We start from the raw sequence: 57671 nt of genomic DNA on the forward strand, positions 1-57671 counted from the left end.
CCTCCCGCACGCCCGTGCAGCCGGTACGGGAGAATGCATCTGTGACCTCAGCTACCGATCCCCGCCGCCTGCCCGCCACCACACCCCGGCTGATCGCCACCGACCTCGACGGCACTCTGCTGCGGGACGACAAATCGGTCTCCGAGCGGACGATCGCCGCACTCGCCGCCGCTGAAGCGGCAGGGATCGAGGTCTTCTTCGTCACCGGCAGGCCGGCGCGCTGGATGGACGTCGTCAGCGACCACGTCCACGGCCACGGCCTGGCCATCTGCGCGAACGGCGCCGCGGTGGTCGACCTGCACGCCGGCGGCAGGATCCTTGAGGTCCGCGAGCTGCCCCGGGCCACGGCCATGGACGTCGTACGGACGCTGCGCGCCGCCGCCCCCGGCACCTCGTTCGCGGTCGAACTCACCACCGGCATCCACTACGAGCCCGAGTACCCGCCCTTCCACCTCGACCCCGGGGCCACCGTCGCCACGGCCGAGAAGCTGCTCCACGAGGCGCAGCCGGGCGAGGGCGCTCCGGTGATCAAGCTCCTCGCCCACCACCCGGAGCTGACGCCCGACGGCTTCCTCACCCTGGCGCGTACGGCGGCGGGCGAGCTGGCGTCGTTCACCCGCTCCAGCCCGACGGCACTGCTGGAGGTCAGCGGCCTGGGCGTGAGCAAGGCGAGCACCCTCGCGCTGTGCTGCGCGCAGCGCGGAATCTCCTCCGACGAAGTGGTCGCCTTCGGCGACATGCCGAACGACGTGGAGATGCTGACCTGGGCCGGCACGTCCTACGCGATGGGCAACGCGCACCCCGATGTGATCGCCGCGGCGTCCGGGCGGACGGTCGCCAACAACGACGACGGCGTCGCGGTGGTCATCGAACAGATCCTCGCCCGTCACGAGATGCAGCGGCGGCCCTGACGCACGGCGGCGGACGAGGGCAAGGACAAAGGCAGGGCGGGACAGGGCGAGGCCGGCTGTGGCGGGGCGGCACGCCAGGGCGAGGGCTCGAAGGCCGCGCCTCAGAGATTCACACCGCGCTCGCGCAGCCAGGCCGCCGGATCCACCCCCGACCCCAGATGAGGCGTGAGCCGCACCTCGAAGTGCAGGTGCGGCCCCGTCGAGTTGCCGGTCGTACCCGCCTGCCCGATCCACTGGCCGGTGGCCACCTTCTCGCCCTGGTCGACGGCGACGCCCGCCAGGTGCGCGTACTGCGAGTAGTAGCCGTCGGGGTGCTTCACCAGGACCTCGATGCCGAAGCCTCCGCCGCACGAGACCGAGGCGACCCGGCCCGCTCCGACGGCGCGCACCGGAGCGCCGATGTCCACGGCGAAGTCCTGGCCCGTGTGACGGCGCACCCACCGCTCGCCCACGCTGTCGAAGCCGGCGGACAGGGTGTAGTCCTCCACGGGCGCCACCCACTCCGCCCCCTTCGACGGGCCGCCCGGCTGCTCCAGGCGCACGGCCCCCGCGCATGTGCCGGAGGCGGCGCTGCGGTCCGCCTCCGCCTGCAGCTTCCACTGCGCCGTCTCCAGCTTGGTCTCGATCCCCCGCTTGACGGCCGCCAGCCGGCGGTTGCGTACGGCGAGCTCGTGCCACGCGGCCCGGGCGTCCCGCTCCGCGGCCGTGAGGCGTCGCTCCGCCGTCCTCTCCTTGTCGAGCAGCCTGCTCACGGCCTTCTCGGCCCGGCCGGCGACGTGGTAGCCGCGCAGCAGCGCGTCCGGGTCTTCGGCGAGCAGCAGACGTCCGGTGAGGGCGAGCGTGCCGCCCGTGCGGTACTGCTCGCGGGCGACGCCGCCGATGGTGTCGTGCACGGCGGCGAGGCGCTTCCGCTGCTGCGTCAGCCTGTCCTCGAGGCGGCCCGCCGTGATCCGCTGCCGGTCGGCCGCGCGCCTGCCCTTCTCGTACCGCTCGGTCGCCTCGGCCGCCTCCGCGTAGAGCCGCGCCACTTCGGCGCCGACGGGCGGCGGGCCGTCGTGCGCCGCTTCGGCACCGGCCGGCGGCGCCGGGTCGTCGCGCGCCGCGGCGGCATGGGCCGGTGTGCCGAGAAGCGCGCACAGCACCACCGGGACGATCAGCAACCGCTCTCGGTGTCTCAAGCACATGCCGGGATCGTCGCCCTGAGGCGGCCCGATCCCGGGGACCGCCGAGGTGTCGTACGGCCGACTGGCCCAGCCGCAGCCGCACCCCGGGCGACAAGCGCCCCCGAGGGAGCCCGTCCGGATCAGGCCGTACGGGTTCGGCCGGCGACAGGGCGTAGTCACGCCGCACGCGGACCGGGCGCAGCACGCGCGGGAGCGTTGCCGGGCCCTTGGCCACCGGGACGCGGCCCGCTGCCGGGGAGGGCGGCCTCAGGCCGTACGCGGGCGGGGCGCGGCCCGCAGCGGTACCTCCCAGATCACCGTGGTGCCGGTCCCGTCGGGGCCGATGCCGGTGCCGCCGCCGCTCGAACCGCCGGCGGAGAGATCCGGGAGGGCGGGGCCGCCCGAGCCGCGGCGTCGGGCGGGCCTTTCGGTTCCGACGAGGTCATGCCCCGAGACTAATTAGTCCCATCCCGTCCGTCCCGTCCGTCCGGCTGTCGCGGATCCTGTCCCTGCTGCCGTCCGCCGTGGCCGCTCGGCCGGCGACCCGGTCCGTGGCCCGTTCGCGGTCCAGCATCGTCCGGAACGGACCGTCGACCAGGGAGAGGTCCTCGTACGGTCCGCGCTGCACCACCCGCCCGGCCTCGAGGACGACGACCTCGTCGACCGCCTCCAGGCCGCGCAAGCGGTGCGTGATGAGCACGGTCGCGGGCGGTTCACCGACCGCCGTGCCCGCACCCGCGGCCCGCCTCGCGGTCACCGCCAGCAGGTCGGAGGTGAGTGCGTCGGCCGTCGCCAGGTCGAGGTGTTCGGCGGGCTCGTCCAGCACGAGCACCGGGAAGGCCGCCAGGAGCGCGCGTGCCAGGGCCAGCCTCTGGCGCTGACCGCCGGACAGCCGGGCGCCGTGCTCGCCGACGAGTGTGTCGAGCCCGTCGGGCAGTGCGTCGACCCAGTCCAGCAACCGGGCGTCGTCGAGCGCCCGCCTCAGCTCCTCCTCGGTCGCGTCCGGGCGTGCCAGTCGCAGGTTCTCGCGTACGGAACTGTCGAAGAGGTGGGCGTCCTGGGCGCAGAGCCCCACGTAGCGCCGTACCGCGTCGCCTTCCATCGACGCCGCCGGGACACCGCCGATGGTGTACGTCCCGGCTCCGGCGTCCAGGAAGCGGAGAAGCACCTGCGCGAGCGTCGTCTTGCCCGAGCCGGAGACACCGACGACGGCGACCCGCCTGCCCGCGGTCAGGCTCAGGTCGAGGCCGCTCAGCGCGTCGCGTTCCTGGTCCGCGTACCGGGCGCCGACGCCGCGCAGCACCAGAGGGAAGGCGGTGGCCGGCGGAGTGGCCGGCCGCTCCGGCTCCCGTACGGGGACGGGCGCGTCGAGGACCTCGTGCACCCGCTCGGCGCTGCGCGCGACACGCCGCCGGTACTGCACGGCGAGGGGCAGGGCGGACACGGCCTCGAAGGCGGCGAGCGGCGTGAGCACGACGACCGCCAGGCACACACCGTCGAGACGCCCCTCCGACACCGCCCGCACACCGGCCACCGCGGCACCCACCACGGTCAGCCCGCACACCAGGGCCGAGAGACCGCCGCCGAGCGCCGTGGCGGCGGCCTGCCGCGCGGCGATGCGGGTCAGCGTCCGGTCCGCGTCGCGCGTCGACGCGAGACGCCGCGGGAGCGCACCGGCGACGGTCAGTTCACCGGTACCGCGGAGCAGATCGACGACCCTGGTGGCCAGCGTCCCGCGCGCGGGGGCCAGTTGCCGCTCAGCACGCCGGGCGAACGCCCCGCCGGCGAGCGGTACGGCGATTCCCGCCACGAGCAGGCCCGCGGCGAGGACCGCACCGGCCTCGGGCAGCAGCCATGCCGTGAAACCGACGGCTCCGGCACCGACGAGGACGGCCGTGGCGGCGGGCAGCATCCAGCGCAGCCAGTAGTCCTGGAGGGCGTCCACATCGGCGACGAGCCGGGACAGCAGGTCACCGCGCCGGGTCCGGCCGAGTCCGGTCGGGGCGATGCGTTCGAGCCTGGAGTACACCGCGACCCGCAGTTCAGCGAGCGTCCGCAGGACGGCGTCGTGGGAGACGAGGCGCTCCGCGTACCGGAAGACCGCCCGTCCGATACCGAAGGCCCTGGTCGCGGTCACCGCCACCATCAGATGGAGGACAGGCGGCTGTTCGGACGCGCGGGAGATGAGCCATCCGGAAACGGCCATGAGCCCGACGGAGGAGCCGAGGGCCAGACTGCCCAGCAGGAGGGCCAGAGCGAGACGTCCGCGCAGATGACGGGCGGCCGCCCGCACCCGTACCAGAGATGACCTGCCCTTCGGGCCCGTTGACGCCTGCGGTGCGGCTTCCCCGAGCGCCCCGGCGTCTGCCTCGGCCCCTGCCGGTGCCTCCACCGCGCCGGGCCGCGTCGCCCCCTTCGCCCGGGTGGTGCCCGCAGTCGCCGTACGGGACAGCGTGACCACCCGGTCCGCCACGGCCAGCAGCGCCGGGCGGTGGACGACCAGCAGCACCGTCCGTCCCCGCGCCAGTCGGCCCACCGCCTCGACGATGCCTTCCTCCGTGGCCCCGTCCAGCGCGGCCGTCGGCTCGTCGAGCAGCAGCAGCGGCCGGTCCGCGAGGAACGCCCTGGCTAGCGCAAGCCGTTGCCGCTGACCCGCCGAGAGACCCGCGCCTTCCTCACCGAGCAGGGTCTCCGGCCCCAGAGGGAGGGCGGAGACGAAGTCGTACGCCCCTGCCTCCCGCAGCGCGGTCCGGACCGCCGCGTCGTCCGCGTCCGGCCGGGCGAGCCGTACGTTCTCGGCGATCGTCCCCGCGAAGAGATACGGCGTCTGCGGGACCCAGGCGATCTGCTCCCTCCACCGCTCCATGTCCAGGTCGGCGAGGTCCGTACCGCCGATGCGCACACGCCCCTCCGCCGGGTCCACGAACCCCAGCAGGACGTCGAGCAGCGTGGACTTGCCGACCCCGCTCTCCCCCACGAGCGCCACGGTCTCGCCCGGTTCCACCACCAGCGAGGCACCTTCCAGCGATGCCTCACTGCGGCGCTCATGACGGACCGTGACCTTGTCGACCTCCAGCCGGAGGGTGCTCGGGACGGGTGCACCGCCCGATCGCCTTGGCGCCGTCTCCAGCACCTCGAAGATCTCCTCCGCAGCGGAGAGCCCCTCCGCAGCGGCGTGGAACTGGGCCCCCACCTGCCGGATCGGCAGATACGCCTCGGGGGCGAGGATCAGGATCACGAGTCCCGTGTACAGGTCCAGGTCGCCGTGGACCAGACGCATACCGATACCGACGGCGACCAGGGCCACCGACAGTGTCGACAGAAGCTCCAGCGCGAACGACGAGAGAAACGCGATCCGCAGCGTGCGCAGAGTCGCCTGCCGGTATTGGGTGGTGATGGTCCGTATGGACTCGGCCTGCGCCTTCGCCCGGCCGAACACCTTCAGGGTCGGCAGCCCGGCGACCACGTCCAGGAAGTGTCCGGAGAGCCGGGACAGCAGCCGCCACTGCCGGTCCGTGCTCGTCCGTGTGGCCCAGCCGATCAGCACCATGAAGAGCGGGATCAGCGGCAGGGTCACCACGATGACCGCGGCCGAGACCCAGTCCTCCGTCACGATCCGCGCCAGCACCGCGACCGGCACCACGACCGCGAGCCCGAGCTGAGGCAGATAGCGCGAGAAGTAGTCGTCCAGTGCGTCGACGCCGCGCGAGGCGAGCGCGACGAGCGATCCGGTGCCTCCGCCGACTCGTGGGCCGGGGGATGTCCCGTGCCCGCTCAGCCGGCCGGGACCCAGCTCGGCGGCCCGGTCCAGCAGCCGGCGACGGAGCTCCGACTTCACCTCGGCGCTCGCCCGGTGCGCGGCCAGCTCGGTCAGCCAGGAGACGGATGCCCGGCCGACCGCCACCCCGGCCAGCAGCATTAGTGGGGTCGCGAGGTCGGCGACCGACAGGTCCCGCTGGAACGCGCCCACCACCACCTCGGCGATGAGCATCGCCTGAGCGACGACCAGGCCCGCCCCGACGGCGCCCAGCGCCACCACCGCGGCCAGGAACCCCCGGGTGGCACGCGCGTAACGGAGCAGGCGCGGATCGATCGGTTTCACGTGGAACATCCCCCGCTAGTGGGCGTCGGCGATGTGCTGGGTGCCGATCCGCTTGCGGAAGACCCAGTACGTCCAGCCCTGGTAGAGCAGCACCAGCGGTGTGGCGACCGCCGCCAGCCAAGTCATGATCTTCAGGGTGTAGGGGCTCGACGAGGCGTTGGTGACCGTCAGGCTCCAGGCTCCGTCGAGCGTGGACGGCATGACGTTCGGGAAGAGCGCCAGGAAGAGCATCGCCACCGAGGTGGCGATGGTGACGCCGGAGAGGCCGAACGACCAGCCCTCGCGGCCCGCCTTGACGGCTCCGACCGCTCCGGCCAGCGCCAGCACCGCGACGACCAGCGCCACCAGGCTCTTGCCGTCCCCGCGCGACGCCTGGGTCCACACCAGGAAGCCGAGTGCCGGGACCATGGTGAGCAGTCCGAGCCTCACCGCCATGGCCCTGGCCCGGGTCCTGATGTCCCCCAGCGTCTTCAGCGCCGCGAACACCGCGCCGTGGAAGGTGAACAGGGCGAGCGTCACCACTCCGCCGAGCAGCGCGTACGGGTTGAGCAGATCGACGAGACCGCCGACGTACTCCTTGTCCGCGTCGATCTTCACGCCGCGCACGATGTTGCCGAAGGCGACGCCCCACAGGAAGGCCGGAAGCAGCGAGGTCCAGAAGATCGCGTGCTCCCAGTTGGTCTGCCAGCGCTCCTCCGTCCGCTTGTGCCGGTACTCGAACGCGACTCCACGCACGATCAGGCAGACCAGGATGAGCAGCAGCGGAAGGTAGAAGCCCGAGAAGAGCGTGGCGTACCACTCGGGAAACGCGGCGAAGGTCGCGCCGCCCGCCGTGAGCAGCCACACCTCGTTGCCGTCCCAGACGGGTCCGATGGTGTTGATCAGCACACGCCGCTCGGTGCGGTCCCTCGCCAGCAGCTTGGTGAGGACGCCGATCCCGAAGTCGAAGCCCTCCAGGAAGAAGTAGCCGATCCACAGGACGGCGATGAGTACGAACCAGACGTTGTGGAGTTCCATGCCTCAGCAGCTCCTCAAGGCCTCAGTAGGAGAAGGCCATCGGCCGGTCGGCGTCACGGTCGTCGCCGCCGATCTTGGTGGGCGGGGTGAGGTCGGCCTCCGTCAGTTCGGGCGGGCCCGCCTTGACGTACTTCACGAGCAGCCTGACCTCGATCACGGCGAGCACCGCGTAGAGCAGGGTGAAGACGGCCATCGAGATGATGACCTCGCCCTGCGAGACACCGGGGGAGACGGCGTCACGGGTGCGCAGCACGCCGTAGACGACCCAGGGCTGCCGGCCCATCTCGGTGAAGATCCAGCCCCAGGAGTTGGCGATCAGCGGGAAGGCCATCGTCCACAGCGCGATCAGCCAGTACCACCTGCCCAGCCGGGGGCTGAGTGCCTTGTTCCTGAACAGCACCAGATTCGGCACCTCGTCCTCGCCGGTCCGCAGCGCCGGGGGCAGCAGGAACTTCCGTCGGGTCAGCCAGAGTCCGATCATGCCGATGGTCAGCGACGCCATGCCGAAGCCGATCATCCAGCGGAAACCCCAGTAGGCGACGGGGATGTTTGGCCGGTAGTCGCCGGGACCGTACGTCTCCTGGAGCTGCTCGTTGACGTCGTTGATGCCGGGGACGTACGAGTCGAAGTCGCTGTGCGCCAGGAACGACAGCAGGCCGGGGATCTCGACGGCGACCTTGTTGTGCCCCTTGTCCACGTCGCCGTAGGCGAAGACGGAGAAGGGTGCGGGCGCCTCGCCGTCCCAGAGTGCTTCGGCGGCAGCCATCTTCATCGGCTGCTGCTCGTACATCACCTTGCCGAGCAGGTCACCGCTGACCGCGGTCATGAGCCCGGCGACAGCGACGGTGACCAGGCCCACGCGCAGCGACGTCCGCATCACCGGGATGTGCTTCCGGCGCGCCAGGTGGAAGGCCGCGATACCCGCCATGAAGGCGCCGCCGACCAGGAAGGCCGCCGTCATGGTGTGGAAGAACTGGGTGAGCGCCGTGTTCTGGGTCAGCACCAGCCAGAAGTCGGTGAGCTCCGCCCGGCCCCGCTCCTCGTTGATCCGGTAGCCGACCGGGTGCTGCATCCAGGAGTTCGCCGCCAGGATGAAGTAGGCGGAGAGAACGGTGCCGATCGAGACCATCCAGATGCAGGCCAGGTGGATCTTCTGCGGCAGCTTGTCCCATCCGAAGATCCACAGCCCGATGAAGGTGGACTCGAAGAAGAAGGCGATCAGCGCCTCGAAGGCGAGCGGCGCGCCGAAGACGTCGCCGACGAACCGGGAGTAGTCGGACCAGTTCATGCCGAACTGGAACTCCTGCACGATGCCCGTGACCACGCCCATGGCGATGTTGATCAGGAAAAGTTTGCCCCAGAACTTGGTGGCCTTGAGGTACTTCTCCTTGCCTGTCCGCACCCAGGCGGTCTGCAGGCCGGCGGTGAGCGCGGCGAGCGAGATCGTGAGGGGCACGAACAGGAAGTGGTAGACGGTGGTGATGCCGAACTGCCATCGCGCCAAGGTCTCGGGCGCCAGAGCGAGGTCCACGTCGTCTCTCCTTACGTCGCCGCGGTCGAGCGGCAGCCGCCCCCTCCCTTTCCACTGATTCCGGGAGGAACCGGGGTGTGCTTGTGAACGCGTTCACATTCACAAGCATTATGGCGCATACGAAATCCGTACGTTCTGCCGGGGGGTCCCTCTTGCGGGGACCCTTCCCAAGAACTTCAACATATTGTTGAATTCCGGCTATGCAGATACGCATCTCATGGCCGACCGGGCACCTGACCGCCACCATCGAGGAAACCCCCACGAGCAAGGCGCTCATGGGGGTTCTGCCGTTCTCCGCGACGGCTCAGACCTGGGGCGAGGAGGTCTACTTCGCCACCCCCGTCAGCGTCGCGCCGGAACCGGACGCCCGCCAGGTGGTGGAGCCCGGCACCGTCGCGTTCTGGACCGACGGCGACGCCATCGCCCTCCCGTACGGACCGACGCCGATCTCGCGCGGCGACGAGTGCCGCCTCGCGAGCCCGTGCAACCTCCTCGGTCGGATCGACGGCAACCCCCGCCTGCCAGCGGGCATCCGCCCCGGCGACCCGCTCAGGGTCGAGCGCGTCGGCCCGGCCTGAGGACGTCCGCTCCGAAGGCCCGGAAAGCTCAAGAGCCGAAGACGCTCGAGACGCTCTGGGAGCTCCGGAAGCCCTAGCCTCCCCCTTTCGCTTCGAGTGGTTGAGCTGGGGTGATGGCGGAGGACTGGTGCTGTCGGGCCCTGGTCGGTGAGTGGGCATGGCTTGGGCCCGACGCTCGGGCCGGGCTCTCCAACGGGTTCCTTGGTGGTGGGCGGGCAGGGACAGTGCAGCAGGTCAGGTGGCTGGTCGCGGTAGTGCCGTGAGGCGCGCGAAGGCGTTGATGAGTTCGTGCCGCCAGGGCCAGGCCGCGGCGATCCGCAGGCGAAGGCGGCGGCCGCCGCGAGTGATGCGGGCGGCTGCGTGCAGCAGCCGGTAGCGCAGCTTCTTCGGCTCGGCGGTGGCCAACTCTCCTTCCAGCAGCAGGGTCTGGGCCCAGGCGAGCAGGTCGGTGGCGGCCAGTGACAGCTCCAGCCACGCTTGGTTGAGGGTGAAGTGGCGGGAGGGAAAGCGGCCGAAGCCGGTGGTCTTTCCGCAGCGGATGCGGTCCTCGACGCGTGCGTGCGCTCGGTGGCGGACCTCCAGGTGTTGCAGCGAGCCTTCGCCGTAGGGGGTGTCGGTCAGGAAGACCTGGTGGCGCATGCCCTCGTCGAGGTCGAACACGGACAGTTGGGCGCCGGGGTGCGGGCGCTCGCGGCGGACGATGATCCGGGTGCCATCGGGGTAGCCGTCCAGGTCGACCATGCCGGTCAGCTCGGCGACCTCGGCGCCGGTGCGCAGGGTGCCGTCTTGCTCCAGCGCGGGGTGCCAGACCTCATCGGGCAGGGCGCGGATCGCGCGGCGGACCGGTTCGGTGACGGGATGTCCGACCGAGAAGGATGTGTGGACGCCTCGGGCGCGCAGGGCCCGCAGGTGGGCCAGGAACGCTTTGGCTCCTCCGGCGCTGTCGGTGCGGACGAGGATGGGGGTGCCGTGGCGGCGGTCGTCGGGGATCTGGGCGAGCGCCGCATCGAGGACGGTGATGTGGTCGGCGGCGGTGTTGGCGCCGGCGTTTCCTGGCCGCAGCAGTCCGGCCAGGGCTTCGCCGGTGTTGTCCAGGAAGCACAACAGCGGGTGGTAGCCGAAGCCCCGCTTGTAGGTGGCTGCGGCCTGCTCTTTCTCGGAGTGGCAGGTGACCAGGGTGGCATCCATATCAATGACCAGCCCGGGCAGGTCCCGCCCGCCGGCCTGGGCCGCGGGTATGCCGCTGTCTGTCTCGGCGGCCTGCAGCCAGGCGACCTCGCGCGCTGCAGCTCGGGCCGTGCGCAGCGCTGCCAGTGCCGTGTGGTCGATGCCGGCCAGGAGGCGCCAGGCGGTCGGGGTAGAGGCCACCGGGCCGAACACCTCGGCCTGGTCACGCAGTAGGGCCAAGTCGGCGATGGCTTCGCCGCCGTCCGCGAGCATCACCGCCACGTCTACCGCGATCCTGCCCGGGTTGTGTCCGGTGCCGCGTGGCCGCAGGCGGCGCAGCGCGTCGGTGAACGCGTCGGTCAGGCCGGTGGCGTCAGCGAGATCGGCCAGCAGACGGGAACCGGCATGGGCGACCACCCCGTGGCCGTCGGCCGAGACGACGAGCTTGGGGCGCGACCCGGTAGTGTGCACGCAGAAAGTGCCTTCCTGCTGGGATGACAGAGACCTTCGACAAGCCTCATCTTCCCAGCTCAGAGGGCACTTTCGCGTTTCCGGTCAAGATCCGGACACGGCGGCAAGTGAAACGCGCAGGCTAGAAGCTCTTGCGGAAGGTCTCGGCGGTGTGCAGGAACACATCGTTCGCCTCGCACTCACCGATGGTGACCCGCACCCCCTCACCCGCGAACGGCCGGATCACCACACCGGCCTTCTCGCACGCCGCCGCGAAGTCGAGCGTGCGCTCACCGAGCCGCAGCCAGACGAAGTTCGCCTGCGTCTCGGGCACCGACCAGCCCTGCGCGACGAGGGCCCCGTGCACCCGGGCGCGCTCGGAGACCAGGGAGCCGACCCGGCCGAGCAGCTCGTCCTCGGCGCGCAGCGAGGCGACCGCCGCGTCCTGCGCGAGCTGCGTGACACCGAACGGCACGGCCGTCTTGCGCAGCGCCGCGGCCACCGGCTCGTGGGCGACCGCGAAACCGACCCGGAGTCCGGCCAGGCCGTACGCCTTTGAGAAGGTGCGCAGCACGGCCACGTTGGGGCGGTCGCGGTAGATCTCGAGACCGTCGGGGACGTCGGCGTCGCGGATGAACTCCCGGTACGCCTCGTCCAGCACCACCAGTACGTCCGAGGGCACCCGGTCCAGGAACCGTTCCAGCTCCCCGCGGCGCACCACGGTACCGGTCGGGTTGTTCGGGTTGCAGACGAAGATCAGCCGCGTCCGGTCGGTGATCGCGTCGGCCATGGCGTCGAGGTCGTGCACCTCGCCGTCGGTCAGCGGGACCTGCACCGACTTCGCGCCACTGATCTGCGTGATGATCGGGTACGCCTCGAAGGAGCGCCAGGCGTAGATCACCTCGTCGCCGGGGCCTGAGGTGGACTGCAGCAGCGACTGGGCCACGCCCACGGAGCCGGTGCCGGTGGCCAGATGGGTCACCGGCACCCCGAAACGGTCCGCCAGCTCGTTCATGAGTCCGGTGCAGGCCATGTCGGGGTAGCGGTTGAAGCTCTGCGCCGCGGCCATGGCGCTCTCCATCACACCCGGCAGCGGCGGATACGGGTTCTCGTTGGAGGACAGCTTGTAGGCCACCGGGCCACCGGCCGCCGCCGGCTTGCCCGGCTTGTACGTGGGGATGCCGTCCAGCTCGGCGCGCAGCTTGGGGCTCGTCTCGCTCACCGCAGGTCCTCCTCGACCGTCCGTGCACATCTGTACCGCTCAACCAATACTGCTCACCTTATGAGGATTCGCCTCCGCTGCGAATGGCCGGGAGCCGGTGGGGCTCGCCGGGCCGGCGGGAAGCGGGGCGAAGGGAACAATCCGGGGGGAGCGCTGAAGGACATGGCGTGCGCCGGTGGCTTGCGCCGTGGCGCGCGTCCCCCGTAGTGATGAGTTGAGACCTCTTCGAGACATGGACCCCTCGCCAGGCATCAGCGGCCCAGCACCCGACACTCCATGCTCAAGCGAGCCAACTCCCTTTATTTACAAGGGAATATGACTGCAATGATCATGCAGAAACGTGCCTGCCAACGCCTGCATATGCGACCGGCCCGACCACCGGTGCGAGCCCTACTATCGGCTCGCCATGACAGCAGCAGGGAAGCACCAGGTGAGCCGGACGGACACAACCCGCCGGAGCGGCAGACAGGGTCGGGCAGGCATCAGAGACGTGGCCGCCGCGGCCGGGGTCTCCATCACAACCGTCTCCGACGCCCTCAACGGCAAGGGCCGACTCCCGGACGCCACCCGCCGGCACGTCCGCGAGGTCGCGGACAGGCTGGGATACCGCCCGTCCGCCGCCGCCCGCACCCTCCGTACCGGAAAGTCGGGCCTGATCGGCCTGACAGTGACGACCTACGGGGATGAACCTTTCACCTTCACGGAGTTCGCGTACTTCGCCGAGATGGCCAGAGCCGCGACCTCCGCCGCTCTCGCCCGCGGCTACGCGCTGGTCATCCTGCCCGCCACCTCCAGACACGACGTCTGGTCGAACGTCGCACTCGACGGCACCGTCGTCATCGACCCCTCCGACCACGACCCGGTCGTCACCGAACTTGTGCGCCAGGGACTGCCTGTCGTCTCCGACGGGCGCCCCGCCGGCACCCTTCCGGTCACCGCCTGGGTGGACAACGACCACGAAGCCGCCGTACTCGACCTGCTCGACCATCTCGCCGCCGCCGGCGCCCGCCGGATCGGCCTGCTGACCGGCACCACCACCGACACCTACACCCGGCTGTCGACCACGGCCTACCTCCACTGGTGCGAGCGCGTCGGCCAGGCCCCCGTCTACGAGTCCTACCCCGCGCACGACCCGTGCGCCGGAGCCGTCGCCGCCGACCGGCTGCTGGCCCGCCCCGACCGGCCGGACGCGGTGTACGGGCTCTTCGACCCCAACGGCACCGATCTGCTCGCCGCCGCCCGCCGTTACGGACTGCGGGTGCCCGACGACCTGCTGCTCGTGTGCTGCAGCGAGTCGACCGTCTACGCCACGACCGAACCGCCCATCACCACGCTCTCGCTCAAACCCCGCAGGATCGGTACGGCCGTCGTCCAGTTACTGATCGACGCGATCGAGGGAATCGACAAGGACCGGCCGATCGAGCAGGTGATACCGACCGAACTGATCGTCAGGACGTCGTCGCAGCGACGTCCACCGCGGACGACCGTGAGCGCGCCGCGGTCCCCCTCGCAGCCGTAAGGCCCGAAGAGCCCGGGCTCCTGGGCGGGAGCCCGGCGAGCCGGGGCGCCTCCTGCGGATCCGGCCGGACACGCCCGGACCGCGCCGCGCGAGGGCCTGGACCTTCCCAATTGGGACGAAACAACCGGCGAACCGGGGCTGCTCGATGATTCACCACCCCTGGTGCGTCACACACCGCCTGGCGCATTCCTATGATGGGCGAACGACACCGCGGACCACCCCGACCAGGCTGGGCCGAGAGGTGAACGGCGGCGCGACGGTGGTGGAGGGGTCGATGACTCAGGGGGCCGGTCAAGGACCCGTGGTGCGGACGGCGACGTTGCGCGATTTCCGTGTACCGCCGTACGCGCAGGTTCCCGTGCAGTCGCAGGCGGCGGACCCGGGTCACGCGGGCCATCCCGGCAACGCCTTCCCCGAGGGCGAACCGGAGGGCTACACCCCCACCGCACGCGATCTGCCCGTCATCCGCCGAGGCGGTCCGGGCGACACCGTCCAGGTCCATGTCGACCCCGCCGAGCCGGCCGGGGACGAAGGACGCGGCCCGCTGTACGTCGTCGGCGACGTCCACGGCTATCTCGACGAACTCGTGGCGGCCCTGGCCGGACAGGGCCTCATCGACGCCGAAGGCCACTGGGCCGCGGGCAACGCCCGGCTCTGGTTCCTCGGCGACTTCACCGACCGGGGCCCCGACGGCATCGGTGTGATCGACCTCGTCATGCGGCTCTCGGCCGAGGCCGCCGCCGCGGGCGGTTACTGCAAGGCGCTCATGGGCAATCACGAGCTGCTGCTGCTCGGCGCCAAACGCTTCGGTGACACGCCCGTCAACTCCGGTGCCGGCACCGCCACCTTCCAGGCGGCCTGGCTTCTCAACGGCGGCCAGAAAGCGGACATGGACCGGCTGCAGGAGGTCCATCTGCAGTGGATGGCCCGGCTCGACGCGATCGTCGAGGAGGACGACCACCTCCTGCTGCACTCCGACACGACCGCCTATCTCGACTACGGATCCACCATCGCGGACGTCAACGACACCGTGCACGCGATCCTCACGCGCAACGACGCGGACGAGTGCTGGGACCTGTTCCGCAAGTTCACCAAGCGCTTCGCCTTCCGCGACGACGGCGGCCCGCAGGCGGTGCGCGAGCTGCTCGGTGCCTACGGCGGCCGGCGCATCGTGCACGGCCACAGCCCCATTCCGTATCTGCTGGGCGAAGTGGGCACCGAGGACGGCGAGGACGGCGAACGCCCCGTCGTCGAGGGTCCGCACGTGTACGCGGACGGGCTCGCGATCGCCATGGACGGCGGCGTGACCATGGCCGGAAAGCTGCTTGTCCAGCACCTCCCGCTGCCGAACTGAACCCACTTGCGGCAGGCGATTTACGGAAACCCCCTGTCACCCTGTGCCGTAACCGCTCTACCATCGGCGTATCCGTAGCAGACTCTCCTCCGCTTCCGCTCAACTGCCCGGCACACACGGGCCGTCCGGCGGGCGGAGCATCGGGGGATGCACATGAACAGCGCTCCGCACCTGCTGAACGAGGACCGCGCCGAGTACCAGCGAGTCCTCGACGAAGCACTGCGCAACGCCCATGAACGGCCCGACCTCGCCACCGTGGGACTACGTCTCAACGCCGAGCAGCTGCGCACCATGGCACTGAACGCGACGGCACTCATAACCGCCTCGGCCGCCGCCGAGTACGAGCACTATGTGAAAGTGCGCCGGGAAACGCGGGCCCCCACGACCGCCGCCTCGGTGCGCGGCTCCGTGCGCGCTTCCGCGGTCGGCGACAGCTCGGAGGGCGGCGGCGCCGGCTTCGCCGCCGTCATCGCCGTACTCGCCCCTGTCCTCGCCGGGACAGCCGCCGCGATCTTCCTTCTCGTCGGCTACATCCTCAAAATGCTCAGCCCCACCCCGTCTTTTGCCGACGCCCTGCTGACGGCCGGGTGGTTCTTCGGCGCGCTCACGGCGGCCGCCATCCTGGTCGCAGCGGTGGGGCTGCTGCTGACGGCTCTGCGCAACGGCGCCGCCCAAGTGGCCGAAGAAGCGCCCACCGGAGAGCTGCCGGACGAGGTGTCACGGGCGAAGGACGCCTGGCGCCACGCATTGCTGGAGCGCGGGATTCTGCCCTTCCTGCGAGCAGCACTGGCCGACCCCAGCGCCGACCCGGCGTCCACGGGGCCACCGCGACCGGTGAGCCGCATGCCGAAGGTCGGGTACAGCGGACCGGAGTTCTCCAGTCCTGCGGACGGGGCGGCCTCAGGGCAGCGCCCGACCTTCACCAGCCCGGACTTCACGAGTCCGGACTTCGGCGGCCCCGAGCGCCAGCCGGACTGAACACCGGCCGGTGGCCACGATCAGGTGGCTGCCTCATGCCTGAGGCGTCGATGTGGGCATGGGCCGGGTGATCCGTGTGATGCGGCGTGGGAACGGCTGAGCCGACCGTTGTCCTCCTGCCCAGAACGACAGCGTCCCCCGGAGATTGTTCGGGGGACGCTGGGACGACAGAAGATCAGCCCGTTGACTGTCGTGCGGTGGTACTGCCGTGACCCGGCCGGGCGTGCGCAGGTTGCTCAGCGGCTCGTCAGCCGGGCGTGGAGGGCAGGAATGGTGTGGATGGAACGCGGACACGGTGGCGCGCGGAGGGACGGCGGGGCGGCCGGGCCAGCGTGACGAGCCGGACGAGTTGCTGAAAGCAGACAAGAGCTGCAAGGGCAGGGAGCGCGGCAGCAGCGACGTCGGTGAACGACCCGGCTGACTCGATCACGCACAACCAGGTCGTGATGGCCGAGAAGAAGAGTACGACCACCCAGGATTGCACCGTCCGGCGATGATGGAGCGATGCGCGCAGGATGGAGAGAGACGCAACCAGCCAGGGTCCGTAGACCAGAACCGGCCACCAGCTCATCAGGCCCTGGGACGTTCGTGACGCGGCAATGTGCCGTAGCGGGTCCAGGGCGACCATGCCTCCGAAGATGCTCACTCCGGAAACGATGACGGCGGCCACCACGGCAATGGAGACGCTGACTGTCTGCAGCAGAGAGAACCTCGGCTTCTGCGACGGTACCCGTCGGCGATGCCCCGGCACGGGGCGTACACGGGGAAGTTCGGCGGTGATGCTGTTCCGGTCTGCGAGTGAGCTGCCGTCTCCCGAGTCCAGGCCGCTGCCATAGCCGGAGAAAGCCGTGGGCTTCTCCTCTCCGGCAGAGGGCTGCAGCAATTGCTGCAGTTCCGCTGTCGGGTCCCACGTCCCGTCAAGGATCTCCAGGCCGAGAGGAGCCATCGGCTCATGGGGGCTCAGAAAGGTCTTCGGGGAAGCGGCATACGGGTCCTCCCACCTGCCATAGCCGCCCATTTCCGGGTGGGAAACCGCTGAACCGAACGAGCCGTACTCGTCATACATGAAGGCTTCGCCCCGTCCGTCCATCGCCTCGTACAGTCGGCGACGCGTGCACTGTGTTCGACAGTCGGTGGTAATCGGCCTGAATACGGCCGATCAACACCAGAAAGTCGTTCAGCAGGGAAGAAGCGTGCGCCGGGTCGATTCGATCCTCTTCTTGGTGGAGCGTCGCGTTACTCTCTGCCACGCCCTCCGCAGAGCGGGGATCCAACGCCCACGCGCCCGTTGGGACCGCCTCCGTGCCGGCCGTACGTCGGGCCCCGATCTCGGGGGAAAGCTGTGCTCTCGTCATATTCCTAACAACGAGCGTTCCACTAGCCCTGATGCCTGACATTCGAGTGAAACCGCTACGCCATTAGGTGGGGGCCGGTCATTACAACCATTCTTGCGAAGATACGCCGATAGACCGGCTGCCCCCGCGAACCTGCCCATCGGAATACGCACAGCGCTCTTGGCGAAAGGCGGTGTCCCATGACCGATCGAACCACGGGGCACCGCCGTAAGACGTCACCGTCAGTCCGCAAGCGGCAAGTACACCCGGTTGCCGCCCGCCGCGAACTCCCTGGACTTCTCCAGCATCCCCGCCTCGACGTCCTCGGCCGAGGCCGAGGGAGTCGGGTCCGCGGCGAACTGCTCCGTGATGCTTCTGCTGATCTTCATCGAGCAGAACTTCGGACCGCACATCGAGCAGAAGTGCGCGGTCTTCGCCGGCTCGGCGGGCAGCGTCTCGTCGTGGAACTCCCGTGCCGTGTCCGGGTCGAGAGCCAGGTTGAACTGGTCCTCCCACCGGAACTCGAAGCGGGCGTCGGACAGCGCGTCGTCCCACTCCTGCGCCCCCGGGTGCCCCTTGGCGAGGTCCGCCGCGTGCGCGGCGATCTTGTAGGTGATGACGCCGGTCTTCACGTCGTCGCGGTTCGGCAGGCCCAGGTGCTCCTTGGGCGTCACATAGCAGAGCATGGCCGTGCCCCACCAGGCGATCATCGCCGCCCCGATGCCGGAGGTGATGTGGTCGTACGCCGGAGCGACATCGGTGGTGAGCGGGCCGAGCGTGTAGAACGGCGCCTCCTCGCAGATCTCCTGCTGGAGGTCGATGTTCTCCTTGATCTTGTGCATCGGGACGTGTCCCGGCCCCTCGATCATGGTCTGCACGCCCAAGCGCTTGGCGACGGAGTTGAGCTCGCCGAGCGTCCTGAGCTCCGCGAACTGCGCCTCGTCGTTGGCGTCCGCGATGGACCCGGGCCGCAGGCCGTCGCCGAGGGAGTACGTCACGTCGTACGCGGCGAGGATCTCGCAGAGCTCCTCGAAGTTCTCGTACAGGAACGACTCCTTGTGGTGCGCCAGGCACCACGCCGCCATGATCGAGCCGCCGCGCGAGACGATGCCGGTCTTGCGGCGCGCCGTCAGCGGTACGTAGCGCAGCAGCACGCCCGCGTGGACCGTCATGTAGTCCACGCCCTGCTCGGCCTGCTCGATGACCGTGTCCTTGTAGACGTCCCAGGTCAGCTCCTCGGCCTTGCCGTCGACCTTCTCCAGCGCCTGGTACAGCGGCACGGTGCCGATCGGCACGGGGGAGTTGCGCAGCACCCACTCGCGGGTGGTGTGGATGTTGCGCCCGGTGGACAGGTCCATGACCGTGTCGGCTCCCCAGCGGGTCGCCCAGGTCATCTTCTCGACCTCCTCCTCGATGGAGGAGGTGACGGCGGAGTTGCCGATGTTGGCGTTGACCTTCACGAGGAACCGCTTGCCGATGATCATCGGCTCGATCTCGGGGTGGTTCACGTTCGCCGGGAGAACGGCCCGCCCGGCCGCGATCTCCTCGCGCACCACCTCGGGGGCGACGTTCTCCCGGATGGCGACGTACTCCATCTCCGGGGTGATCTCACCCCGGCGCGCGTAGGCCAGCTGAGTCACGGCCCGGCCGTCGCGCCCGCGGCGGGGCTGACGCGGGCGGCCGGGGAAGACCGCGTCCAGGTTGCGGAGCCCGCCGCGCGGCGACGTGTGCTTGATCCCGTCGTCCTCGGGCCGGACGGCCCGGCCCGCGTACTCCTCGGTGTCGCCGCGGCTGATGATCCAGTTCTCCCGGAGCGGGGGCAGACCGCGGCGTACGTCCGTCTCGATGTTCGGGTCGGTGTACGGGCCGGAGGTGTCGTACAGCGTCACGTCCCGGCCGTTGGTGAGGTGCACCTTGCGCACCGGCACACGGAGGTCGGGGCGCGAGCCCTCGACGTATCCCTTGTGCCAGCCGATGGACTTCCCGGCCTCGTCGTTCTGGTTCGAGGCAGGCGTGCGTGCGTCCGATACGGTCATGAGACCTACTCCCTACGCCGGCATTACCCGGTAACAGGTTCGGCGGTCGGCGCAGCTGTCCCGTACGGATGTACGGAGGTCAGCGCCCTCTCAGCCCGGTGCTCCGAGCTCCCGCGTGTGCAAAGGTGCCACCACGCTAGCGTCATGTCTGGCGCGCTGAACAGAGGGCCCCTCCTGCTCTTGCGATGATCGGTCCGTGACTTCATCGCAGCAGCCCCCAGAACCGCACGGCCAGGCCCACAGTCATGCGCACGCTCATGGGCCCGCCGCGCCGGTCTCCCAGCACCTTCGCCGAGTCATCGCGGCCGTGCTCATCCCCTTCGCGACGGCCGTCCTCGTCGGGCTCGCCGTCCTGTGGCCCGGCGGGGCACCCGGGCACGAGCGCACCGGAGTCGGCTTCGACCGGCAGACGGAGCAGGGCAAGGTGGTGTCGCTCGAGAGAATCGACTGCAAGGACGTCAACGCCGCCCAGGTCCCGCCGACCGGTGATACCTCCACACCCCAGGGGCGCGAGGCGGTCAACTCGCAGCAGGGCCTCTGCGCCAGGGCGACCGTCGAGGTGACCACGGGCAAGGACAAGGGCCGTACCTTCGTCGAGATCGTCCAGCCGGACGCACCGCGGCAGTTGAAGGAGGGGCAGGGCGTCGTCGTCGCCTACGCCCCCGACGCCCCCCGCGACCTCCAGTACTCGGTGACGGACATCGACCGCGGCCTCCCGATGGCGCTGCTGGCGGCGATCTTCGCCGTCGTGGTGGTGCTGGTGGGCCGGATGCGCGGTGTGATGGCCCTGATCTCTCTCGTGGTCTCGTTCGCCCTGCTGACGCTGTTCATCCTGCCCGCGATCCTGCAGGGGTCCAATCCGCTGGTCGTGGCGGTGGTCGGGGCGAGTGCCATCATGCTGATCGCGCTCTATCTGTGTCATGGGGTGACCGCGCGGACGTCCGTCGCGGTGCTCGGGACCCTGATCTCCCTGCTGCTGATCGGGCTTCTCGGTTCGCTGTTCATCGGCTGGGCCAGCCTGAGCGGCAACACCGACGACAACACCGGTCTGATCCACGGTCTGTATCCGGAGATCGACATGAGCGGTCTGCTGCTCGCCGGCGTGATCATCGGCTCGCTCGGCGTGCTCGACGACGTGACGGTGACGCAGACTTCGGCGGTCTGGGAACTGCACCAGGCCGATCCGGAGATGGGCCCCCGTGCCCTCTACCGCTCCGCCATCCGCATCGGCCGCGACCACATTGCGTCCGTCGTCAACACCCTCGTACTCGCCTACGCCGGCGCCGCGTTGCCCCTGCTGCTCCTCTTCTCCATCGCCCAGTCCAGCGTGGGTACCGTCGCCAACAGCGAGCTGGTGGCGGAGGAGATCGTACGGACCCTGGTGGGCTCGATCGGGCTGGTCGCCTCGGTGCCGGTGACGACTGCGCTCGCCACCCTGGTGGTCTCCGCCGACCGCTCCGGCCCGGCGGCGGGGACGGACGGTTCACCGGCCCGCACGGGCAGGGGGCGGCGGCGCAAGCGGTGACGCCGGGGGAGTCGGGGACGTGTCAGCCGGCGTTCTCCTCGGCGAGGATCCGCCCGAGCGCCTCCTCCAGGTTCACGTCGAAGTCACCCAGCGTGAGCTCCTGCCCCATGGGAAGCAGTTTGTCGGTGCGGTCGAGGAAGGCGACGAGCGGTGCCGCGCCTGCTCGGAAGAGTGCCGAATCCTGCCCGACACGGAGCCTGATGTGGACGTCCGAGAGGCTCTCCGGCCCGACGGGCGCGATGTGCACATCACCGTCCCCGCTCGGCCAGTTGATCCCGTCGAGCAGCAGCTCCCGGCCGAATGCCCAGGTCACAGGAGCATCACCGGGCAGATGGAAGGTCATCCGCACCGCGTACGGATCGCCCGTCTCATAACCCAGTTCGACCGGAATCCGGAAGGAGAGCTCCTCGGAGACGAGGAAGCTCATCAGAACCTCGGCCTGGACCGACTCGCGCATCACATACCCCGCAGCAGATGAAGCATTGAATGAACCCGTACTGGAAAAGCAGAAGAAAACGGCAAGGATCGATCCCTGGGCCCTCTCGCGTCATCGTGGTCGAAGGACTAGCAGATCACAAGGAGTGATATTTCAGATACTGATAGAGAAGGCAAGTGACCCCAACAGCCCACCGATTCCTGTGCGCAACTGCTCAACCGCGGGAAGCAGTCTGGCCTTTTGGTGGACGGGCAGCGAAATGGCCATTGTCGCGGCGCCGGAACAGCCAGTGATCGGAATAGCCGCGCAGACTGTGCCAATTGCATATTCCTGTCGTTCCACGACCGGGTGCGCGCGCGGACGGGCGGCGAGCCGCTCGAGCAGGGTGCGCCGGTCGGGCACGGTGTACGGCGTCACGGGTTGCACGGGATGGCGGCTCAGATGCTCCCGGCGTGCCGACTCGTCGAGCTGACCCAGCAGGCACTGGCCGAGCGCGTGCGCGTGCCCGGTCTCACGGAAGTCCGCCCACTCCGTCACCGCCGGCGCGTACGGCGTGTCGGAGACCGCGACGATCTCGATCTCGCCCTCGTGGTAGACGGCGAAGTAGACAGGGACACCGATCGCGTCCCGCCAGTGGGCGAGGGACTCCTCGAGGGTGCCGCGACGATTCTGCATCGCCCCGCCGGTGACCAGCCGTTCCACCGCGTCCCCCAGCAGATACAGGCCGCTGTGGCGCCGCAGGTAGTCGTCGTGGGTCAGGGTGCGCAGCAGATGGTAGGCGGTCGGCAGGGAGATTCCGGCTTCACGCGCCAGCACCTTGGCGGGGGCCCCGTCCGGATGCGCGCCGGCGGCTTCCAGCAGTCTCAGTGCCCGCTGAACAGAGCCGATCAGGGTCGGTTCAGGAGCGACTTTCGTTGCCCCGGCCACAGGTCACCCCCAGGCGTGGTGACGGGCATCGCGCCCGCCCGCGGGGGCCGCCCCCGCGCGGCCGCCGCGGCCCCGGTCAGGGAACAGTCATTCAGCCCCGTGATGCACCGAAGCGCTGGTGAGAGCGATCCCGCTCCGGACATTTCCCGAGGGCGGCAGCGTTGAACCACTCTAATGGCAGCATCGGCCGGAACACGGGGAGAGCCCGGCCGTTTCCCCCGGCCGGGCTAACGGCCGCCGCTGCGGCGGCCCGTCCCGCTACCACTCACCGCGCGAATCGGAGGAGGCCATGAACTTCCGTACCAGGAACACCAGTCCGCCGACAAGGGCGACGAACACCAGCAGCTTGAACAGCAGCCCGATCACGAATCCGACGACGCTCATGATGAGTCCGCCGAAAACGAGCAGCGCGATCACCGGTACCGCGACCCACTTCACCCACCACGGCATACCCGCGAATAGCTCCTGCACAGCCATCGTCTCTACCTCGTTTCTCCGGATTGCCTGCCTTTGATGCTAGGCGGCCGGCTGCGTCGGCAGGGGGCCGCGAGCCCTTGAACTCCCCTGATCGGTCCCCTAGGTACAGACAGGGCAGGACCTCAGCTCTCGGGCGGAGAGAAGACCACCATGACCCGCAAGTCCTCGCTGATGTGGTGGAACTTGTGCGGCACCCCCGCCGGCACGTACACCACGCTGCCCCGCGCGACCTGCGTCGTCTCCATCCCCACGGTGATCGCCGCCCGGCCGCTCACCACGAAGTAGACCTCGTCCTGCTTGTGGGGGAGCTGCGGGTCGATCTGACCGGCGTCCAGCGCGTACAGACCGACCGACATGTTCCGTTCGCGCAGGAACTGCAGATACGCCCCGTCGTTCGCGGCGCGTTCCGCCTCCAGGTCGTCCAATCGGAATGCCTTCATCGCGGTCCCGCCCCTGCACTTGGTCCGATCACGTCTGCCACGATCAGACACATGATGAATTTCCTAGTCAAGACGATCGCCAACGCAGGTGCCCTGTGGGTGGCCGTGTGGTTGCTGCAGGACATCACACTGACAGGTGACAGCACCGGCAAGAAGGCGTGGACGCTGATCCTGGTCGCGCTGCTCTTCGGCCTGGTGAACTTCCTTGTCAAGCCCGTGGTGAAGCTGCTCACCCTGCCGCTGTTCATCCTCACCCTCGGTCTGATCACTCTGGTGATCAACGCCCTGATGCTGCTGCTCACGTCGTGGCTCGCCGACAAGTTGGACCTGAGCTTCCACGTCGAGGGCTTCTGGACAGCGGTTCTCGGCGGCCTGATCATCTCCATCGTCTCCTGGGCGCTGAACCTCGTCCTGCCCGACAAGGACTGAACATGAGCGATCTGACCGCCACTCCCCACGGGGACGGCACCACGGCGGTACGGGCCGGGCTGCCCGAGCCGGTGAAGTACGAACCGACCCTGCCCGGACCGGTCTTCGCCGCCCACTTCCACCTGCCCGGTGAACCGACCGGCCCGTACACCTACGGCCGGGACGAGAACCCGACGTGGACCCACCTGGAGCGGGCCATCGGCGAGCTGGAGGCCCCCGGTGAGACGGTCGAGACCGTCTCCTTCGCCTCGGGCATGGCCGCGATCTCCGCCGTACTCATGTCGCAGCTGACCACGGGGGACGCCGTCGTCATGCCCGACGACGGATACCAGGCCCTGCCGCTGGTCCACGAGCAGCTGCGGGCCTTCGGCATCGAGGTCCGCACGGCCCCCACCGGCGGTGACGCCCAGGCGGCCCTGCTCGACGGGGCCCGGCTGCTGTGGATCGAGACCCCTTCGAACCCCGGTCTCGACGTGTGCGACGTGCGGCGGCTCGCCGACGCGGCGCATGCGGCAGGCGCACTCGTCGCCGTCGACAACACACTGGCCACCCCGCTCGGTCAGCGACCCCTCGAACTGGGCGCCGACTTCTCCGTGGCCAGCGACACCAAGGGCATGACCGGCCACGGCGACATCCTGCTCGGGCACGTGACCTGCCGTGACCCGCTGCTCGCGGCCGGAGTACGGCGCTGGCGGAAGATCGTCGGGGCGATCCCCGGCCCGATGGAGGCATGGCTCGCGCACCGGTCGCTCGCCACCCTGCAGTTGCGCGCCGACCGGCAGAGCGCGAACGCGCTGGCCGTCGCCCGGGCGCTCGCCGGCCGGGCGGAGGTCAGCGGCCTGCGCCATCCAGGGCTGCCGACCGACCCCTCGCACAAGATCGCGGCGGGGCAGATGCGGCGCTTCGGCTGCGTGGTCTCCTTCTGCCTGCCCGACCGCGACCACGCGGAGCGCTTCCTCGAGGGGCTTCGCCTGGTCGACGACGCGACCAGCTTCGGCGGAGTGCGCTCCACCGCCGAGCGCCGCGGCCGCTGGGGCGGCGACGCCGTCCCGGAGGGTTTCATCCGCCTCTCGGCCGGCGCGGAGGACGGCGAGGACCTGGTGGCCGACGTGCTGCGGGCGCTGGACGGGGCCGCGCCTCCGGCGTAGAACGCACGAGACGCGCCTCCCGCGTGGAACACGCGGCCACGGACAGCGGTACGGCCCACCGCCGCGTCACGTGCGACGGGCGGTCCGAGCCTCCCCCCTCATGACTCGGACCGCCCCGGTTCCCGTGCACCAAGAACCGTGCCGACAAGGCTAGTTGACTCAGCGTCAGTGTCCAATCACGGTAGCGACAGAGACCTATCGACTTATTTATAGTTGGCCGGGTTCGGGGGGCAACGTCGGATCGGGAAGGGCATGGCATGGATCTGGCCCTGCTGCGCACATTCGTCACCGTGCACCGGGCCGGGTCCTTCACGCGCGCCGCCGCACTGCTCGGACTCTCCCAGCCCGCGGTCACCGGTCAGATCCGCACGCTGGAGCGCCAGCTGGGCAAGCCGCTCTTCCTGCGCCAGGCGCGAGGGGTCACCCCCACCACCATCGGCGACGAGCTCGCCCAACGGGCGGCTCCCCACCTGGACGCCCTCGTCGAGATAGCCGAGGCCCGGCTCGACAGCGGGATGGGAACCCGCACACTCCATCTCGCCGGCCCGCCCGAATTCACCTCCGTCCGCGCGCTCCCCGCGCTCACCCCGCTGATCAACCAGGGGCTCTCCTTACGCGCCTCCTTCGGGAACGCGGAGGAGGCCCTCGACGGGCTCGCGGCCGGCCACCACGACCTCGCCATCACCACCGCCCGGCCACGCGGCCGGCTGCTCACCGCCACGGCCCTCTGCGACGAGGAGCACGTCCTCGTCGCGGCTCCCCGGTGGGCGGCGCATCTGGGGCCCTCGGTCCTGCGCAAGGGGCATGTCGTCCTCGAGCAGCTCCCGGTGGTCGAGGTCCATGAGTCCCTGCCGTTCGTGTCGCGGTACTGGCACGCCGTCTTCGACTCCCCGCCGGCTGCGGCAGGCGCCGTCATCGCACCGGACCTGAGAGCCGTCCTGGAGACCACGGCCTCCGGTGCCGGGCTCGCCGTGCTGCCGCGCTATCTGTGCGAGGACGCCCTCGCGGAGGGGCGCGTGCTCGCTCTCCTCGACCCGCCGGTGCCGCCGCTGCGCACCTATTTCCTCGCCGTACGCACCGGTACGCTCGCCCACCCGCACATCGCCCGGGCTCACGAGGGGCTGCTGAGCGCGGCCGCCGACTGGTGACGGACACGGCACAGAACGCCCGCGCGCGTTTCAGAAGCGGAGACATGGGCCACTCTCTTGCCATGACCGAACGACCGGTGGTCAAGCGCACCGCACGCGCCATCCTGCTCGACGGCGACGACCTCGTGCTGATCAAGCGCACCAAGCCCGGGATGGACCCCTACTGGCTCACACCGGGCGGTGGGGTCGAGCCGGAGGACGCCACTGTCGTCGACGCCCTCCACCGTGAGGTCGACGAGGAACTCGGCGCCAAGATCACGGACGTGGTGCCGTGCTTCGTCGACACCGTGGAGCACATCGCGGACGGCGGCGTGACCGGTGTGAAGGTGCAGCACTTCTTCGTATGCCGCCTGGAGTCCATGGACCCCGCCCTACGGCACGGCCCTGAGATCGACGAACCCTGCGGCGAGTACCATATCGTCCGGGTGCCGTTCAGCCGCGTAGGGATCGCCGCCGTGCACCTGGTGCCGCTGTCGCTTCGCCACTATCTGGACGGCAACATCGAAGGCGTACGGGCCATGCACGCGCCCGACCTTGGCTGAGGCCGGGGAGTCGCGGGCGTCTGCTCATGTATACGCCGAGGTCAGTATCCGCTCATGTACGCCGAGGTAAGTATCCGCGGTTACTCCCCTCGTCAGACGCAGCGGCACGCCTGGTACAGGCACCGTGTTTCACGTGAAACCACTCAAGCGTCCCGTTCGACAGGTCACCCTCGTTGTACATGTCGCGGCGTCTGCCGGCTGGCTGGGTCTCACCCTCGGCCTGCTGGCGCTGGCACTCACGGCCTGCACCACGGAATCGGCCGCCATGATCGAGGCGTCGTACCGGTCGATGAAGGTCTTCACCGACTGGCTGGTGCTGCCGGTGGCACTGCTCACCCTGACCAGCAGCCTCGTACTGTCACTGGGCACGAAGTGGGGCCTGGCCCGGCACCGCTGGGTCTTCATCAAGTTCTGGCTGACCCTTGCCACCACCACAGCGTCCGTCGTGATGCTCCGGCCGGATGTCAGCAGGGCCGCCGACACGGTCGCCGCCGGAGCAGCCGTCGCCGAACCCCGCGACCTGCTCATGGGGCCGGCCGTGTCCCTGACCGCCTATGTGTTCATGACCGTCATCTCGGTCCTCAAGCCCTGGGGCCTCACCCGACGCGGGCGACGAATGCGCGTATCTGCCAGTTCACCAAAAGTGCTGGACGAACGATCATTGCGTCAGTCAGCCTGACGCCATGCAGACACCGCTCTCCGATCTACCCATCCGGCACCTGACCACGGACGACCTGGTCGCCTGTGCCGATCTGTCCGAGGACCGCGGCTGGCCTCGCGAGGAGCACAAGTGGGGTCTGCTGCTCGCGGCAGGTACCGGTTACGGAATCGACGACCCGGCCGGCAAGGGGCTCGTGACCGCCTGCGTGCTCACCCGCTACGGCACCGGACTCGGCGCCATCGGCATGGTGCTGGTGGCGGAGCGCCATGCCCGGCAGGGCGTCGGACGCCGTCTGATGAAGCACGTCCTCAACGAGACCGGCACTCTCCCCGTCACTCTCCATGCCACCCCCTACGGAAAGCCCCTCTACGAGGAACTGGGCTTCGCCACCACCGGTCGCGCGGAGATGGTCCGGGGCCACTTCACCCCTTCCGGGCCGCCGCCTCGGGTGGAGACCCGCCCGGCGACGGCGGAGGACCTGCCCGCGATACTCCGTCTCGACCACGAAGTCTTCGGTCTCGACCGCACCCACATGATCGTGCGGCTGCCGGCCTTCGCCGACCAGCTCCGGGTGACGGAGGAGGACGGAGTGCTGACGGGGTACGCGGCGGCGTGGCCCAACATGGATACCCATGTCGTCGGTCCGCTGATCGCCCGGGACACCGAGACGGCGAAGGCCTTGATCTCCTCCTTGGCCGCTGGAACTGACCGGCCGCTGCGCACGGACATCGACGTACGCCACGACGAGCTGCTGGCCTGGGTGAAGGAGCAGGGTCTGGCACCGATCGCCTTCAACGCCGTGATGACCTTCGGTATCGCGGCGCTGCCTGGCGACTGGACGCGCCGCTTCGCGCCCCTGACGGTGGCCGCAGGGTAGGCCGCGAGCCGCATATCCCTGGCGAGGGATCGCCTTTTGATTGCAAACGCGGGCTATTGCAGTCATGGCCTACCCTGGGGGTAAGCCGCTCCGACACCGAGGAGTCTCAATGAAGAAGTCAAGCCGCCTGCGTGACGGGCGGGGCGGGGGTGAAGAGTCGTCCGTCGCGCAGGAGGGCCCACAGGACGCCGGCTCGTCGGCGGGCCAGGGCGATGACGGCCTGGACGTGCTTGCAGCCCTCCCGGGCCGCCCAACAACTTACGGAGGAGACACATGACAGCGACCGACCCCGCCCTGACCGCCCTCGCGCAGGGCTGGTGCGCCCTCTCGCTGCTCCACGGCCGGATCGAGTCCCACATCGAGCGTGCCCTGGAGGCCGAGCACAACCTCAGCGCGCGCGAGTATTCCCTCCTCGACGTGCTCAGCCGGCAGCACGACGGCGAGGGCGGCCACCTCCAGATGAAGCAGGTCGCCGACGCCGTCGTCCTCAGCCAGAGCGCCACCACCCGCCTCGTCACCCGCCTCGAGGACCGCGGCCTGCTCTCCCGCTACCTCTGCCCGACCGACCGCCGCGGCATCTACACCGACGTGAGCGAGGCCGGCCTCCAACTGCTCGCGGAGGCACGGCCCACCAACGACACCGCGCTGCGCGAGGCCCTCGACGAGGCCGCCAAGAACCCCGAGCTCGCTCCGCTGGTCAGGGCCGTCGAAGAGCTCAAGGCTCCCGCCGCGGCCGCATGAGCCGGCCGGTCGACGGACCGTTGCCAGGCGAACACGGGCGGCCCGATCGCGGCCCCGTTTCACGTGAGACGGACGGTTTCACGTGAAACGCGGCTGCGAATCAGAAACGGAACCCCTGCCACCCGGCGGCGTCCACTCCTCCGGGCACGGCGTCCCCCGGCTCGTAAGGCTCCCGGGTGAAGACGAACGAGCCCAGATCCAGATGGCTCACCGAACCGTCGTCCCGGCGCACGACCCGCAGCGTCTCCCCCGCGTAGTAGCCGTCCAGACCGGTCCAGGTCTCCTTCGCACAGGAACGGAACCGGGAGCGGCGCCCCCCGCCCCGCAGCGGCTCCAGCTCCAGGCCTCCGTCCGAGACCAGACGCAGACCGTAGGCGTAGGTCCCCCAGTACCAAGGGCCCGTCAGCGCCAACAGCCCCTGATCGACCTCGGGCAACGGGCGCCACGGCTCGGGGATCCGCGGCTCGGCATCGGCGACGATGCGTACGAGATCCGCGGCAACCGTTGCCACCGGCGGGCCGGAGGTGGCATTGGCCAGCGCCACGGCGGCAACCCCGTCCTCCACGCTCACCCACAGCCCGGCGAGGAAGCCCGGCAGGGAACCGGAGTGCCCGACGAGGGTGCGTCCCTCGCTCCGGACGATCTGAAGCCCCAGCCCGTACGTCGCGTTCCACTCCCCCTCCTCCGGCGGCACGGACGGCGTCCGCATCTCCCGCACGGACTCCGCTCCGAGCACCAGGTCGTTCCCCTCGGCGAGGAAGGCGGCGAACCGGCACAGGTCCGCGGCGGTGGACCAGAGCTGCCCGGCGGGGGCCATGAGCCCGAGGTCCTCCGCGGGTTCGGGAAGCATCACGTCCGCCCACGGGTGCACCGCCCAACCACCCGCGTGCGGCGCCTCCGGCTGTGTACTCGTCCTTGTCAGCCCGAGCGGCTCGAGGATCTCCTGCCTCAACGCCTCCTCCCATGACACCCCACGGACCGCTTCGACCAGCGAACCGAGCAGGGTGTAACCGGGGTTGGAGTAATGGTGCCGCCGGCCCGCAGGGTGCATCCCCGCCCCGTCGCCGAGCACATCGGACAGTTCCGGACGCGCCGAGCCGGGGGTCCGCTCCCACCAGGGCGCCGGCGCCTCGGCGCTCAGACCCGCGCTGTGGCCCAGCAGCTGAGCAATGGTCGCCTCACCGGCCCCGGTGCCCGGCAGATGCTTCTCCAGGGCGTCGTCGAGGTCGATCAGCCCCTCGTCCCGCAGCCGCATCACCAGAACCGCGGTGAACGACTTGGTGATGGAACCGATGCGGTACTGCGTGTCGGCGTCCGGCGCGTGCCCGTCCACGGACGTGCGGGATCCCGTCCACACCAGCTGTCCGTCGCGCTGGACGGCGGCGGCGAAGGACGGAGCGCGGCCCTCGCTCTGGGCGACGGCAATGCGGTGCAGCAGTGCCCGGCGCGTACCGGGGAGCAGTTCTTCCAAAGGTGACGTCATACAGCAGGTCTATCGGTGCCGGTCCCTTGCGTCGACCGCATTACCGGCACGCACGGCGCGGGTGGACGTCCGCCCTCGGGGGGAGCGCCCTCCCCTGGGCGGTCTCGGCCCGCGGGCTCAGACGAGGGCGGCGACCAGCAGGACGAAGGCGGCGATGATGACGGCGACCCGGACGTAGTGGTACCGGTCCCAGCGGTTCCTCTGCTGCTTCCAGTCGGCGGGCAGGCTGTCGGCGGTCCACGTCTTGCCCCGGTTGTTGATCGGGACGAGCAGCAGGACCGACGTGACCACGCTGAGGATCAGCAGCGCGGCGGCGGTGACGACGAGGCCGGTGCCGTGGTGGTGCCATCCGGCGATGGCCCAGACCGCGATGAGGACGAGCGAGCTGATGTACCAGACCGGCATCAGGGCGCCAAGCAGCCGGGCCCCGTGGGCGCGGCCGAGCACGCCGCTGTCCTCGGGGAGCCCGTTGAGGATCGGGTTGATGACGAAGGCGACGGAGAACTCCACGCCCACCATCAGGCCGACGACCACGGTGGTGAACACCTCGAGTGCGTTGAGCATGACGAACCCTTCCAGGGTCTAGCGCTGCTAGAAGAGGAGGCAACGCTAGTCCTGTCGCCGCTCGATTGTCTAGCGCTGATAGGATCGGCCCATGTCGGTACAGGAACGCAAGGAGCGCGAACGGGCGGGCCGCGAACGCCTCATCGTGGCGACGGCCCGAGAACTCGCCGAGCGTCAGGGCTGGGACGCGGTCACCACTCGCCGGCTCGCCGAGCGCATCGAGTACAGCCAGCCCGTCCTCTACAGCCACTTCCGCGGCAAGCGCGAGATCATCGGCGCCGTCGCCCTCGAGGGTGCCGCCGAGATGGCCGCGGCGCTGCGGGCCGCGGCCTCCGCCGCGGACGGCCCGCGCGCCCGGGTCACCACCCTCGCCCGCGCCTACCTCGACTTCGCCGAACGCAACCCGGCGGTCTACGACGCCATGTTCCAGCTCGACGGCGGCCTCGCGTTCGCGAAGGAGGACACCCCGGAGCCTCTGAAGGACGCCTTCGCCGCCCTGGTGGAGAACCTCGGCGAGGTTGCCGGCAACGGCGTCCACCCGGCGCTGTTCACCGAGGTGTTCTGGGCGGCCCTGCACGGGCTGGCGACCCTCACCCGGGCAAAACGGCTCCCGCCGGGGGACGCCGAGCGGAGGGTGGAGCTGCTGGTGGACCGGCTCGCCCTGATCTGACGCAGCATCCGGGTGGGCGAGTCGCCGGGGTCTTCCGACCCGGCTGCTTTCCTACGGCATCCCTTTGGGTCGACTCGGTGAGTGAGCGCGCTGAACAGTGCGCCTCACGCTGGATCAGGTCTGCGCCATGTCGACGAACCGGGAGTAGTGACCCTGGAACGCCACGGTGATGGTCGCGGTGGGGCCGTTACGGTGCTTGGCCACGATCAGATCCGCCTCGCCCGCGCGAGGCGACTCCTTCTCGTAGGCGTCCTCACGGTGCAGCAGGATCACCATGTCCGCGTCCTGCTCGATCGAGCCCGACTCGCGGAGGTCCGAGACCATCGGCTTCTTGTCCGTGCGCTGCTCGGGACCACGGTTCAGCTGGGACAGTGCGATCACCGGGACCTCGAGCTCCTTGGCCAGCAGCTTGAGGTTACGGGACATGTCGGACACCTCTTGCTGGCGGCTCTCGGCCCGCTTGGAACCGCCCGACTGCATCAGCTGCAGATAGTCGATGACCACGAGCTTGAGGTCGTTGCGCTGCTTGAGACGGCGGCACTTCGCCCGGATCTCCATCATGGAGAGGTTCGGGGAGTCGTCGATGTACAACGGCGCCTGCGACACGTCCGGCATCCGGCGGGCCAGCCGTGTCCAGTCCTCGTCCGTCATCGTGCCGGACCGCATGTGGTGCAACGCCACGCGGGCCTCGGCCGACAGGAGCCTCATGGCGATCTCGTTGCGGCCCATCTCCAGGGAGAAGATCACGCTGGGCAGGTTGTTCTTGATGGAGGCCGCGCGTGCGAAGTCCAGCGCCAGCGTCGACTTTCCCATCGCCGGACGGGCGGCGATCACGATCATCTGGCCGGGATGCAGACCGTTGGTGAGGGAGTCGAAGTCGGTGAAGCCCGTCGGCACACCGGTCATCTCGCCACTACGCGAACCGATCGCCTCGATCTCGTCGAGCGCGCCCTCCATGATGTCGCCGAGCGGAAGATAGTCCTCGCTCGTGCGCTGCTCGGTGACGGCGTAGATCTCGGCCTGGGCGGAGTTGACGATCTCGTCGACGTCCCCGTCGGCGGCATAACCCATCTGCGTGATCTTGGTACCGGCTTCCACGAGTCGGCGCAGCACGGCGCGCTCGTGGACGATCTCCGCGTAGTACGAGGCGTTGGCCGCCGTCGGTACCGACTGGACGAGCGTGTGCAGATACGGGGCTCCGCCGACCCGGGTGATCTCGCCCCGTTTGACCAGCTCCGCAGCGACCGTGATCGGGTCGGCCGGCTCGCCCTTGGCGTACAGGTCGAGGATGGCCTGGTAGACCGTCTCATGGGCCGGCCGGTAGAAGTCGTGGCCCTTGATGATCTCGACGACATCGGCGATGGCGTCCTTGGACAGCAGCATGCCGCCGAGCACGGACTGCTCCGCGTCCAGATCCTGGGGCGGAACGCGCTCGAACCCTGGGGACCCTCCGTCCCAGCCGCCACCCTCCCTCCCCCGGTCGTGCTGGTCCTCGCGGCCGCGGCCTTCGTTGCGACGCTGACGGGAGGCGGGGAGCCGGTCCCCCGGACTCTCGGCCGCCCACGGGTCGTCCAAGGGTTCGGAAATGCTCACCCGGGCCACCTCCTCCCGTCCGCTCCACGGACCTACGCCGTGGCACTCTTTCTACGCCACGACACTGACAAAACGAGTCGCCCGGCTCCGCTTGAAACAGGGGCTCACGCACGCCGGGCGACGGTCCACGGTAGGCCCGCGGGCACCGTCAGCCAATCTGGTTATCCACAGGGACTGTGGACCAAGGACCAGATGCTGTGGAGAAGTCTCCGCAACCTGTGCACGGACCGGGGGACAGCACTGTGGAAAAGTTCACGACACTCTGCCCGCGACCCCTCTGAGCTGCTACTTCGGCATCCACCGCCTGTGGGGGAGAAAAACTTTCCCCGCCGGACCAAGATCAGAACAAACGGCACACGGACGAGCGGTCCACACACCTCACGGTAAGGAGTGCGAACGCATTGCATCTCTTACCTGTGGAAGATTAGATTGACGCCCATGACACAGGTACCGGCAGAGCTGAAGGAACGACGTCGGCGACACGACCGGGAGATCATCGCGCTCGCCGTTCCGGCCTTCGGCGCCCTGGTCGCCGAGCCGCTGTTCGTGATGGCCGACAGCGCCATCGTCGGCCATCTCGGTACCCCGCAACTGGCGGGTCTCGGTGTCGCCGCAGCGCTGCTGATGACTGCGGTCAGCGTCTTCGTCTTCCTGGCCTACGCGACCACGGCGGCGGTCGCACGGAGAGTGGGAGCGGGCGATCTCCAGGCTGCCATCCGCCAGGGAATGGACGGAATCTGGCTGGCGCTGGGGCTCGGCATCGCTGTCGTCGCCGTCACCCTCCCCACCGCCCCATGGCTGGTGGACGTGTTCGGCGCCTCCGAGACGGCCGCACCCCACGCCATCACCTATCTACGGATCTCCAGTCTCGGCATTCCCGCCATGCTGATCGTGCTCGCGGCCACCGGAGTCCTCCGGGGGCTCCAGGACACCCGCACCCCGCTGTATGTCGCCGTCTGCGGCTTCGCCGCCAACGCCGGCCTCAACGTGGGCCTCGTGTACGGGGCGGATCTCGGTATCGCCGGCTCCGCCTGGGGCACGGTGATCGCCCAGTGCGGTATGGCAGCCGCCTACCTCGTCGTCGTGGTGCGGGGAGCACGGAAGCACGGCTCGTCGCTTCGTCCCGACGCCGCCGGTATACGGGCCAGCGCCCAGGCGGGGGCCCCGCTGCTGGTCCGTACGCTCTCCCTGCGGGCCGTACTCATGATCGCCACGGCTGTGGCGGCCCGGCTCGGCGACGTGGAGATCGCCGCCCATCAGATCGTGCTCTCCCTGTGGAGCCTGATGGCCTTCGCGCTGGACGCCATCGCCATCGCCGGGCAAGCCATCATCGGCCGGTATCTCGGTGCCGGCGATGCCGCGGGTGCCCGGCAGGCATGCCGACGGATGGTGCAGTGGGGTGTGGCGTCGGGCGTAGTGCTCGGAATTCTCGTCGTGGCCTCCCGGCCGCTGGTCACCCCGCTGTTCACGGGGGATCCGTCGGTGCAGGACACGCTGATTCCCGCGCTCCTGGTCGTCGCCGTGTCGCAGCCGATCGCCGGAGTGGTCTTTGTGCTGGACGGCGTCCTGATGGGCGCGGGCGACGGGCCGTATCTGGCGGCCGCCATGCTGCTCACGCTGGTGGTCTTCGCGCCGGCCGCACTGCTGGTGCCCGCTCTCGGCGGCGGCCTGACCGCGCTGTGGTGGGCGATGACCTTGATGATGACGGTCCGGCTGCTGACCCTCTGGTGGCGGGCGCGTTCAGGACGATGGATCGTGACGGGCGCTACTCGCTGACCGGCGTAACACCCTGGTCCAGGTTTCACGTGAAACGTCGCCACGGTCGGTCGGCAGCTGCTCCGGCAAGCCACCCCGGCCCGTGCAGGCCCGCCACAGACGCCTGTACGGCCGCAATGGTGCTCGTACAGCCACGGGGAGCGGGCTCGCAGAATACGGAAAGGGCCGCGCCCCGAGGGGTACGGCCCTTCCTGCTGCTCTGTCGAGCACAGCGCTTACGCGGCGACAACCTCGACGCCGAGCTGCGCGGCGACCTCGGGGTGCAGACGCACGGACACCTGGTGCGAGCCCAGGGTCTTGATCGGCGAACCGAGCTCGACGCGACGCTTGTCGACCTCCGGGCCACCTGCGGCCTTGATCGCCGAGGCGATGTCGGCCGGGGTGACGGAGCCGAAGAGGCGGCCGGCGTCGCCGGAGCGAACGGCAAGCCGCACCTTGACGGCCTCGAGCTGGCCCTTGATCGAGTTGGCCTGCTCGATGGTCGCGATCTCGTGGATCTTACGGGCGCGGCGGATCTGCGCCACGTCCTTCTCGCCACCCTTGGTCCAGCGGATCGCGAAACCACGCGGGACCAGGTAGTTGCGAGCGTATCCGTCCTTGACGTCGACGACGTCGCCGGCGGCACCGAGGCCAGAGACCTCGTGGGTGAGGATGATCTTCATGTCTAGGTCACCCTTCCCTTATCGCGCGGTGGACGTGTAGGGCAGCAGCGCCATCTCACGGCTGTTCTTCACGGCCGTGGCGACGTCACGCTGGTGCTGCGTGCAGTTGCCGGTCACGCGGCGGGCACGGATCTTGCCACGGTCGGAAATGAACTTCCGCAGCATGTTCGTGTCCTTGTAGTCCACGTACGCGGTCTTGTCCTTGCAGAATGCGCAGACCTTCTTCTTAGGCTTGCGCACAGGCGGCTTCGCCATGGTGTTTCTCCTGTGTGATCAAGAAGTGGGGTACGGGCCGCCCTAGAAGGGCGGCTCGTCCGAGTAGCCGCCGCCGGAACCGCCGGAGCTTCCGCCCCAGCTGCCCCCGCCCTGCTGGCCACCGCCGGCCGGAGCGCCGGTCGCCCAGGGGTCGCCGGCGGGTGCCCCGCCGCCCTGCTGCTGACCGCCGCCGGGGCCACCGCCCCAGCTGCCGCCCTGCTGGCCGCCGCCACCGCCGTAGCCGCCCTGACCGCCGCGACCGGTGGTCTTGGTGACCTTGGCCGTGGCGTTCTTGAGGCTGGGGCCGACTTCCTCGACGTCCAGCTCGAAGACCGTGCGCTTGACGCCCTCGCGGTCGTCGTAGGACCGCTGCTTCAGCCGGCCCTGCACGACGACGCGCATGCCCTTCTGAAGCGACTCGGCGACGTTCTCCGCCGCCTGACGCCAGACCGAGCAGGTGAGGAAGAGGCTCTCGCCGTCCTTCCACTCATTGGTCTGACGGTCGAAGGTGCGGGGAGTGGACGCGACGCGGAACTTCGCGACCGCCGCACCGGACGGGGTGAAGCGCAGCTCGGGGTCGTCGACGAGATTGCCGACGACCGTGATGACGGTCTCGCCTGCCATGGGTGAACCTCTCGGCGGGATTGCTTCTGGCTGCTTGCTGCTACTCGAACCCGATGACCTCTGAGCTAGGTGCTCAGTGGGTCTCGGGACGGAGGACCTTGGTCCGGAGGACCGACTCGTTCAGGTTCATCTGGCGGTCGAGCTCCTTGACGACTGCGGGCTCAGCCTGCAGGTCAATGACCGAGTAGATGCCCTCGGGCTTCTTCTTGATCTCGTAAGAGAGACGACGACGGCCCCAGGTGTCGACCTTCTCCACCTTTCCGTTGCCCTCACGGACGACGGAGAGGAAGTTCTCGATCAGCGGGGAGACAGCTCGCTCCTCGAGATCGGGGTCGAGGATGACCATCACCTCGTAGTGACGCATGTGGAACCCACCTCCTTTGGACTCAGCGGCCACGGTCGATCCGTGGCAGGAGGGTCGTGATGCGTGAGCAACGGTATCGGCCGCCACTGACAATCCCTCTCGGCCGAGTGAGATCGCTTCGTGGTCCAGGCAGACACCGGTGCAGACCGTACACAGTACCCGCACCGGGGCTTCCGGTTGAAATCCGGCGACCTATGGCCGCAATCTGTACACATCGGGTGCGCGCGGCGCTACCATGCGCCGCCTTCCGGCACAGCCAGGAGGTGCCTCATGGCACAGGCAATGCGACGACAGTCCCCCGCTTCTCTCCTCAACACGGACGGAAAGCCCCATCCGCTTCAGGACACCCTGATGGCGGTGACGCTGGTGCTCGGTGCCGTCGCGTTCATCACGGCGATGTTCCATCACCTACATCTGCTGAGCTCTTGGGCGGGGCTCGTCGGGATCGCCACAGGTGCCTACGGGCAGTTCATCTCGGCGACGACCCGTGAGCGATTCCTCCTGATCATCGGGCTCGGGGCATCGGCCGTCGGATTCTTCCTGGGCATGGCCCACGGTGGCCTCTTCGGCGGAGTCCTCGGCTGAGACGGGAACCGGAAGCGGAAGCAAGCACGGAAGCAAGCACGGAAGCGGGCCGGGACCGGCCCGCTTCCGTGCACAGCCATTCGGGGCCCCGCCCCGGACCAGTAGGCTTCGGCGCGAGAGCCGGAGCCCCTGACCCATGGGGACACACCTGCCGAGGAGCGCCCCGCATGAGCCTGACCCTGAGGACCATCAGTCGTGAGCAGCATCTGGCCTATGTCCAGACCCTGCCCTCGGCTAGTCACTGCCAGGTCCCGGCGTGGGCGGACGTCAAGACGGAATGGCGCTCGGAGAACCTCGGCTGGTTCGACAAGAGCGGTGAGCTCGTCGGCGTGGGCCTGGTCCTCTACCGCCAGCTGCCCAAGATCAAGCGGTACCTGGCGTATCTCCCCGAGGGGCCGGTGATCAACTGGTACGCCCCGAACCTGGACGACTGGCTCCAGCCGATGCTCGCGCACCTCAAGAACCAGGGCGCCTTCTCGGTGAAGATGGGCCCTCCGGTCGTCATCCGCCGCTGGGACGCACCGGCGATCAAGGCCGGGATCCAGGACCCGGACGTGAAGCGCCTGCGGGACGTGGAGGCGACGCACATCGAACCGCGCGCCTTCGAGGTGGCGGACAGGCTGCGCAAGATGGGCTGGCAGCAGGGCGAGGACGGCGGCGCCGGCTTCGGTGACGTCCAGCCGCGCTTCGTCTATCAGGTGCCGCTGGCGAACCGCTCGCTCGACGACGTCCTCAAGGGCTTCAACCAGTTGTGGCGGCGCAACATCAAGAAGGCCGAGAAGGCCGGTGTCGAGGTCGTCCAGGGCCGCTACGAGGACCTCGAGGAGTGGCAGCGGCTCTACGAGATCACGGCCGAGCGGGACCGCTTCCGGCCGCGCCCGCTGTCGTACTTCCAGCGCATGTGGACGGTGCTCAACAACGAGGACCCGAACCGCATGCGCCTGTACTTCGCGCGCCACAACGGGATCAACCTGTCGGCGGCGACGATGCTCGTCGTCGGCGGCCACGTCTGGTACTCCTACGGCGCCTCGGACAACATCGGGCGCGAGGTCCGGCCCTCGAACGCGATGCAGTGGCGGATGCTCCGCGACGCGTACGCCATGGGCGCGACGGTCTACGACCTGCGGGGCATCAGCGACTCGCTCGACGAGACGGACCACCTCTTCGGTCTGATCCAGTTCAAGGTCGGCACCGGCGGAGAGGCCGTCGAATACGTCGGCGAGTGGGACTTCCCGCTCAACAAGCTGCTCCACAAGGCACTGGATCTCTACATGTCGCGCCGCTGACGACGCCGCGGGCGACTGAGTGGTCTCGTAAGTTTCGTACATACCTCTGATACACCGCAGCCACCAGAAAGGTTCCGGGCCGGCCATGGCGCTCTCCCTCTACGTCGACACCGCTCGCTGGCGGGCGCACCAGAAATCGGTCATCGACCAGTTCCCCGGTGTCGTTCCGGTCTGCAAGGGCAACGGCTACGGCTTCGGCCACGAGCGGCTGTCGGAGGAGGCATCACGCTTCGGCGCCGACATGCTGGCCGTGGGCACGACGTACGAGGCGGCGCGGATCAAGGACTGGTTCGGAGGCGACCTGCTGGTCCTCACGCCGTTCCGGCGCGGTGAGGAACCGGTGCCGCTGCCGGACCGGGTGGTCCGCTCGGTCTCGTCGGTCGACGGAGTGCACGCCCTGGTGGGCGCACGGGTCGTCATCGAATGCATGAGTTCGATGAAGCGGCACGGCATCTCCGAGCAGGACCTCGGCCGGCTGCACGCGGCCATAGAGGACGTACGGCTGGAGGGCTTCGCCCTGCACCTTCCGCTGGACCGCACGGACGGCTCCGACGCCGTCGAGGAGGTCATCGGCTGGATGGACCGGCTGCGTGCGGCCAGGCTGCCGCTGCACACGATGTTCGTGAGCCATCTGCGCGCCCAGGAGCAGGCCCGGCTGCAGCAGCAGTTCCCGCAGACCCGGTTCCGCGCCCGTATCGGCACCCGGCTGTGGCTCGGCGACCACGAAGCGACGGAGTACCGCGGTGCCGTGCTCGACGTCACGCGCGTGGCGAAGGGGGATCGTTTCGGCTACCGCCAGCAGAAGGCGGCCTCCGACGGCTGGCTCGTCGTCGTCGCGGGCGGTACGTCGCACGGCGTGGGCCTGGAGGCCCCGAAGGCCCTGCACGGGGTGATGCCGCGCGCCAAGGGTGTGGCACGGGCGGGTCTGGCAACGGTCAACCGCAATCTGTCGCCGTTCGTCTGGGCCGGCAAGCAGCGCTGGTTCGCCGAGCCGCCCCACATGCAGGTCTCGATCCTCTTCGTGCCCGCCGACGCCCAGGAGCCGAAGGTCGGAGACGAACTCGTCGCGCACCTGCGGCACACGACCACCCAGTTCGACCGGCTGGTGGACCGCTAGGCGGACCGGCGCTCCTGACGGAGCGCCGAAGGATGCCGAGGCCCTGGGGGCTCAGACCGACGGCTGCGGGCCCGTCCCGTTCCCGCCCGCGCCCGCAGGAGAGGCACCCCATTCCACGCGCGGCCCCTCCCCTTCCAGTGCTGCGGCATGCCGCGGCTGGTGCGTCGTCCCCAGGACGAACGCGTCCGGCGCGCCGTCGAGCACGCCCCCACCGGGGTCGTCCGAGCCGTCCTGGCGTACGCCGTCGCGTTCCGGCATGAGGATGTCGCGCACGATCACGGCGCAGAGATACAGCGTCCCGAGCAGGTGCAGCGCGATGGCCAGCTGGTAGCCCTCGACCGGCAGTCCCTGGTGCTTGGGGCTGGTCGTGTACGCCAGGTACATCCAGATGCCCAGGTAGTACATGACCTCGCACGCCTGCCAGACGAGGAAGTCACGCCAGCGGGGGCGGGCGAGCGCGGCCAGTGGAATCAGCCACAGCACGTACTGCGGCGAGTAGACCTTGTTGGTGAGGATGAACGCGGCCACGACCAGGAAGGCGACCTGGGCGAAGCGCGGGCGGCGGGGCGCCCTCAGAATGAGCAGACCGATGCCGGCGCAGGCGACGAGCATCATCAGGGTGGCGTAGGTGTTGACCTTCTCGACGTCGATCGATTCGCCGGTGCGCTGCGTGATGATCAGCCAGAACGAACCGAAGTCGATCCCTCGTTCCTGGCTGAAGGTGTAGAACTTCTTCCAGCCCTCCGGCGCGAGCAGCATCACGGGCAGATTGACCGCGAGCCAGACCGCCGCCGCGCCGAGCGTCGCCGTGGTGAATTCGCGCCATTTGCCGGCCCGCCAGCACAGGACCAGCAGCGGCCCCAGCAGCAGCACGGGGTAGAGCTTGGCGGCGGTCGCGAGTCCGATGAGAATGCCGAACGCCAGAACCCTGCCGCGTGACCACATCAGCATCGCCGCCGCGGTCAGCGCCACGGCGAGCAGGTCCCAGTTGATGGTGGCGGTGAGGGCGAACGCGGGAGCCAGGGCGACGAGCAGCGCGTCCCAGGGGCGCCGTCGGTGGGTGCGGGCGATACAGACGGCGATGATCGCGGCACAGATCATCAGCATGCCCGCGTTGACCATCCAGTACAGCTGCTGCTGGTCCTGGCCCGAGCTGCCGCCCACGCCGCTGAACCATGAGGCGACCTGCATGAACACGCCGGTCAGCACGGGGTACTCCAGGTACTCCATGTCGCCGGGGAGCCGGTCGAAGTAGGGGATGAGGCCTTCGGAGAAGCCACGGCCCACGAACAGATGGGGGATGTCCGAGTAGCAGGCGTGGGTGTACTGCGAGCTCGTTCCTCTGAACCAGGCCCAGTTGTAGCAGGGCAGCTTCTGCACCATGCCGAGCGCGAACATCCCGATGGCGACGAGCGCCACCACATGAACGGGCGTGAACCGGCCGTTGCCGCCGTGCAGTGCCCAGCGTCCTGCGGGGCCGCCGATCAGCTCACTGCCGGCCGCGGCGATCCGGTCGCGCCGCGTGGGGCGCACGTCGTCGGGCGCGGGGCGCGCGCCGGACCGTTCCTCGTACACGCTCGTCTGCTCTGCGCTGGGCATGGTGCACATCCTGCCGTACGAAGCCGGGGACACGGCGAGGGCCGCCGCCCCGGTGCCCGGCACAGTCGATGTGCCTTCCCGGGTGCGGCGGCCCTCGCCGACGGTTCCGTGCCAGGCGCCGGCCGGCGGTCATCGGCCGGCCGGCGCCCTCACCTCACTCTTCTCCGTCCGTGCCCGCGAAGAGGCCACCACCGCTGTTGCCGGTTCCGCCGCCGTTGCCGTTCCCACCGGTGTCCGTACCGCCGTCACTACCGGGCGGCGTCGCCGGGGAGGACGACACGCCCCCGTTCTCGCCGCCCTGGTCGGTGCCTGCGTCGGTGCCGCCGTCGACGCCGCAGGTCCAGTCCTCCCACGGGTTGCAGGTCTCCGAGGGCCGCCCTCCCGGGCTCTGCGACGGGCTCTGCGAGGGCGACTGCGACGGGCTCTGAGAGGGCGACTCGGAGGGAGAGTTGCTCGGGCTCGGCTTCGGGCTGGGGGCACCGCCGCCGTAGACGGCCTCGCCGTCGATGGGCTCCGCCTCGGTGAACTTCATGATCTTCGTGCCCTTGAGGGCATTCGACATGTAGTCCTGCCAGATCTCGGACGGGAACGACGAACCGTGGATCTTGTCCTGGCCACCGGTGTCGTACATCTCGAGGAACTCGCGGTTCTTGTTCTTCTCGTTGTCGTCGAGGCGGTACATGTCGATGGCCGTCGACAGCTGCGGCGTGTAGCCGACGAACCATGCCGACTTGTTGCCGTCGGTCGTACCCGTCTTGCCCGCGACCTGGCGTCCGGGGATCCGGGCGTTCTTGCCGGTGCCCTCTTCGACCACGTCCACGAGAACGTCGGTCACGTTGTTGGCGATGTTCTTCTCGAAGGCCTGCTCGGCCTCGTCCTCGTGCTTGTAGACGGTCACGCCCTTGTGCTCGACGAACTTCACCGAGTACGGCTCACGCTGCTCGCCTTCTGCGGCGAAGGTCCCGTAGGCACTGGCCATGCGGATGGCGCTCGGCTCGGAGATGCCGAGCGAGAAGGAGGGCACATTCCCCTTGGTCAGGCTGGATTCGAGCAGACCCGCGTCGACGGCCGCCTCACGGACCTTCGGGATGCCGATGTCCATGCCGAGCTGCACATAGGGGGAGTTCGCGGAGTGGATCATGGCTTCGCGGAGGCTGATGTTGCCGTAGTCCTCCTGACCGTCGTTGGTCTGGAGCCACTCCTTGCCTTCCTCGTTGTGCCAGATCGAACCGTCCCAGTTCCTGATCTTGAGCTTGTTCTTGCCGCTGTACCGGCTCTTGTCGGGATCGACGATCCGGCGGGTGTCGGCTCCCTGCTCCGCACCGAGCTCCGGATCGCGGACTCCGTCGCGCATGGCAGCCGCCAGGACGAACGGCTTGAACGTCGAGCCGACCTGTGCGCCCGTCGCGTCGGAGTTGTTGGTGAAGTGCTTGGTCGCGTCCTCACCGCCGTAGATCGCGACGATCTGGCCCGTTCGGGGATCGACCGAGGCGCCACCGAACTGGACGTGGGTGTCCGTCTTGGGGCGCTTCTTCGGGTCGATGTTCTCGTCGATGACCTTCTTGACGGCCTTCTCGAGCTCCTGGACCTTCTTCTTGTCGAAGGTCGTGTGGATCTCGTAGCCGCCCTTGGTCAGGTCCTCGGCGGTGATTCCCCGGGTGTTGCTGTTCACGAAGTTGGCCTTCGCCAGGTCGACGAGGTAGCCGATCTGACCGCTGAGCTGCGCGTTCTTACGGGGCTCCTCGATCGGGGGGAGCTCGGTGTACTTCTGGCGCTCCGCGGCTTCCAGGTGATCGTCCTTGACCATCTCGTCGAGGATCCAGGTCCAGCGCTTCGTCAGCCGCTCGGTGTTGGCCTCTTTGGTCGCCGCCTTGTCGATGGAGGTGGCGCCGGCCGGGTCGTAGTACGTCGCACCCTTGAGGAGGGACGCCAGGACGGCGCACTCGCTCGCGTTCAGCTCCTTGGCGTTCTTGTTGAAGTACGTGCGGGCGGCTGCCTGGATACCGTAGGCGCCACGGCCGTAGTAGGAGGTGTTGAGGTAGCCCGCCATGATGTCGGACTTCTCCATCTGAGAGTCGATCTTCATGGAGATGAACAGCTCTTTGAACTTACGGCTGAGGGTCTGGTCCTGGTTGTTGAGCCGCGCGTTCTTCACGTACTGCTGGGTGATGGTGGAGCCACCCTGGGTCTGCTCGCCGAGTGCCATGTTGAACACGGCCCGGCCGATACCCATCGGGTCGATGCCCGAGTCCTCGCGGAAGGTCTTGTTCTCCGCCGAGATGACCGCGTTCTGCATCTCATCGGGGATCTGTCCGATCCCGATGATCTGCCGGTTGACCTCACCACCGGTGGCGACCATCGGCGAGCCGTCGTCCCAGTAGTAGACGTTGTTCTGCGCTCCGGCGATCTTGGCCGGCTCGGGGATCCCCACCATGGCGTAGGCGATCGTCCCCGCCGTCATCAGGCTGGCGAGGAACCCCAGGAACAGTCCGGTGACGAGCTTCCACGACGGCACCCAGCGACGCCAGCCGTACTTGTCATGGCGGGGGTAATCGACCAGCCGCTTCTTCCCCGGCGGGCCACCTCGGCGCCCGGCCACGTCGTGCCCGACCGCACCGCGACGACCGCCACCCCGCTGGGCGGCGCGCCGGGCCTCGGCGCGGCCGCCGTAGGGGCGCTCTTCGCCGTGGGAGACGGAGGAAGAGGCCGGCGGGGCGCCCCGACGGCCGGAAGGCTGCTGGGCGGCGCGTCTGGCCGCGGCTCGCCCGCCACCCTGTGGCTGCGGCTGTTTGCGACGGTGCTCGCTCATCGAACGACTACTCCTCGGGCAGGCGAGACGCCTGGAAGCGGCAGTTGAGTTCCGGTCCCCCCGAAATGGATACGGACGGGCCCCACGAGGGGCTCATCCGCTGTGCATCCACGGCGATGACGCGTGGGGGCGTCACATGGTTCCCGCTGGTCTGCATCCGCACAGACTACGCACGGCCAAAACCCCCCTAGGCCTGAAGTTCACCCCAAATCAGGCGACTCGACCCCGGCGAATTGACGATGTGACGCCGCTCACCGTGGCCCCTCTTGTCGCCACCGCCGCGCCGTTCTATCGTGCTGATGTATCGACTCGATACATCAGCACGACATAGGCCACCGGGACCGGCGAGGGAGGCGACTGTGAGCAGGCGCTCCGGCATCCTCGAGTTCGCCGTTCTCGGTCTCCTCCGCGAAGCCCCGATGCACGGCTACGAGCTGCGCAAGCGGCTCAACACGTCACTGGGAATCTTCCGGGCCTTCAGCTACGGGACCCTCTACCCCTGCCTCAAGACGCTGGTCGCCAACGGCTGGTTGATCGAGGAGCCGGGGAATGCTCCCGAGGACGCCCTCGCCGCCTCGCTCGCGGGCCGACGCGCCAAGATCGTCTACCGGTTGACGGCAGAAGGTAAGGAGCACTTCGAGGAGCTGCTCTCCCACACCGGACCCGACACGTGGGAGGACGAACACTTCGCCGCCCGCTTCGCCTTCTTCGGCCAGACGGAGCGCGAGGTGAGGATGCGGGTGCTCGAGGGCCGCCGCAGCCGGCTGGAGGAGCGCCTGGAGAAGATGCGCGCCTCGCTGGCCCGCACCCGCGAGCGCCTCGACGACTACACCCTCGAGCTCCAGCGTCACGGCATGGAGTCCGTGGAGCGCGAGGTGCGCTGGCTGAACGAGCTCATCGAGAGCGAGCGGACGGGGCGGGATCAACGACGAACCGCGCCCGGGACCACCGCTCAGCAGGACGACACATCTGGAGCGACGGGCGGCCTGCCCCGGCACAGGGACGACGAGCCCTCCGGAGGGACACCTCCCAAGGGTTCCACCCCGCCGGATCCGTCCGACGACACCGCCAAGTGAGGCCCTGCGCACCGCAGGGTTTCAACCGGAATACCGAGATCACACACAGGGAGCAACCGCCAATGGGTTCGGTTCGCGTAGCCATCGTCGGCGTGGGCAACTGCGCCGCCTCGCTGGTGCAGGGCGTCGAGTACTACAAGGACGCCGACCCGGCCGGCAAGGTGCCGGGTCTGATGCACGTCCAGTTCGGCGACTACCACGTGCGTGACGTGGAGTTCGTGGCCGCCTTCGACGTGGACGCCAAGAAGGTCGGCCTCGACCTCTCGGACGCCATCGGCGCCAGCGAGAACAACACCATCAAGATCTGCGACGTGCCGAACACCGGCGTCACCGTTCAGCGTGGCCACACCCTCGACGGTCTGGGCAAGTACTACCGCCAGACCATCGAGGAGTCCGCCGAGGCCCCGGTCGACATCGTCCAGACCCTGAAGGACAAGCAGGTCGACGTCCTGGTCTGCTACCTGCCCGTCGGTTCCGAGGACGCTGCGAAGTACTACGCGCAGTGCGCCATCGACGCCAAGGTCGCGTTCGTCAACGCTCTCCCGGTCTTCATCGCCGGGACCAAGGAGTGGGCGGACAAGTTCACCGAGGCCGGTGTCCCGATCGTCGGCGACGACATCAAGTCCCAGGTGGGTGCCACCATCACGCACCGCGTCATGGCGAAGCTCTTCGAGGACCGGGGTGTCATCCTCGACCGCACGATGCAGCTGAACGTCGGCGGCAACATGGACTTCAAGAACATGCTCGAGCGCGAGCGCCTGGAGTCCAAGAAGATCTCGAAGACGCAGGCCGTCACCTCGCAGATCCCCGACCGTGAGATGGGCGAGAAGAACGTCCACATCGGCCCGTCGGACTACGTGGCCTGGCTGGACGACCGCAAGTGGGCCTACGTCCGCCTCGAGGGCCGCGCCTTCGGTGACGTCCCGCTGAACCTGGAGTACAAGCTCGAGGTCTGGGACTCCCCGAACTCGGCGGGTGTCATCATCGACGCCGTGCGCGCCGCGAAGATCGCCAAGGACCGCGGTATCGGCGGCCCCATCCTCTCCGCGTCCTCGTACTTCATGAAGTCCCCGCCGGTGCAGTACTTCGACGACGAGGCTCGCGAGAACGTCGAGAAGTTCATCCAGGGCGAGGTCGAGCGCTGAGCGTTCGCACCTGACCGTCGCGGAGGGTCCCCGGGTCGTCGGCCCGGGGACCCTCCGCGTATGTGACCCTTGCTCGCATGCCCGTCGTACGTGATCTGCGCGTACTCCTGCGCCTGCCGAACTTCCGCCGACTGCTGACCGTACGGTTGCTCTCGCAGTCGGCCGACGGCGTCTACCAGGTCGCCCTCGCCACGTACGTGGTGTTCTCTCCCGAGAAGCAGACCTCGCCGGCGGCGATCGCCTCGGCCATGGCCGTACTGCTCCTCCCGTACTCCTTCGTCGGCCCCTTCGCCGGCGTCCTGCTGGACCGCTGGCAGCGCCGTCAGGTCTTTCTGTACGGGAATCTGCTGCGTGCCGTGCTCGCCGGCTGCACCGCGCTGCTGATCCTCGCCTCCGTCCCGGACTGGCTCTTCTACGTCTCGGCCCTGTCCGTCACCGCTGTCAACCGCTTCGTCCTGGCCGGACTCTCCGCGGCGCTGCCGCGGGTCGTCGACCCCGACCGTCTGGTCATGGCCAACTCCGTCTCACCGACTGCCGGGACACTGGCCGCGACCGCCGGGGGCGGTCTGGCCTTCCTCGTGCGACTCGTCGCCTCAGACTCGGACGCCGTGGTGGTCCTGGTCGGAGCAGTGCTCTATCTCTGCTCGGCGCTCGCGTCACTGCGCATGGCCCGCGAACTGCTCGGCCCCGACCAGGACGTGGTGCAACCTGGTCTGGGCGCCGCCCTCGCCTCCACCACGCGCGGCCTGCTGGACGGCCTGCGCCATCTGGGTCACCGCCGCACCGCGGCCCGTGCGCTCGCCGCGATGACCCTGCTGCGCTTCTGCTACGGGGCGCTGACGGTCATGGTGCTCATGCTGTGCCGCTACTCCTGGTCGACGGACGAGTCGGAGGGACTCGCCCTGCTCGGACTGGCTCTCGCCGTCTCGGGCGCCGGCTTCTTCGCGGCGGCCGTGGTGTCCCCGTGGGCGATCGGAAAGCTCGGCCGGTTCGGATGGATGGTGGCCTGCGCGGCGGCCGCTGCCGTCCTTGAGCCGGCACTGGCGCTGCCCTTCGCTCCGGCACCCATGTTCGTGGCCGCGTTCGTACTCGGCCTCGTCGCCCAGGGCACGAAGATCGCGACGGACACCGTGGTGCAGACATCCGTGGACGACGCCTTCCGCGGCAGGGTCTTCTCCCTCTACGACGTGCTCTTCAACGTCGCATTCGTCGGCGCTGCGGGCGTCGCCGCCCTCATGCTGCCCCCTGACGGCCGGTCCGTCGTGCTGGTCGTCATGGTGGCTGGGATCTACGCGGCCACGGCCGTCGCCTTGGGCCGTTGGAGGCACGCGGGGCGAGTGCTATAGCGTGCCCGCGTCAAAGGATTCGAGCGCATGTTCACGGCAGTTTCCACATGCCCTATCCGCCGCAGCAGGGACAAGGCCCGTACGGGCAGCCCGGCCCGTACGGCCAGCAGCCGCAGTAACCGCAGCCCGGATACGGCTATCCGCAGCAGCCCCAGCCCGGGTACGGCTACCCACAGCAGCAGGCGCCGCAGCAGAAGTGGGGCACGCCGCCTCCCCCGCCTCCGGCGCCCGCACGCCCTGGCCTCAGCCTCAAGATGAAGTTCCAGATAGTCGTCGGCGTCCTGGCCGCGATCGCGTTCGCCGTGTTCTGGTTCATGGGCCGGGACGACGCGGACACAGCGAAGGTCGGCGACTGCCTCAAGAGCAGCGGCAACGACATCAACCCGGACCTTCAGGTGGTCGACTGCGGCGGCACCGAGGCGGCCTACAAGGTGGTCTCCGTGCACAACGACACGACGGACTGGGAAAATCTGCGCAGGCAAGGCCGACATCGGCTACTACGAGCAGACCGATGGCGGCCGACGCAGCTCAGGCAAGTCGTTCGTGCTCTGCCTCAACGAGATCAAGAAGTAGCCCGCCCGCGTCGGGGGTCATGTTTCACGTGAAACATGACCCCCGACGCGGGCGGAAGGGCGCGGTGTTTCACGTGAAACACCGCGCCCTTCCGCGCTCAGGACTGAGCAGCCCACCACTCCTTGAGCGCGGACACCGCGGCGTCGCGCTCCATCGGCCCGTTCTCCAGTCGCAAATCGAGGAGGAAGGCATACGCCTTGCCGATCACCGGACCGGGACCGATACCCAGGATTTCCTGGATCTCATTGCCGTTCAGGTCCGGCCTGATCGCGTCCAGCTCCTCCTGCTCCTTGAGCTGTGCGATGCGGTCCTCGAGGCCGTCGTAGGCGCGGGAGAGAGCTCCGGCCTTGCGCTTGTTCCTCGTGGTGCAGTCCGAGCGCGTCAGCTTGTGCAGGCGGTCCAGCAACGGTCCTGCATCGCGCACGTACCGCCGAACCGCGGAATCGGTCCACTCGCCGGTCCCGTAGCCGTGGAAGCGCAGATGCAGCTCCACGAGTCGCGAGACGTCCTTGACCATCTCGTTCGAGTACTTGAGCGCCGTCATCCGCTTCTTGGTCATCTTCGCCCCGACCACCTCGTGGTGGTGGAAGGAGACTCGGCCGTCCGGCTCGAAACGCCGCGTCCGGGGCTTGCCGATGTCATGCAGCAGGGCGGCCAGCCGCAGGACCAGGTCCGGTCCGTCCTCCTCCAGGGCAATCGCCTGATCCAGCACCGTCAGGGAGTGCTCGTAGACGTCCTTGTGGCGGTGGTGCTCGTCACTCTCGAGCCGCAGTGCCGGCAGCTCGGGCAGCACATGCGCGGCGAGACCCGTGTCGACCAGGAGCCCCAGCCCCTTGCGGGGGTGCGCGGACAGCAGCAGCTTGTTCAGCTCGTCGCGCACGCGTTCAGCGGAGACGATCTCGATGCGGTCCGCCATGGCCTTCATGGCGGCCACCACCTCGGGCGCCACCTCGAAGTCGAGCTGCGCGGCAAAGCGCGCGGCCCGCAACATGCGCAGCGGGTCGTCGGAGAACGACTCCTCGGGAGTTCCCGGCGTACGCAGGACCCGCACAGCGAGATCCTCGAGGCCGCCGTGGGGATCGATGAACTCCTTCTCCGGCAGCGCCACGGCCATCGCGTTCACCGTGAAATCGCGACGGACGAGGTCCTCCTCGATCGAGTCGCCGTAGGAGACCTCCGGCTTGCGCGACGTCCGGTCGTACGCCTCCGACCGGTAGGTCGTCACCTCGATCTGGAAGCGCTGCGCGGTGTCCCCGACCCGTCCGTCCTTCTGAGCACCGACCGTGCCGAAGGCGATGCCCACGTCCCACACGGAATCCGCCCACGGGCGGACGATCTTCAGCACATCCTCCGGCCGGGCGTCCGTCGTGAAGTCGAGGTCGTTCCCGAGCCGGCCGAGCAGCGCATCGCGGACCGAGCCCCCGACCAGCGCGAGACCGAATCCGGCATCCTGGAAGCGGCGAGCCAGATCGTCGGCGACAGGCGACACCCGCAGCAATTCGCTCACCGCGCGGCGCTGCACCTGACTCAGGGCAGTGGGGTTGTCTTCATTGGCGTTCGGCACAACAGAAAAGGGTACGTGCCCGGGCCGACCGGGTCGTCCCCGTTTTCGGAGCACGGTACGCACCTCTCGATCTTGTGGACCACTCCGCGGCACTTCGGCACAGCGGGCCTCGTTACCATGCGTGGACGCAACAGGCGGAGAACCACCAAAGGCAGCAGACGACGAGGACGGACGAGCGCGTGGCCGAGGCGGCAGACTTCCAGGGGATGCGCATCTCTCCTGCGCGTCGGTGGCTGCGTCGTACAGCCTCCCTGATCACCGGTGTGCCCCTCGTGGCCGGGCTGCTGTGCGGTCCCGCCGCGCTGCCGGCGCACGCCGCTGAAGAGCCCACCGGATCGCGGACCGTGGATGTGTCCCTGGACACGCTGACGCCGGAAGCGCCCGGGAAGAAGGACCGGATCACCGTCTCGGGAACGGTGGTCAACAAGGGGCGGCAGACGATCACCGACGCGCACGTCGATCTCCGGGTCGGCCCGGAGATCGACGGCCGGTCCGCCATCGACCGGGCCGCGGAGAGGACCGGCTACACCTACGGTGTCGACGGCCCGACGATCGACGACAAGTACAGCGTCGAACTCCCGAAGCTCGTCTCAGGCGTCAGCTACGACTTCACGCTCTCGGTGCCGGCCGATGAACTCCCCCTCGACGACGACGGCGGCGTCTATCAGCTGGGGGTCTCCCTCTCGGGAGAGACGCCGAACCAGTCCTATGAGCGGGTGCTGGGCATCGAGCGGACCTTCCTGCCCTGGCAGCCGGAGGACGTGGAGAAGAAGACGCGTCTCACCTACCTCTGGCCGCTGATCTCATCGACCCACCTCACCTCGGAGACCGGGTCGGACGAACAGCAGACGCCCGTTTTCGAGGACGAGACGCTGGCCGCCGAACTCGCCCCCGGCGGTCGGCTCGACCAGCTCGTCTCCCTCGGCAGGGAGCTGCCGGTCACCTGGGTCATCGACCCCGACCTCCTGGCCACCGTGGACGCCATGACACGGGACTACCGGGTGAAGGCCGGCGACTCCACGGTCGCCGGCACGAACCAGGACGTGGCGAAGCGGTGGCTGAGCGCCGTCGAGTCCGCCGTACAGGACCAGAAGGTGGTCGCTCTCCCGTTCGCGGACCCGGATCTCGCCTCACTGGCGCACAAGGGGAAGTCGGTCTCCGGCTCGCTCAGCCACCTTCAGCCGGCCACGGAGGTGGCTGAGGTCACGGTGGAGACGATCCTCCATGTGAAGCCGTCCCTCGACTTCGCCTGGCCGGTGGAGGGTGCGATCGACTCCTCGATCGTCGATGTGGCCACCTCCGCCGGCGCACACAAGGTGATCGCCCGGAGCGACAGCCTCCAGGACGACCTCCCCTACACGCCCACGGCCGCCCGCCCCATCGGCGGCGGCACGACAGCGGTGGTCGCCGACACCCGTCTGTCGACGGCCTTCCAGGGCGACATGACCCGCGCCGGCGAGTCCACGCTCGCCGTGCAGGAGTTCCTGGCGCAGACACTGGCCCTGACGCTCCAGGCCCCGGAGAACCAGCGGAGCATCGTCGTGGCGCCGCAGCGCGTGCCCACGATCGCCCAGGCCCAGTCCATGGCCCGCGCACTGCGCGCGCTGGAGCACCAGCGCTGGACGCAGCCGCTGGACCTGGTCGCCGCGGCGTCCGCCAAGCCGGACGCCGACGCGAACACCACGGTGCCCAGCGCGTCCCGGTACCCCTCCAGGCTGCGCAAGCAGGAGCTGCCGGTCCAGGCATTCGAGGACATCAGGCAGACGCAGAACACCCTCGACAAGTTCAAGGTCATCCTCACCTTCGCCGACCGGGTGGAGGCACCGTTCGGGCGAGCCGTCGACCGTGAGCTGTCGACGGCCTGGCGGGGCAAGCCGGTGGCCGCACAGGAGTACCGAGCGGAGGTCCAGTCGTATCTGCAGAGCCTCACCGAAGAGGTCCAGCTGATCAAGAAGTCGGACGTGACCCTGTCCGGGCGCAGTGCGACCATCCCGGTCACGGTGCAGAACCAGCTGGTCCAGGGGATCGACGACCTGGTGCTGCGGTTGAAGTCCAACAATCCCAACCGTCTCCACCTCGACGACGACAGGACCAAGGGGGTGGCGGAGCAGCCGATCAAGGTCGAGGGCGGCCACAGCCAGTCGGTGAAGTTCCCGACGTCCGCCAACGCCAACGGCCAGGTCCAGATGACCGCACAGCTCTACACCGCGGACGGCACTCCCTATGGCCGGCCCATGTCGTTCACGGTGAAGGTCTCGGAGATCACTCCGACCGTCATGCTCGTCCTCGCCGGCGGTGTCCTCCTGCTCGTCCTGGCGGGCATCAGGATGTACACCCAGCGCAAGCGCGCCGCCGCTGCGGAGGCTGCGGTTGCCGCGAACGATCAGGACACGGCTGACACGGAGAGTGACTCCGACGGCTCGGATCCTGAGCAGCCGAGTGACCTCGCACCTGACACCGGACCGGAAAGCGGCAACCCGTCGGGCGCTGGTGAGAAAGTGGACCGTTGAGCGATGTCGTGGCCGGTCGGCCGGGGACGATGAGGTGGGGTAGTCATGAACGCGCCGTACGACGGTGACCGCGGTCAGGGCGCGGGCGGTGACCCGGCAGGCTCGTTCCCGCCGCAGCAGCCCTCGTCCGACCCGTATGCGCAGGACCCCTACGTGGGGGACGCCTACGTAGGCGACCCCTTCCAGGCGACGCAGGACCTGTCAGCCCAGGACCCGGTGGACGAGGCGCTCTACGACCGCTCGGCGCACCCCCCGCCACCTCCGGGCACCCACCAGGACCCACAACCGCTCTACCAGCAGCCCGCGGCGCCGCTGTACGCCCCCGACCCTCGTATCTGGGCACAGACCCCTCCGCCGGAACCCGAGGGCCCGTCCCGTCATCTGCCGTACGGCGACGACGCACGGACCACGCAGTTCACCGGAGTGGACGACCTGGTGTCCCGGGCCGGCGAGGACAAGCCGGAGCCCGACGCATTCGCACATCTCTTCCGCGACCAGCAGTCCTCGGTGCCGCCGCCCGCCCCCGAACCGGTGCCCGCGACGCCGGCCGCCCCCAAGAAGCCGGCGGGCCGTGCCACCAGCCTGCTGAAGTCCAGCGCCGTGATGGCGGCGGGAACCCTGGTCTCCCGGCTCACGGGATTCGTACGCAGCCTGGTGATCACGGCCGCGCTCGGCGCGGCGCTCCTCGGTGACACCTTCACCGTCGCGTACACCCTGCCGACGATGATCTACATCCTCACGGTCGGCGGCGGTCTCAACTCCGTCTTCGTCCCGCAGCTGGTCCGGGCGATGAAGAACGACGCCGACGGCGGCCAGGCATTCGCCAACCGCCTGCTCACGCTGGTCATGGTGGCGCTCGGCGCGATCGTCGCGGCCGCGGTCTTCGCTGCGCCGCTGCTCATCCGGCTGATGTCGGACACGATCGCCTCCGATCAGGCCGCCAACAGCGTCGCGGTCACGTTCGCCCGCTACTGCCTGCCCACGATCTTCTTCATGGGCATCCACGTGGTCATGGGGCAGATCCTCAACGCCCGCGGCAAGTTCGGCGCGATGATGTGGACCCCGGTCCTGAACAACATCGTCATGATCACCACATTCGGCCTCTTCATCTGGGTCTACGGCACCTCGGCCGAATCCCAGATGGGCGTGCAGACGATCCCGCCGGAAGGCGTCCGGCTGCTCGGCGTGGGAACGCTGCTCGGGCTCGTCGTCCAGGCGCTGGCCATGATCCCGTACCTGCGCGAGACCGGCTTCCGCTTCCGCCCCCGGTTCGACTGGAAGGGCCACGGGCTCGGCAAGACCGTGAAGCTGGCGAAGTGGACCGTGCTCTTCGTCCTCGCGAACCAGGCGGGGGTCCTCGTCGTCACCCAGCTCGCCACCGCTGCCGGAAAGGCCTCCGGTACGGAGGGCGCCGGCTTCATCGCCTACACCAACGCCCAGCTCATCTGGGGCATGCCGCAGGCCATCATCACCGTCTCCGTGATGGCGGCACTGCTGCCCCGCCTCTCGCGCGCCGCACACGACGACGACCCCGGCGCCGTACGCGACGACATCTCCCAGGGCCTGCGCAACTCCGCCGTCGCCATCGTCCCGGTCTCCTTCGCGTTCCTCGCGCTCGGCCTGCCGATGTCCACGCTGCTGTTCGCCTCCACCGGCCTCGATGCGGCCCGGGGCATGGGCTTCATCCTGATGGCCTTCGGCCTCGGCCTCATCCCGTACTCCGTGCAGTACGTGGTACTGCGCGGCTTCTACGCCTACGAGGACACCCGGACCCCCTTCTACAACACGGTCATCGTCGCCGTCGTCAACGCCAGTGCCTCGGTGCTGTGTTACCTGGTGCTGCCCGCCCGGTGGGCCGTCGTCGGCATGGCAGCCTCCTACGGCCTCGCCTACGCCGTAGGTGTGGGTGTCGCCTGGCGGAGGCTCAAGAACCGCCTGGGCGGCGATCTGGACGGCTCTCACGTCATGCGTACCTACGCCCGGCTCTCCATGGCCTCCGTGCCTGCAGCCGTGGCCGGTGGCGCCGTCGCCTACGGGGTCCTCATGGGACTCGGCAGCGGTGCCGGCGGCTCGCTGGTGGCGCTGGTGGCGGGCGGCGTCGCGCTCCTGGGCGTCTTCTTCGTCGCCGCCAGGCGAATGCGCATCGAGGAACTCAACGCCATGGTGGGCATGGTGCGTGGCCGACTCGGCCGCTAGGCCTGCGGAAACGACGCACCACAGGTGGCCTCGAACGAGTCCCGCACAACCATCACCGGACCCCGCGTGTCGTGCATAGCGCCGGACTGTGGGCACAATTGGCATGGCTGTTGGACATGGCGCAACGGATGGGGAGGCAGGAACGACGGTGGCGGAACGTAGCACGGCTGCCGTCGACGTGGCCGACAACGGCGGGGACGAACCGCTGACCGCCAAGGCGGGCAAGGCCACGACCGACGGGGCGGCGGAATCCCAGACGACAAAGTCCCCTACGGCGGACTCCCCCAGCGCAGCGCGGAAGGAGACGCCGGAATCGGACGGTGAACAGCAGGGCGGCGAACCGTCCCCCTCCACACCCGATCTCCACAGCGGCCACAAGCTCGCCAGACGCTACCGGCTCGAGGAGTGCGTCACCCGTCTGGACGGTTTCAGCAGTTGGCGTGCGGTCGACGAGAAACTGCGGCGCGCTGTCGGCGTGCACATCCTTCCCTCCGACCACCCCCGGGCACGCTCCGTCCTGGCAGCGGCCCGTTCCTCGGCGCTCCTGGGCGACCCTCGGTTCGTCCAAGTACTGGACGCCGTCGAGGAGAACGACCTCGTCTACGTCGTGCACGAGTGGCTCCCCGACGCCGTCGAGCTGACCGCCCTGCTGGCCGCCGGACCGTTCGAGCCGCACGACGCCTACCAGCTCGTCGACCAGATCTCCCAGGCCATGGCCGCCGCCCACCGCGAGGGCCTCGCCCATCTGAGGCTCACACCGGGTGCCGTACTGCGGACCTCGACGGGCCAGTACCGGATCCGCGGCCTGGCCGTGAACGCCGCGCTGCGCGGCATCTCCGCCGACGGCCCCCAGCGGGCGGACACCGAAGCGATCGGCGCTCTCCTGTACGCAGCGCTGACTCAGCGCTGGCCCTACGAGAACGATGCCTACGGACTCTCGGGGCTCCCCAAGGGAGTGGGCCTGATCGCCCCCGACCAGGTGCGGGCCGGCGTCCACCGAGGCCTGTCCCAACTCGCCATGCGCGCGCTGATCAACGACGGTGCCACGGCTTCCCGCGAGGAACCGCCGTGCACCACACCCGATGAACTGGCCAAGGCCGTCGCCGCGATGCCGCGCATCCGCCCGCCGGAGCCGGTCTTCGCCGCACCTCCCGAGTACCAGCGCACCACGTACCAGCAGGTCAGTCACGGAAGGCCGGCAACCAGGCCGGGTGCTCCCGCCACCACCCAGCCGGCACCCACTCCGCCCCCGCCCCTGCAGACCCGTACCGGCAAGGCCCTCAAGTGGGCCGTGTCCGCGCTGCTCATCGCGGCGCTCGGTCTCGGCAGCTGGCAGATCGCCGACAGGCTGCTGGACGACCGCAACGCCAAGGAAGGGCCCAAGACGTCGGAGACCGGAGCCCCGGATGGAAACGACAAGCCCAAGGCACCCGTGCCCCTGGCGATCCAGGACGCTCAGGAGTACGCGCCGGACGGCAGGCCCCAGAACGCGGCCAAGGTCGACGCCACCTACGACGACGACTCCACGAGCGACTGGCGCACCGGATACTTCGTGGACGGTCCGGACCTGGTGCCCTCCGTCAAGGAGGGTGTGGGCATCGTCTACGACCTCGGGTCCGACAAGGAGATCTCCGGTGCTTCCATAGCGTTGCGCTACGACGGCAACCACACCACCATGACTCTCTACGCGGTCGACTCCCTGTCGCCGTCCGGCTCCGTCGACTCGATGGAGAGGATCGCCACCGGGCAGACCAACGGATCCGACCTCACACTGACGGCCCGGAAGCCGGTCAAGAGCCGGTACGTGCTGCTGTGGATGACCGCGATGCCCTACTCGCCGCAGGACGGGTACAACGGCGCCGGACACAAGCAGGGCATCGAGGACGTGAAGTTCACCGGCTGACGGACAGACGCACCGACGAAGGGGAGGGGGTTCACCGTTGGACAAGGCGACGCTCGGCGACGCAAGCGACCAGGATCTGCTGGCACGCCATGTCGACGGTGACCCCGATGCCTTCGGTGAGCTCGTCCGGCGCCACCGAGACAGGCTGTGGGCCGTCGCCCTGCGCACCCTGGGGGACCGCGAGGAGGCGGCCGATGCCGTCCAGGACGCCCTGGTCTCGGCCTTCCGGGCGGCCCACACCTTCCGGGGCCAGTCCGCCGTCACCACATGGCTGCACCGCATCACCGTCAACGCATGCCTCGACCGAGTCCGGAAGGCCGCCTCCCGCAGGACCTCGCCCGTCGACGACACGGAGCGCCTCGAGCAGCTCCTGGAGCCGCACGAGTCGGCTGAAGCCCCCGCCGAGCGTCATGATCTTCATCGCGAGCTGATTGCCGCCCTCGCGAAACTGCCGGTGGACCAGCGCGCCGCCCTGGTGCTCGTCGACATGCAGGGCTACGCGGTCGCGGAAGCAGCGCGCGTGCTGGACGTGCCGACGGGAACGGTGAAGAGCCGCTGTGCCCGGGGCAGGGCCCGCCTCCTTCCCATGCTCACGCATCTGCGTGGTCAGGCCGGGGATAACAGCGACCTCGGCCTGGGAAGGAACCGGACGCCGGGGACATCCGTCCCACCGGCGTCGGGACCAAGAGAAACAGGGCCGAGTGACCCTGCGGCAGTGAAGGGCGGAGGTGGGCGCGCGTGACATCCTCGACCGACACGAATGGGCACCCGGACGTCTCGGAGATCTCCGACCTCACCGAAGGCCTTCTGCCGGCCTCCCGTACGGCGGAGGTGCGGCGGCACCTCGACGACTGCGTGCTCTGCTCGGACGTGCAGACGTCTCTCGAGGAGATCCGCGGCCTGCTCGGCACGCTGCCCGGCCCTCCGCGCATGCCGGCCGACATCGCCGGCCGCATCGATGCCGCTCTGGCTGCGGAAGCGCTGCTCGACTCCACCACCGGTGGCGAGACGGACCATGTTTCACGTGAAACAGTGCCCCGTCCTCTCACCGCGGAGCCGGTGTCCCCGCCCGCCCGGCCGGCAGGGCACCCTCGAGCAGCGACCGGTCCGGGGCGAGTGGGCAGGACACGTCGCCGACGCACCACCGTCCTCAGTGCCGTCCTCGGCGCTGCCGCCGTGGGGGTGAGTGTGATGTTCCTCCAGTCGGCGCAGACAGGCTCTGGCAATGACGCCGCCACGGCGCAGAAGGAGGCGAGCG

Annotated in this window: 49 protein-coding genes, 1 pseudogene and 1 riboswitch (1 of these 51 running past the window's edge); of the genes and pseudogenes, 27 read left to right on the forward strand and 23 right to left on the reverse strand. The window is 69.2% G+C overall.

What is annotated here, in order from left to right:
* Positions 1-41 precede the first annotated feature (41 nt).
* Positions 42-911 carry a Cof-type HAD-IIB family hydrolase gene (locus OGH68_RS18335; protein WP_264245346.1) on the forward strand — a complete coding sequence of 290 codons (870 nt, stop codon included), beginning with the start codon at positions 42-44 and terminating at the stop codon, positions 909-911.
* Positions 912-1012: 101 nt separating this feature from the next.
* Here OGH68_RS18335 and OGH68_RS18340 read toward each other — a convergent pair whose 3' ends face one another.
* The 4 genes from OGH68_RS18340 to OGH68_RS18355 all read right to left on the reverse strand — a co-directional run bounded on the left by OGH68_RS18340 (position 1013) and on the right by OGH68_RS18355 (position 8724).
* Complete coding sequence (locus tag OGH68_RS18340; RefSeq protein ID WP_264245348.1) at positions 1013-2095, reverse strand: M23 family metallopeptidase; 1083 nt, start codon at positions 2093-2095, stop codon at positions 1013-1015.
* Positions 2096-2516: 421 nt separating this feature from the next.
* Positions 2517-6176 (reverse strand): thiol reductant ABC exporter subunit CydD, encoded by a 3660-nt coding sequence (gene cydD, locus OGH68_RS18345; protein WP_264245350.1) that lies wholly within the window; start codon positions 6174-6176, stop codon positions 2517-2519.
* 15 nt (positions 6177-6191) lie between these two features.
* A complete protein-coding gene (gene cydB, locus OGH68_RS18350; RefSeq protein ID WP_264245352.1) occupies positions 6192-7193 on the reverse strand; it encodes a cytochrome d ubiquinol oxidase subunit II in 1002 nt (333 codons plus the stop codon).
* Between the two features lie 22 nt (positions 7194-7215).
* Positions 7216-8724 carry a cytochrome ubiquinol oxidase subunit I gene (locus OGH68_RS18355; RefSeq protein WP_264245354.1) on the reverse strand — a complete coding sequence of 503 codons (1509 nt, stop codon included), beginning with the start codon at positions 8722-8724 and terminating at the stop codon, positions 7216-7218.
* Positions 8725-8924: 200 nt separating this feature from the next.
* On the opposite strand from OGH68_RS18355, the gene OGH68_RS18360 reads away from it, so the two are divergent.
* A complete protein-coding gene (locus OGH68_RS18360) occupies positions 8925-9302 on the forward strand; it encodes a cyclophilin-like fold protein (RefSeq protein WP_264245355.1) in 378 nt (125 codons plus the stop codon).
* A 234-nt stretch (positions 9303-9536) separates the two neighbouring features.
* On the opposite strand, the gene OGH68_RS18365 is transcribed toward OGH68_RS18360, so the two are convergent.
* Positions 9537-10940 carry an IS1380 family transposase gene (locus OGH68_RS18365; RefSeq protein WP_413470966.1) on the reverse strand — a complete coding sequence of 468 codons (1404 nt, stop codon included), beginning with the start codon at positions 10938-10940 and terminating at the stop codon, positions 9537-9539.
* A gap of 121 nt (positions 10941-11061) precedes the next feature.
* Positions 11062-12141, reverse strand: a complete 1080-nt coding sequence (gene hisC / locus OGH68_RS18370; protein ID WP_264245358.1) for a histidinol-phosphate transaminase — start codon at positions 12139-12141, stop codon at positions 11062-11064.
* 406 nt (positions 12142-12547) lie between these two features.
* Here hisC and OGH68_RS18375 point away from each other — a divergent pair, with 406 nt between their 5' ends.
* From OGH68_RS18375 to OGH68_RS18385, 3 genes are all read left to right on the forward strand, one after another.
* Positions 12548-13660, forward strand: coding sequence for a LacI family DNA-binding transcriptional regulator (locus OGH68_RS18375; RefSeq protein WP_264245359.1), 1113 nt, complete (start codon positions 12548-12550; stop codon positions 13658-13660).
* 259 nt (positions 13661-13919) lie between these two features.
* Positions 13920-15014, forward strand: a complete 1095-nt coding sequence (locus OGH68_RS18380; RefSeq protein WP_264250152.1) for a metallophosphoesterase — start codon at positions 13920-13922, stop codon at positions 15012-15014.
* A gap of 147 nt (positions 15015-15161) precedes the next feature.
* Positions 15162-15992 (forward strand): hypothetical protein, encoded by an 831-nt coding sequence (locus OGH68_RS18385; RefSeq protein WP_264245360.1) that lies wholly within the window; start codon positions 15162-15164, stop codon positions 15990-15992.
* A gap of 247 nt (positions 15993-16239) precedes the next feature.
* On the opposite strand, the gene OGH68_RS18390 is transcribed toward OGH68_RS18385, so the two are convergent.
* The gene (locus OGH68_RS18390) at positions 16240-17058 is read right to left on the reverse strand and encodes a DUF2637 domain-containing protein (protein ID WP_264245361.1); all 819 of its coding nucleotides are present in this window, start codon (positions 17056-17058) and stop codon (positions 16240-16242) included.
* A 510-nt stretch (positions 17059-17568) separates the two neighbouring features.
* Positions 17569-19362 carry a phosphomethylpyrimidine synthase ThiC gene (gene thiC, locus OGH68_RS18395; RefSeq protein ID WP_264245364.1) on the reverse strand — a complete coding sequence of 598 codons (1794 nt, stop codon included), beginning with the start codon at positions 19360-19362 and terminating at the stop codon, positions 17569-17571.
* Positions 19355-19487: riboswitch (TPP riboswitch) on the reverse strand. It overlaps the preceding gene by 8 nt.
* 71 nt (positions 19488-19558) lie before the next feature.
* Between thiC and OGH68_RS18400 the strand changes: the two genes are divergently transcribed.
* Positions 19559-20887, forward strand: coding sequence for a YibE/F family protein (locus tag OGH68_RS18400; RefSeq protein WP_264245366.1), 1329 nt, complete (start codon positions 19559-19561; stop codon positions 20885-20887).
* Positions 20888-20909: 22 nt separating this feature from the next.
* Here OGH68_RS18400 and OGH68_RS18405 read toward each other — a convergent pair whose 3' ends face one another.
* The 4 genes from OGH68_RS18405 to OGH68_RS18420 all read right to left on the reverse strand — a co-directional run bounded on the left by OGH68_RS18405 (position 20910) and on the right by OGH68_RS18420 (position 23167).
* The gene (locus OGH68_RS18405) at positions 20910-21344 is read right to left on the reverse strand and encodes an SsgA family sporulation/cell division regulator (RefSeq protein ID WP_264245367.1); all 435 of its coding nucleotides are present in this window, start codon (positions 21342-21344) and stop codon (positions 20910-20912) included.
* 132 nt (positions 21345-21476) lie between these two features.
* A complete protein-coding gene (locus tag OGH68_RS18410; protein WP_264245369.1) occupies positions 21477-22250 on the reverse strand; it encodes an IclR family transcriptional regulator in 774 nt (257 codons plus the stop codon).
* A 258-nt stretch (positions 22251-22508) separates the two neighbouring features.
* Positions 22509-22721 carry a DUF5326 family protein gene (locus tag OGH68_RS18415; protein WP_264250153.1) on the reverse strand — a complete coding sequence of 71 codons (213 nt, stop codon included), beginning with the start codon at positions 22719-22721 and terminating at the stop codon, positions 22509-22511.
* A gap of 128 nt (positions 22722-22849) precedes the next feature.
* On the reverse strand, positions 22850-23167 hold the full coding sequence (locus OGH68_RS18420) for a cupin domain-containing protein (protein WP_264245371.1): 318 nt from the start codon (positions 23165-23167) through the stop codon (positions 22850-22852).
* A gap of 51 nt (positions 23168-23218) precedes the next feature.
* Here OGH68_RS18420 and OGH68_RS18425 point away from each other — a divergent pair, with 51 nt between their 5' ends.
* The 6 genes from OGH68_RS18425 to OGH68_RS18450 all read left to right on the forward strand — a co-directional run bounded on the left by OGH68_RS18425 (position 23219) and on the right by OGH68_RS18450 (position 27972).
* On the forward strand, positions 23219-23596 hold the full coding sequence (locus OGH68_RS18425) for a phage holin family protein (protein ID WP_264245373.1): 378 nt from the start codon (positions 23219-23221) through the stop codon (positions 23594-23596).
* Between the two features lie 2 nt (positions 23597-23598).
* Positions 23599-24744: a cystathionine gamma-lyase gene (locus OGH68_RS18430; protein WP_264245375.1), complete on the forward strand. Its 1146-nt coding sequence runs from the start codon at positions 23599-23601 to the stop codon at positions 24742-24744.
* Positions 24745-25001: 257 nt separating this feature from the next.
* Complete coding sequence (locus OGH68_RS18435) at positions 25002-25892, forward strand: LysR family transcriptional regulator (protein WP_264245377.1); 891 nt, start codon at positions 25002-25004, stop codon at positions 25890-25892.
* Positions 25893-25954: 62 nt separating this feature from the next.
* Positions 25955-26434, forward strand: a complete 480-nt coding sequence (locus tag OGH68_RS18440) for an NUDIX domain-containing protein (protein WP_264245378.1) — start codon at positions 25955-25957, stop codon at positions 26432-26434.
* Positions 26435-26567: 133 nt separating this feature from the next.
* Positions 26568-27113 carry a DUF2269 domain-containing protein gene (locus OGH68_RS18445; protein ID WP_264245379.1) on the forward strand — a complete coding sequence of 182 codons (546 nt, stop codon included), beginning with the start codon at positions 26568-26570 and terminating at the stop codon, positions 27111-27113.
* Positions 27114-27117: 4 nt separating this feature from the next.
* On the forward strand, positions 27118-27972 hold the full coding sequence (locus tag OGH68_RS18450; RefSeq protein WP_264245381.1) for a GNAT family N-acetyltransferase: 855 nt from the start codon (positions 27118-27120) through the stop codon (positions 27970-27972).
* 118 nt (positions 27973-28090) lie between these two features.
* Here OGH68_RS18450 and OGH68_RS18455 read toward each other — a convergent pair.
* A pseudogene (locus tag OGH68_RS18455) lies at positions 28091-28213 on the reverse strand (IS110 family transposase); the annotation flags it as partial.
* A 32-nt stretch (positions 28214-28245) separates the two neighbouring features.
* Between OGH68_RS18455 and OGH68_RS18460 the strand changes: the two are divergent.
* A complete protein-coding gene (locus OGH68_RS18460; RefSeq protein ID WP_264245383.1) occupies positions 28246-28713 on the forward strand; it encodes a MarR family winged helix-turn-helix transcriptional regulator in 468 nt (155 codons plus the stop codon).
* A 100-nt stretch (positions 28714-28813) separates the two neighbouring features.
* Here OGH68_RS18460 and OGH68_RS18465 read toward each other — a convergent pair whose 3' ends face one another.
* Positions 28814-30196, reverse strand: coding sequence for a serine hydrolase domain-containing protein (locus OGH68_RS18465; RefSeq protein WP_264245385.1), 1383 nt, complete (start codon positions 30194-30196; stop codon positions 28814-28816).
* A gap of 117 nt (positions 30197-30313) precedes the next feature.
* Positions 30314-30760 carry a DUF1772 domain-containing protein gene (locus OGH68_RS18470; RefSeq protein ID WP_264245387.1) on the reverse strand — a complete coding sequence of 149 codons (447 nt, stop codon included), beginning with the start codon at positions 30758-30760 and terminating at the stop codon, positions 30314-30316.
* Between the two features lie 91 nt (positions 30761-30851).
* On the opposite strand from OGH68_RS18470, the gene OGH68_RS18475 reads away from it, so the two are divergent.
* On the forward strand, positions 30852-31430 hold the full coding sequence (locus tag OGH68_RS18475) for a TetR/AcrR family transcriptional regulator (RefSeq protein WP_264245389.1): 579 nt from the start codon (positions 30852-30854) through the stop codon (positions 31428-31430).
* A 114-nt stretch (positions 31431-31544) separates the two neighbouring features.
* Here the strand turns inward: OGH68_RS18475 and dnaB are convergent, their stop codons facing one another.
* A complete protein-coding gene (gene dnaB / locus OGH68_RS18480) occupies positions 31545-33005 on the reverse strand; it encodes a replicative DNA helicase (protein WP_264250154.1) in 1461 nt (486 codons plus the stop codon).
* A 456-nt stretch (positions 33006-33461) separates the two neighbouring features.
* Here dnaB and OGH68_RS18485 point away from each other — a divergent pair, with 456 nt between their 5' ends.
* Positions 33462-34799 (forward strand): MATE family efflux transporter, encoded by a 1338-nt coding sequence (locus OGH68_RS18485; protein ID WP_264245392.1) that lies wholly within the window; start codon positions 33462-33464, stop codon positions 34797-34799.
* A 215-nt stretch (positions 34800-35014) separates the two neighbouring features.
* Here OGH68_RS18485 and rplI read toward each other — a convergent pair whose 3' ends face one another.
* The 4 genes from rplI to rpsF form a co-directional block, all read right to left on the reverse strand.
* The gene (gene rplI / locus OGH68_RS18490; RefSeq protein WP_005315027.1) at positions 35015-35461 is read right to left on the reverse strand and encodes a 50S ribosomal protein L9; all 447 of its coding nucleotides are present in this window, start codon (positions 35459-35461) and stop codon (positions 35015-35017) included.
* A gap of 18 nt (positions 35462-35479) precedes the next feature.
* Positions 35480-35716 carry a 30S ribosomal protein S18 gene (gene rpsR / locus OGH68_RS18495; RefSeq protein WP_005315025.1) on the reverse strand — a complete coding sequence of 79 codons (237 nt, stop codon included), beginning with the start codon at positions 35714-35716 and terminating at the stop codon, positions 35480-35482.
* 42 nt (positions 35717-35758) lie between these two features.
* On the reverse strand, positions 35759-36340 hold the full coding sequence (locus OGH68_RS18500) for a single-stranded DNA-binding protein (protein WP_264245394.1): 582 nt from the start codon (positions 36338-36340) through the stop codon (positions 35759-35761).
* A 73-nt stretch (positions 36341-36413) separates the two neighbouring features.
* Positions 36414-36704 carry a 30S ribosomal protein S6 gene (gene rpsF, locus OGH68_RS18505; RefSeq protein WP_006604399.1) on the reverse strand — a complete coding sequence of 97 codons (291 nt, stop codon included), beginning with the start codon at positions 36702-36704 and terminating at the stop codon, positions 36414-36416.
* Positions 36705-36974: 270 nt separating this feature from the next.
* Here rpsF and OGH68_RS18510 point away from each other — a divergent pair, with 270 nt between their 5' ends.
* The 3 genes from OGH68_RS18510 to OGH68_RS18520 all read left to right on the forward strand — a co-directional run bounded on the left by OGH68_RS18510 (position 36975) and on the right by OGH68_RS18520 (position 39692).
* Positions 36975-37289 (forward strand): hypothetical protein, encoded by a 315-nt coding sequence (locus OGH68_RS18510; protein WP_264245396.1) that lies wholly within the window; start codon positions 36975-36977, stop codon positions 37287-37289.
* 167 nt (positions 37290-37456) lie between these two features.
* Positions 37457-38575 carry a lipid II:glycine glycyltransferase FemX gene (locus OGH68_RS18515; protein WP_264245398.1) on the forward strand — a complete coding sequence of 373 codons (1119 nt, stop codon included), beginning with the start codon at positions 37457-37459 and terminating at the stop codon, positions 38573-38575.
* A gap of 85 nt (positions 38576-38660) precedes the next feature.
* Entirely contained in the window at positions 38661-39692 is a 1032-nt protein-coding gene (locus OGH68_RS18520; RefSeq protein WP_264245400.1) for an alanine racemase, read from the forward strand.
* 51 nt (positions 39693-39743) lie between these two features.
* Here OGH68_RS18520 and OGH68_RS18525 read toward each other — a convergent pair whose 3' ends face one another.
* Positions 39744-41291, reverse strand: a complete 1548-nt coding sequence (locus OGH68_RS18525) for a glycosyltransferase family 87 protein (protein ID WP_264245402.1) — start codon at positions 41289-41291, stop codon at positions 39744-39746.
* A 154-nt stretch (positions 41292-41445) separates the two neighbouring features.
* Positions 41446-44100 carry a transglycosylase domain-containing protein gene (locus tag OGH68_RS18530; RefSeq protein ID WP_264245404.1) on the reverse strand — a complete coding sequence of 885 codons (2655 nt, stop codon included), beginning with the start codon at positions 44098-44100 and terminating at the stop codon, positions 41446-41448.
* A gap of 359 nt (positions 44101-44459) precedes the next feature.
* On the opposite strand from OGH68_RS18530, the gene OGH68_RS18535 reads away from it, so the two are divergent.
* From OGH68_RS18535 to OGH68_RS18550, 4 genes are all read left to right on the forward strand, one after another.
* Positions 44460-45176, forward strand: a complete 717-nt coding sequence (locus OGH68_RS18535) for a PadR family transcriptional regulator (protein ID WP_264245407.1) — start codon at positions 44460-44462, stop codon at positions 45174-45176.
* A 62-nt stretch (positions 45177-45238) separates the two neighbouring features.
* A complete protein-coding gene (locus tag OGH68_RS18540; protein ID WP_264245408.1) occupies positions 45239-46321 on the forward strand; it encodes an inositol-3-phosphate synthase in 1083 nt (360 codons plus the stop codon).
* 77 nt (positions 46322-46398) lie between these two features.
* Positions 46399-47667, forward strand: a complete 1269-nt coding sequence (locus OGH68_RS18545) for an MFS transporter (protein WP_264245410.1) — start codon at positions 46399-46401, stop codon at positions 47665-47667.
* Between the two features lie 254 nt (positions 47668-47921).
* Positions 47922-48272, forward strand: coding sequence for a hypothetical protein (locus OGH68_RS18550; RefSeq protein WP_264245412.1), 351 nt, complete (start codon positions 47922-47924; stop codon positions 48270-48272).
* Between the two features lie 65 nt (positions 48273-48337).
* Here OGH68_RS18550 and OGH68_RS18555 read toward each other — a convergent pair whose 3' ends face one another.
* Positions 48338-49804: a CCA tRNA nucleotidyltransferase gene (locus tag OGH68_RS18555; protein ID WP_264245414.1), complete on the reverse strand. Its 1467-nt coding sequence runs from the start codon at positions 49802-49804 to the stop codon at positions 48338-48340.
* Positions 49805-49983: 179 nt separating this feature from the next.
* On the opposite strand from OGH68_RS18555, the gene OGH68_RS18560 reads away from it, so the two are divergent.
* From OGH68_RS18560 to OGH68_RS18580, 5 genes are all read left to right on the forward strand, one after another.
* A complete protein-coding gene (locus OGH68_RS18560) occupies positions 49984-52314 on the forward strand; it encodes a DUF6049 family protein (RefSeq protein ID WP_264245416.1) in 2331 nt (776 codons plus the stop codon).
* Between the two features lie 45 nt (positions 52315-52359).
* Positions 52360-54510, forward strand: coding sequence for a murein biosynthesis integral membrane protein MurJ (murJ, locus tag OGH68_RS18565; RefSeq protein WP_264245417.1), 2151 nt, complete (start codon positions 52360-52362; stop codon positions 54508-54510).
* 148 nt (positions 54511-54658) lie between these two features.
* Positions 54659-56413: a protein kinase family protein gene (locus tag OGH68_RS18570; protein WP_264245418.1), complete on the forward strand. Its 1755-nt coding sequence runs from the start codon at positions 54659-54661 to the stop codon at positions 56411-56413.
* Positions 56414-56450: 37 nt separating this feature from the next.
* Positions 56451-57155, forward strand: coding sequence for an RNA polymerase sigma factor SigM (gene sigM / locus OGH68_RS18575; RefSeq protein ID WP_264245419.1), 705 nt, complete (start codon positions 56451-56453; stop codon positions 57153-57155).
* Positions 57152-57671: the 5' portion of a hypothetical protein gene (locus OGH68_RS18580; protein WP_264245421.1), read on the forward strand. 389 nt of this gene lie beyond the right edge of the window; 520 of the gene's 909 nt are visible here — the first part of the coding sequence; the start codon lies at positions 57152-57154; the stop codon falls past the right edge of the window. Before sigM ends, OGH68_RS18580 begins: the two co-directional genes overlap by 4 nt.

This window comes from Streptomyces peucetius (genome assembly GCF_025854275.1).
Taxonomy (GTDB): domain Bacteria; phylum Actinomycetota; class Actinomycetes; order Streptomycetales; family Streptomycetaceae; genus Streptomyces; species Streptomyces peucetius_A.

Bases quoted from the DNA above. Each gene is read 5' to 3' on its own strand.
- OGH68_RS18340 (WP_264245348.1), bottom strand. From the start codon at position 2,095: ATGTGCTTGAGACACCGAGAGCGGTTGCTGATCGTCCCGGTGGTGCTG.
- cydB (WP_264245352.1), bottom strand. From the start codon at position 7,193: ATGGAACTCCACAACGTCTGGTTCGTACTCATCGCCGTCCTGTGGATC.
- OGH68_RS18360 (WP_264245355.1), top strand. From the start codon at position 8,925: ATGCAGATACGCATCTCATGGCCGACCGGGCACCTGACCGCCACCATC.
- OGH68_RS18375 (WP_264245359.1), top strand. From the start codon at position 12,548: ATGACAGCAGCAGGGAAGCACCAGGTGAGCCGGACGGACACAACCCGC.
- OGH68_RS18385 (WP_264245360.1), top strand. From the start codon at position 15,162: ATGCACATGAACAGCGCTCCGCACCTGCTGAACGAGGACCGCGCCGAG.
- OGH68_RS18390 (WP_264245361.1), bottom strand. From the start codon at position 17,058: ATGTATGACGAGTACGGCTCGTTCGGTTCAGCGGTTTCCCACCCGGAA.
- thiC (WP_264245364.1), bottom strand. From the start codon at position 19,362: ATGACCGTATCGGACGCACGCACGCCTGCCTCGAACCAGAACGACGAG.
- OGH68_RS18405 (WP_264245367.1), bottom strand. From the start codon at position 21,344: ATGCGCGAGTCGGTCCAGGCCGAGGTTCTGATGAGCTTCCTCGTCTCC.
- OGH68_RS18420 (WP_264245371.1), bottom strand. From the start codon at position 23,167: ATGAAGGCATTCCGATTGGACGACCTGGAGGCGGAACGCGCCGCGAAC.
- OGH68_RS18425 (WP_264245373.1), top strand. From the start codon at position 23,219: ATGATGAATTTCCTAGTCAAGACGATCGCCAACGCAGGTGCCCTGTGG.
- OGH68_RS18430 (WP_264245375.1), top strand. From the start codon at position 23,599: ATGAGCGATCTGACCGCCACTCCCCACGGGGACGGCACCACGGCGGTA.
- OGH68_RS18435 (WP_264245377.1), top strand. From the start codon at position 25,002: ATGGATCTGGCCCTGCTGCGCACATTCGTCACCGTGCACCGGGCCGGG.
- OGH68_RS18440 (WP_264245378.1), top strand. From the start codon at position 25,955: ATGACCGAACGACCGGTGGTCAAGCGCACCGCACGCGCCATCCTGCTC.
- OGH68_RS18450 (WP_264245381.1), top strand. From the start codon at position 27,118: ATGCAGACACCGCTCTCCGATCTACCCATCCGGCACCTGACCACGGAC.
- OGH68_RS18460 (WP_264245383.1), top strand. From the start codon at position 28,246: ATGACAGCGACCGACCCCGCCCTGACCGCCCTCGCGCAGGGCTGGTGC.
- OGH68_RS18465 (WP_264245385.1), bottom strand. From the start codon at position 30,196: ATGACGTCACCTTTGGAAGAACTGCTCCCCGGTACGCGCCGGGCACTG.
- OGH68_RS18470 (WP_264245387.1), bottom strand. From the start codon at position 30,760: ATGCTCAACGCACTCGAGGTGTTCACCACCGTGGTCGTCGGCCTGATG.
- OGH68_RS18475 (WP_264245389.1), top strand. From the start codon at position 30,852: ATGTCGGTACAGGAACGCAAGGAGCGCGAACGGGCGGGCCGCGAACGC.
- OGH68_RS18485 (WP_264245392.1), top strand. From the start codon at position 33,462: ATGACACAGGTACCGGCAGAGCTGAAGGAACGACGTCGGCGACACGAC.
- rplI (WP_005315027.1), bottom strand. From the start codon at position 35,461: ATGAAGATCATCCTCACCCACGAGGTCTCTGGCCTCGGTGCCGCCGGC.
- rpsR (WP_005315025.1), bottom strand. From the start codon at position 35,716: ATGGCGAAGCCGCCTGTGCGCAAGCCTAAGAAGAAGGTCTGCGCATTC.
- OGH68_RS18500 (WP_264245394.1), bottom strand. From the start codon at position 36,340: ATGGCAGGCGAGACCGTCATCACGGTCGTCGGCAATCTCGTCGACGAC.
- rpsF (WP_006604399.1), bottom strand. From the start codon at position 36,704: ATGCGTCACTACGAGGTGATGGTCATCCTCGACCCCGATCTCGAGGAG.
- OGH68_RS18510 (WP_264245396.1), top strand. From the start codon at position 36,975: ATGGCACAGGCAATGCGACGACAGTCCCCCGCTTCTCTCCTCAACACG.
- OGH68_RS18515 (WP_264245398.1), top strand. From the start codon at position 37,457: ATGAGCCTGACCCTGAGGACCATCAGTCGTGAGCAGCATCTGGCCTAT.
- OGH68_RS18520 (WP_264245400.1), top strand. From the start codon at position 38,661: ATGGCGCTCTCCCTCTACGTCGACACCGCTCGCTGGCGGGCGCACCAG.
- OGH68_RS18525 (WP_264245402.1), bottom strand. From the start codon at position 41,291: ATGCCCAGCGCAGAGCAGACGAGCGTGTACGAGGAACGGTCCGGCGCG.
- OGH68_RS18530 (WP_264245404.1), bottom strand. From the start codon at position 44,100: ATGAGCGAGCACCGTCGCAAACAGCCGCAGCCACAGGGTGGCGGGCGA.
- OGH68_RS18540 (WP_264245408.1), top strand. From the start codon at position 45,239: ATGGGTTCGGTTCGCGTAGCCATCGTCGGCGTGGGCAACTGCGCCGCC.
- OGH68_RS18545 (WP_264245410.1), top strand. From the start codon at position 46,399: ATGCCCGTCGTACGTGATCTGCGCGTACTCCTGCGCCTGCCGAACTTC.
- OGH68_RS18550 (WP_264245412.1), top strand. From the start codon at position 47,922: ATGAAGTTCCAGATAGTCGTCGGCGTCCTGGCCGCGATCGCGTTCGCC.
- murJ (WP_264245417.1), top strand. From the start codon at position 52,360: ATGAACGCGCCGTACGACGGTGACCGCGGTCAGGGCGCGGGCGGTGAC.